This is a genomic window from Microbacterium sp. JB110, assembly GCF_003335195.1.
GTDB lineage: Bacteria > Actinomycetota > Actinomycetes > Actinomycetales > Microbacteriaceae > Microbacterium.
Map to the genome: position 1 here is coordinate 171,569 of NZ_QPGM01000005.1, position 57,671 is coordinate 229,239.

The 57,671-nt window shown below is 68.3% G+C and carries 46 protein-coding genes (2 of these 46 running past the window's edge); 29 read left to right on the forward strand and 17 right to left on the reverse strand.

The features are described 5' to 3' along the window. The 6 genes from CIK77_RS10675 to CIK77_RS17685 form a co-directional block, all read right to left on the reverse strand. Window positions 1-2,089, reverse strand: the 5' portion of a protein-coding gene (locus CIK77_RS10675; RefSeq protein ID WP_258861468.1) for a DUF3427 domain-containing protein. 644 nt of this gene lie to the left of the window's left edge; the window shows 2,089 of its 2,733 coding nt (coding positions 1-2,089); the start codon lies at window positions 2,087-2,089; its stop codon lies beyond the left edge, outside the window. Window positions 2,090-2,280: 191 nt separating this feature from the next. Beyond that, entirely contained in the window at window positions 2,281-2,676 is a 396-nt protein-coding gene (locus CIK77_RS10680; RefSeq protein ID WP_087055939.1) for a (deoxy)nucleoside triphosphate pyrophosphohydrolase, read from the reverse strand. Window positions 2,677-2,791: 115 nt separating this feature from the next. Then, entirely contained in the window at window positions 2,792-3,070 is a 279-nt protein-coding gene (locus CIK77_RS10685) for a hypothetical protein (RefSeq protein ID WP_087055938.1), read from the reverse strand. A gap of 53 nt (window positions 3,071-3,123) precedes the next feature. After that, window positions 3,124-5,037, reverse strand: a complete 1,914-nt coding sequence (locus CIK77_RS10690) for a helicase HerA-like domain-containing protein (protein ID WP_087055937.1) — start codon at window positions 5,035-5,037, stop codon at window positions 3,124-3,126. Window positions 5,038-5,072: 35 nt separating this feature from the next. Then, window positions 5,073-6,350 (reverse strand): type II toxin-antitoxin system HipA family toxin, encoded by a 1,278-nt coding sequence (locus CIK77_RS10695; protein ID WP_170934213.1) that lies wholly within the window; start codon window positions 6,348-6,350, stop codon window positions 5,073-5,075. Continuing rightward, on the reverse strand, window positions 6,347-6,571 hold the full coding sequence (locus CIK77_RS17685; RefSeq protein ID WP_170934212.1) for a helix-turn-helix domain-containing protein: 225 nt from the start codon (window positions 6,569-6,571) through the stop codon (window positions 6,347-6,349). The genes CIK77_RS10695 and CIK77_RS17685 overlap by 4 nt, the downstream gene beginning before the upstream one ends. A gap of 120 nt (window positions 6,572-6,691) precedes the next feature. Here CIK77_RS17685 and CIK77_RS10700 point away from each other — a divergent pair, with 120 nt between their 5' ends. From CIK77_RS10700 to CIK77_RS10710, 3 genes are all read left to right on the forward strand, one after another. After that, on the forward strand, window positions 6,692-7,912 hold the full coding sequence (locus CIK77_RS10700) for an exonuclease SbcCD subunit D (protein WP_332841612.1): 1,221 nt from the start codon (window positions 6,692-6,694) through the stop codon (window positions 7,910-7,912). 8 nt (window positions 7,913-7,920) lie between these two features. After that, entirely contained in the window at window positions 7,921-11,190 is a 3,270-nt protein-coding gene (locus tag CIK77_RS10705) for an AAA family ATPase (RefSeq protein WP_170934211.1), read from the forward strand. A gap of 63 nt (window positions 11,191-11,253) precedes the next feature. Continuing rightward, entirely contained in the window at window positions 11,254-11,442 is a 189-nt protein-coding gene (locus tag CIK77_RS10710; RefSeq protein WP_087055933.1) for a hypothetical protein, read from the forward strand. A 129-nt stretch (window positions 11,443-11,571) separates the two neighbouring features. Here CIK77_RS10710 and CIK77_RS10715 read toward each other — a convergent pair whose 3' ends face one another. Continuing rightward, entirely contained in the window at window positions 11,572-12,240 is a 669-nt protein-coding gene (locus tag CIK77_RS10715; protein ID WP_087055932.1) for a response regulator transcription factor, read from the reverse strand. Next, window positions 12,225-13,709 carry a sensor histidine kinase gene (locus CIK77_RS10720; RefSeq protein ID WP_170934210.1) on the reverse strand — a complete coding sequence of 495 codons (1,485 nt, stop codon included), beginning with the start codon at window positions 13,707-13,709 and terminating at the stop codon, window positions 12,225-12,227. Before CIK77_RS10720 ends, CIK77_RS10715 begins: the two co-directional genes overlap by 16 nt. A gap of 112 nt (window positions 13,710-13,821) precedes the next feature. On the opposite strand from CIK77_RS10720, the gene CIK77_RS10725 reads away from it, so the two are divergent. The 6 genes from CIK77_RS10725 (at window position 13,822) to CIK77_RS10750 (ending at window position 19,346) form a co-directional block, all read left to right on the forward strand. After that, complete coding sequence (locus CIK77_RS10725) at window positions 13,822-15,003, forward strand: phosphotransferase family protein (RefSeq protein ID WP_170934209.1); 1,182 nt, start codon at window positions 13,822-13,824, stop codon at window positions 15,001-15,003. Between the two features lie 114 nt (window positions 15,004-15,117). Continuing rightward, the gene (locus CIK77_RS10730) at window positions 15,118-15,549 is read left to right on the forward strand and encodes a hypothetical protein (RefSeq protein ID WP_087055930.1); all 432 of its coding nucleotides are present in this window, start codon (window positions 15,118-15,120) and stop codon (window positions 15,547-15,549) included. Between the two features lie 339 nt (window positions 15,550-15,888). After that, window positions 15,889-16,368, forward strand: coding sequence for a hypothetical protein (locus CIK77_RS10735; protein WP_087055929.1), 480 nt, complete (start codon window positions 15,889-15,891; stop codon window positions 16,366-16,368). A 242-nt stretch (window positions 16,369-16,610) separates the two neighbouring features. Continuing rightward, entirely contained in the window at window positions 16,611-17,408 is a 798-nt protein-coding gene (locus tag CIK77_RS10740) for a type IV toxin-antitoxin system AbiEi family antitoxin domain-containing protein (protein ID WP_249268677.1), read from the forward strand. After that, window positions 17,405-17,980, forward strand: a complete 576-nt coding sequence (locus tag CIK77_RS10745; protein WP_087055927.1) for a nucleotidyl transferase AbiEii/AbiGii toxin family protein — start codon at window positions 17,405-17,407, stop codon at window positions 17,978-17,980. The genes CIK77_RS10740 and CIK77_RS10745 overlap by 4 nt, the downstream gene beginning before the upstream one ends. A 58-nt stretch (window positions 17,981-18,038) precedes the next feature. Next, complete coding sequence (locus CIK77_RS10750) at window positions 18,039-19,346, forward strand: ISL3 family transposase (RefSeq protein ID WP_114347214.1); 1,308 nt, start codon at window positions 18,039-18,041, stop codon at window positions 19,344-19,346. A 338-nt stretch (window positions 19,347-19,684) separates the two neighbouring features. On the opposite strand, the gene CIK77_RS10755 is transcribed toward CIK77_RS10750, so the two are convergent. After that, window positions 19,685-21,736 carry an NAD(+) synthase gene (locus CIK77_RS10755; protein WP_249268531.1) on the reverse strand — a complete coding sequence of 684 codons (2,052 nt, stop codon included), beginning with the start codon at window positions 21,734-21,736 and terminating at the stop codon, window positions 19,685-19,687. Between the two features lie 223 nt (window positions 21,737-21,959). Here CIK77_RS10755 and CIK77_RS10760 point away from each other — a divergent pair, with 223 nt between their 5' ends. Then, complete coding sequence (locus CIK77_RS10760) at window positions 21,960-25,571, forward strand: TM0106 family RecB-like putative nuclease (protein WP_442923144.1); 3,612 nt, start codon at window positions 21,960-21,962, stop codon at window positions 25,569-25,571. 61 nt (window positions 25,572-25,632) lie between these two features. Here the strand turns inward: CIK77_RS10760 and upp are convergent, their stop codons facing one another. Further along, window positions 25,633-26,265, reverse strand: coding sequence for a uracil phosphoribosyltransferase (gene upp, locus CIK77_RS10765; RefSeq protein ID WP_087054486.1), 633 nt, complete (start codon window positions 26,263-26,265; stop codon window positions 25,633-25,635). A 175-nt stretch (window positions 26,266-26,440) separates the two neighbouring features. Here upp and CIK77_RS10770 point away from each other — a divergent pair, with 175 nt between their 5' ends. From CIK77_RS10770 to CIK77_RS10780, 3 genes are read left to right on the forward strand one after another with little or no spacing between them, the layout of a single operon-like run. Next, window positions 26,441-27,481 (forward strand): NAD(P)-dependent alcohol dehydrogenase, encoded by a 1,041-nt coding sequence (locus tag CIK77_RS10770; protein ID WP_087054485.1) that lies wholly within the window; start codon window positions 26,441-26,443, stop codon window positions 27,479-27,481. A 9-nt stretch (window positions 27,482-27,490) separates the two neighbouring features. Continuing rightward, a complete protein-coding gene (locus tag CIK77_RS10775; protein WP_249268530.1) occupies window positions 27,491-27,952 on the forward strand; it encodes a nucleoside deaminase in 462 nt (153 codons plus the stop codon). After that, window positions 27,949-28,956 carry an epimerase gene (locus CIK77_RS10780; protein ID WP_087054484.1) on the forward strand — a complete coding sequence of 336 codons (1,008 nt, stop codon included), beginning with the start codon at window positions 27,949-27,951 and terminating at the stop codon, window positions 28,954-28,956. Before CIK77_RS10775 ends, CIK77_RS10780 begins: the two co-directional genes overlap by 4 nt. A 47-nt stretch (window positions 28,957-29,003) precedes the next feature. Here the strand turns inward: CIK77_RS10780 and CIK77_RS10785 are convergent, their stop codons facing one another. Both CIK77_RS10785 and CIK77_RS10790 read right to left on the reverse strand, forming a co-directional pair. After that, entirely contained in the window at window positions 29,004-29,936 is a 933-nt protein-coding gene (locus CIK77_RS10785; RefSeq protein ID WP_087054483.1) for an LLM class F420-dependent oxidoreductase, read from the reverse strand. A gap of 91 nt (window positions 29,937-30,027) precedes the next feature. Then, window positions 30,028-31,215, reverse strand: coding sequence for a class I SAM-dependent methyltransferase (locus tag CIK77_RS10790; protein ID WP_087054482.1), 1,188 nt, complete (start codon window positions 31,213-31,215; stop codon window positions 30,028-30,030). A 196-nt stretch (window positions 31,216-31,411) separates the two neighbouring features. Here CIK77_RS10790 and groES point away from each other — a divergent pair, with 196 nt between their 5' ends. The 3 genes from groES to guaB all read left to right on the forward strand — a co-directional run bounded on the left by groES (window position 31,412) and on the right by guaB (window position 34,519). Beyond that, on the forward strand, window positions 31,412-31,708 hold the full coding sequence (gene groES / locus CIK77_RS10795; protein WP_087054481.1) for a co-chaperone GroES: 297 nt from the start codon (window positions 31,412-31,414) through the stop codon (window positions 31,706-31,708). Window positions 31,709-31,964: 256 nt separating this feature from the next. After that, window positions 31,965-32,891 (forward strand): EamA family transporter RarD, encoded by a 927-nt coding sequence (rarD, locus tag CIK77_RS10800; protein WP_087054480.1) that lies wholly within the window; start codon window positions 31,965-31,967, stop codon window positions 32,889-32,891. Window positions 32,892-33,016: 125 nt separating this feature from the next. Beyond that, on the forward strand, window positions 33,017-34,519 hold the full coding sequence (gene guaB, locus CIK77_RS10805) for an IMP dehydrogenase (RefSeq protein ID WP_087054479.1): 1,503 nt from the start codon (window positions 33,017-33,019) through the stop codon (window positions 34,517-34,519). 103 nt (window positions 34,520-34,622) lie between these two features. Here the strand turns inward: guaB and CIK77_RS10810 are convergent, their stop codons facing one another. Then, the gene (locus tag CIK77_RS10810; RefSeq protein WP_140403510.1) at window positions 34,623-37,697 is read right to left on the reverse strand and encodes a hypothetical protein; all 3,075 of its coding nucleotides are present in this window, start codon (window positions 37,695-37,697) and stop codon (window positions 34,623-34,625) included. 354 nt (window positions 37,698-38,051) lie between these two features. On the opposite strand from CIK77_RS10810, the gene CIK77_RS10815 reads away from it, so the two are divergent. The 7 genes from CIK77_RS10815 to CIK77_RS10845 all read left to right on the forward strand — a co-directional run bounded on the left by CIK77_RS10815 (window position 38,052) and on the right by CIK77_RS10845 (window position 45,644). Further along, window positions 38,052-39,167 carry a GuaB3 family IMP dehydrogenase-related protein gene (locus CIK77_RS10815; protein ID WP_087056743.1) on the forward strand — a complete coding sequence of 372 codons (1,116 nt, stop codon included), beginning with the start codon at window positions 38,052-38,054 and terminating at the stop codon, window positions 39,165-39,167. 9 nt (window positions 39,168-39,176) lie between these two features. Continuing rightward, complete coding sequence (locus CIK77_RS10820) at window positions 39,177-40,001, forward strand: SURF1 family protein (protein WP_332841613.1); 825 nt, start codon at window positions 39,177-39,179, stop codon at window positions 39,999-40,001. A gap of 167 nt (window positions 40,002-40,168) precedes the next feature. Next, window positions 40,169-40,705 (forward strand): DUF3817 domain-containing protein, encoded by a 537-nt coding sequence (locus tag CIK77_RS10825; RefSeq protein WP_087056742.1) that lies wholly within the window; start codon window positions 40,169-40,171, stop codon window positions 40,703-40,705. After that, window positions 40,702-42,279 (forward strand): glutamine-hydrolyzing GMP synthase, encoded by a 1,578-nt coding sequence (gene guaA / locus CIK77_RS10830; RefSeq protein WP_087056741.1) that lies wholly within the window; start codon window positions 40,702-40,704, stop codon window positions 42,277-42,279. The genes CIK77_RS10825 and guaA overlap by 4 nt, the downstream gene beginning before the upstream one ends. A 141-nt stretch (window positions 42,280-42,420) precedes the next feature. Next, the gene (locus CIK77_RS10835; protein WP_087056745.1) at window positions 42,421-43,806 is read left to right on the forward strand and encodes a glycosyltransferase; all 1,386 of its coding nucleotides are present in this window, start codon (window positions 42,421-42,423) and stop codon (window positions 43,804-43,806) included. Window positions 43,807-43,933: 127 nt separating this feature from the next. Then, complete coding sequence (locus tag CIK77_RS10840) at window positions 43,934-44,359, forward strand: YciI family protein (protein ID WP_087056740.1); 426 nt, start codon at window positions 43,934-43,936, stop codon at window positions 44,357-44,359. A 1-nt stretch (window position 44,360) separates the two neighbouring features. Continuing rightward, window positions 44,361-45,644 (forward strand): RNA polymerase sigma factor, encoded by a 1,284-nt coding sequence (locus CIK77_RS10845; RefSeq protein ID WP_087056739.1) that lies wholly within the window; start codon window positions 44,361-44,363, stop codon window positions 45,642-45,644. Between the two features lie 66 nt (window positions 45,645-45,710). On the opposite strand, the gene CIK77_RS10850 is transcribed toward CIK77_RS10845, so the two are convergent. Then, entirely contained in the window at window positions 45,711-46,655 is a 945-nt protein-coding gene (locus CIK77_RS10850) for a Bax inhibitor-1/YccA family protein (RefSeq protein WP_087056738.1), read from the reverse strand. Window positions 46,656-46,793: 138 nt separating this feature from the next. Here CIK77_RS10850 and CIK77_RS10855 point away from each other — a divergent pair, with 138 nt between their 5' ends. After that, window positions 46,794-47,798, forward strand: coding sequence for a glycerophosphodiester phosphodiesterase family protein (locus CIK77_RS10855; protein WP_087056737.1), 1,005 nt, complete (start codon window positions 46,794-46,796; stop codon window positions 47,796-47,798). Between the two features lie 92 nt (window positions 47,799-47,890). On the opposite strand, the gene CIK77_RS10860 is transcribed toward CIK77_RS10855, so the two are convergent. Next, complete coding sequence (locus CIK77_RS10860) at window positions 47,891-48,553, reverse strand: GntR family transcriptional regulator (protein ID WP_114347252.1); 663 nt, start codon at window positions 48,551-48,553, stop codon at window positions 47,891-47,893. Between the two features lie 265 nt (window positions 48,554-48,818). Between CIK77_RS10860 and CIK77_RS10865 the strand changes: the two genes are divergently transcribed. Beyond that, window positions 48,819-51,227 (forward strand): ATP-dependent helicase, encoded by a 2,409-nt coding sequence (locus CIK77_RS10865; RefSeq protein ID WP_087056736.1) that lies wholly within the window; start codon window positions 48,819-48,821, stop codon window positions 51,225-51,227. A 66-nt stretch (window positions 51,228-51,293) separates the two neighbouring features. After that, a complete protein-coding gene (locus CIK77_RS10870) occupies window positions 51,294-52,427 on the forward strand; it encodes an SseB family protein (protein WP_170934279.1) in 1,134 nt (377 codons plus the stop codon). A gap of 107 nt (window positions 52,428-52,534) precedes the next feature. Here CIK77_RS10870 and CIK77_RS10875 read toward each other — a convergent pair whose 3' ends face one another. Continuing rightward, complete coding sequence (locus tag CIK77_RS10875) at window positions 52,535-53,737, reverse strand: helix-turn-helix transcriptional regulator (RefSeq protein WP_249268756.1); 1,203 nt, start codon at window positions 53,735-53,737, stop codon at window positions 52,535-52,537. Between the two features lie 182 nt (window positions 53,738-53,919). Here CIK77_RS10875 and fdhA point away from each other — a divergent pair, with 182 nt between their 5' ends. From fdhA to ligD, 3 genes are all read left to right on the forward strand, one after another. Next, complete coding sequence (gene fdhA, locus CIK77_RS10880) at window positions 53,920-55,140, forward strand: formaldehyde dehydrogenase, glutathione-independent (protein ID WP_087056744.1); 1,221 nt, start codon at window positions 53,920-53,922, stop codon at window positions 55,138-55,140. Window positions 55,141-55,166: 26 nt separating this feature from the next. After that, complete coding sequence (locus CIK77_RS10885) at window positions 55,167-55,571, forward strand: GlcG/HbpS family heme-binding protein (RefSeq protein WP_087056733.1); 405 nt, start codon at window positions 55,167-55,169, stop codon at window positions 55,569-55,571. Between the two features lie 172 nt (window positions 55,572-55,743). Next, window positions 55,744-56,748: a non-homologous end-joining DNA ligase gene (gene ligD / locus CIK77_RS10890; protein ID WP_087054016.1), complete on the forward strand. Its 1,005-nt coding sequence runs from the start codon at window positions 55,744-55,746 to the stop codon at window positions 56,746-56,748. Between the two features lie 22 nt (window positions 56,749-56,770). Here ligD and CIK77_RS10895 read toward each other — a convergent pair whose 3' ends face one another. After that, on the reverse strand, window positions 56,771-57,671 hold the 3' portion of the coding sequence (locus CIK77_RS10895) for an ATP-dependent DNA ligase (RefSeq protein ID WP_087054015.1). It continues 158 nt past the right edge of the window; only the last 901 of its 1,059 coding nucleotides appear in the window; the start codon falls outside the window, past its right edge; its stop codon occupies window positions 56,771-56,773.

Sequence of the window (57,671 nt, forward strand, 5' to 3'; positions counted from 1 at the left end):
GCTCTGGCTCGGTGTGGAACTGCAACGTGAAGATGCGGATGAGACTCTCCAGCACGTGCGTGGGTACGTCGCATCCGTGTTGCGTGAACAACGAAACGAGATCCGCCTGAGCGAGCGCCCGTCCGCTGAGGAGCTCGCGAAGGATCAGTAGCTCGTGCGGACGCTTGGCGGTGAGGAGCTCGCGGGTCACAAACTTGAGGATTCGGTGCTCGCGGTCGCTCAACCCAGACTTCTCGCCGAGCGCCTTGTCACGTAGTTGGAGGAAGGTCTCGTCCTTGTTCGCGAGGACGACCGGGTCGGTCGATTCGAATCGCCAAAAGTCCCACAGCCTCGGCGGAGAGCCGAGGCGGGCATGCATCGAGCGGATCGAATTCTGCAGCTGCCGGGCATCGTCGAGCCGCGCATTGCTGATTGCGGCGAGTACCCGTTCCTGGGAGATCCTGTCGAATCGAACGCTCGAGAGGCCAGGAAGGACACCACGCTCTTCCGCGGTCACGAGGGACTTCCGCAGCGATTCTTTGTTGAGCGACTCATCTCCGAACAGAGCGATCGGGATCATGTAGTTGTTCGCGTAGTTGGCGATGAAGTCGAGCACCACCAGGTACTCCTTCTGCGGGGCCTTGCGGAGCCCGCGCCCGAGCTGCTGAACGAAAACGATCGACGACTGGGTTTGCCGAAGCATGATCACCTGGTTGATGGTGGGGATGTCGACACCCTCGTTGAATATGTCGACCGTCAGCAGGTAGTCAAGTCCGTCCGTTCCGTCGTCCTCGAGTCGCCGGATTGCCGCTTCGCGTTCGTCGTTGCTGTCATCGCCAGTCAGCGCGAGCGTCCGCAGCTGGCGCCCACGGAAGACGGTCGCGTTGAGTGCGTCTGACAGGCGCCGTGCCTCGTCGGTACGGGCGCAGAAGATCAGGCCGCGCGGCTCGATTCCTGCTTGCGTGTACGTCTCAAGGGAGCGTACGAGATGGTCGATGCGTTCCGGCGTGACGAGCAGCGTGGGATCAGTATCGGCGTCGAGCGTCGTTCCGTCGGGAAGCGTGACGTCGGCGATCCCGTAGTAGTGGAAGGGGGCAAGTAGATCGTTCTCGAGAGCATGCTGGAGCCGGATTTCGTATGCCACGTTGAAGTCGTAGAGTTCAAAGATGTTGGCGCCGTCGGTACGCTCGGGTGTCGCCGTCATTCCGAGAAGGAATTGTGGCGCGAAGTGGTCGATAATGCGCTTGTGGCTCTCAGCCGCCGATCGATGCGCCTCGTCGATGATGATGTAGTCGAACGCATCGGCCGAGAACTCGTCGAGATGACGTTCGAGCGTCTGTACTGAGGCGAAGACGAACGGCCGGTCTGCTTCCTTGCGTGACCCCGTGTACTTTCCGAAATCGTGGAGGTCGCGCTCAAATACGCGCGCATACGCCTCGATGCTCGCGTCGAGGATTGTTTCGCGATGAACGACGAAGAGCAGGCGGCGCGGGGCGCAGCTTCGCGCGTCAAGGGCTGACAATATCGTCTTGCCCGTTCCCGTCGCTGAGATAATGAGCGCGCGTCGCGCGCCGCTCTTGCGGATTCTTTCGAGAGAAGCCAGCGCGTCTTCCTGCATGGGATTCGGCGTGATCAGGCCGGCACGATGCGTTGACTGATTGGGAGGAAGCTGCGGTGAGTGCGGTCGCGGGGTCGGCGGGACATAGCGTGAGCGGTACTGCTCGATCCAATCCCGGCTGAGTGGCGTCGATTCGGATACTTGCTGCGTGATGAGCGACTCGAGCTGACGAGCGAGGTCGCTGTCGTCTGTCGCGGATACTTTGAGGTTCCACTCATGGTTGTCGACGAGCGCGGCCTCTGTGAAGTTCGAGCTCCCCATCATGGCGGTCACCGCAGCGTCGGTGCGGAAGACGTATCCCTTCGGGTGGAATGCCTTCGACTCGTGGAGCCGGACGTCGATCCCCAACTCCTCGCGAAGCAGCAGGAGCTCTTCGAACGCCCGCGGGTTGTTGAACCCGAGGAAGTCGGACGTTACGATCGTGCCGGTCCGGCCTGCGGCGCAATGATCGACCAGCTCCTGCTTGAGTAGCGCGATTGCGCGAGGGGACACAAATGCGACCGAGAAAAGAAAATCGTCGCAGTTAGCGAGCTCCTCTCGTACCACACGAAGCACCGACGTGTCGGGGGTGTTGAGAATGACACTTGGGTTGTGCCTGCGCGGGGCGGTGGGAGACTCGCGGAGGAAACCATGGCTGACGTCGACTTGGAACTCTGTGTCCCATCCAGTGAAGTCAGCCGCGGTCATGCGGCAAGTCGCTGCTGCAGTAGTTCCACCGCAGGCACGTCGGCAGGTGCCCATTCCAGATCATTGAGATGATCTGGTGAGAGCCACCGCACGGCGCTGTGTTCCGAGAGCTCAGGCTCACCCTCGACAAGTTCGCATAGGAACGTGGTGAGCGTAACGACGCCGAACTCGTACTCATGCGCGGTTGTCGTGACTTCGTCACCGACACGGACGGTGCATGTTAGCTCTTCCCTGATCTCGCGCTCCAGCGCATCACGGGGCGTTTCGCCGGCTTCGATCTTGCCGCCGGGAAACTCCCACATCCCTGCAAGCGGCCCCGAACCACGCTGGGCGCAGAGGATCTCCCCATCTCGGAGGACAACCGCGCCGACGACACGAATCTGCTTCTTCACTCTTGTGCTCCGCTCTGCTCGCCGTGCACGACGAGTCTCGCGCGTATCTCTGACATTCGAACGCTATCGCGTGCAGGCGGGTCGACGGCTGCAGACACCTGGTGCACGCCGCTTTTCACGCCGCGTATCGATCGAGGACTGGGGCGAGGAGGGCCTCGAGCGACTCGGAGTAGTCGACGATCTGGTCCACGGGAGCCTCGAATGGCGTTACGAGGAGCGTCGCGCCGCTGGCGGTGCGGAGGCGTGTGGCGGGGAGGTCGAGAATGAGACTCATCGCTTCACGCACGACGCCGGCATCGCGCCACTTCTCCCCGTCCTGGATGCGGACAATGGGGTCACCTGCGTCTTCCAACGCGCGTAACGCGGCGCGGATTGCGATGCCGTTTGCGGCCATGTGCTTAGCGTAGCCCGTGCCTCCGACACAGTGCGCAGCCGGCGCGAGTGGCGTTACCGACGCCCGTTCCCGAACAGCCCGCGCACGACCCCTGACACCACCCGCTTGGTCAGTGATGAGCTCAGCACCTGCTCGAGGGGTGAGCGCGCCGAGGAGCGGCGGCGCGACGTGGTGCGGCTGCGCAGTCGAGCCGCCTCGCGCTGCGCCTTCTCGTACTCGCGGTCGGCTTTCTCGCGATCCTTGCGTGCCTTCTCCTGTTCCTCGGCGCGGGCGGCGTCCGCCTCCGCCATCCGCTCCGCCTCTTCTGCGGCGCTCATCTTCGCGGCGAGGATATCGCGCGCCGACTCGGGGTCGAGCGCGTCCGCGTACTTCTCCCACAGCGGCGATGCCGTCACGGACGCCGCGATCGTGCCATCCGGTGCCGTCGTCATCAGGCCCTGCGGGGCGCGCATCCGGGTCCAGGCGACGGGCGTCGGGGCGCCCTTCTCGCTCATCACCGTGACGATCGCCTCGCCGGTGCCGAGCTCCTGCAGCACGCGTTCGAGGTCGTAGCCTGACGCCGGATACGTGCGGGCGGCCGACTTGAGCGCCTTGGCGTCATCCGGTGTGAAGGCGCGAAGCGCGTGCTGCACGCGCGAGCCGAGCTGCCCCAGCACGTCGGAGGGGAGATCCTTCGGCGACTGCGTGATGAAGAACACCCCGACCCCCTTCGAGCGGATGAGTCGCACGGTCTGCACGATCGATGCCAGGAAGTCCTTCGACGCGTCGGCGAACAGCAGGTGCGCCTCGTCGAAGAAGAACACCAGCTTCGGCTTGTCCTGGTCGCCCACCTCTGGCAGCACCTCGAACAGTTCGGCCAGCAGATACATCAGGAAGGTCGAGAACAGTGCGGGGCGGCTTGCGACGTTCGGCAACTCGAGCAGGTTCAGGATGCCGCGGCCATCGTCCGCATGCCGGATGAGGTCGGTCACGTCGAACTCGGTCTCGCCGAAGAAGACGTCGGCGCCGTCGGCGGCGAACGCCACCAGTTCGCGCAGGATCACGCCGACGGTTGCGCTCGATATGCCGCCGATCTCCTTCAGATCGGCCTTCCCATCATCGCTGGTGAGGAAGGTCAGCACGGCGCGCAGGTCTTCGAGATCGACCAGTGCGAGCCCGTTCTCATCGGCATAGTGGAAGACCAGGCGCAGGCTCGACTCCTGTGTATCGTTCAGCCCGAGAACCTTGCTCAGCAGCAGCGGCCCGAAGCCGCTCGCCGTCGCGCGGATCGGGATGCCGACCTCGGCAGCCGTCTCGCGGTCGCCGCCGAGTGCGAAGAACTCGACGGCTGACGCCTTCGGCTGCCAGTCCTGCCCGATCGCCTCGGTGCGGGAGGTGAGCTTCTCGCTGGTCTCGCCGGGCACGGCCACGCCGGACAGGTCGCCCTTCATGTCTGCGGCGAACACCGGAACGCCCTTGTCCGCGAGCTGCTCGGCGATGCCCTGCAGCGTGCGGGTCTTCCCCGTTCCCGTCGCGCCGGCGATCAGCCCGTGCCGGTTCATCATCGCCAGCGGGATGCGGATCTGCGCGTCAGGCAGCGTCTCGCTGTTCACCAGTGCGCCGAGATCCAGCGTCTCGCCGTCGAAGGCGTAGCCGTCTGTGATGTCCCGGATGGCATCGGCCTCGAGTGGGCCCGCCTCCGTCGCAGGGACGGCAGGGGCGGGAGTCGTCGCGGCGTCCGCGTCGGAGGAATCGGCGACGGCGGGGGAGTCTGGGGCGCTCGCCGCGGCATCCGGAGCATCGTCTGCGGCGTCGGCCGGGACATCCGGATCATCGGCTCCGCTGTCGTCTGCTCGGGTCTGAGCGGCACGCGCCTCCGCGGCCGCGAGCGCAGCCTTCTTCTCGGCGAGATCGAGCGCCGCCTGCGCCGCCTCGGCCTCCGCGCGCAACCGGGCGAGTTCGGCGTCGACACCGTCGTTCGTGGCCATCCGCTCAGCATAGCCAGCAGGTGGGGCGCAGTATTTTACGGTAGGACGAGTGGCAGTTTTCGCACGCCTCCGAGCACGTCGTCCGCGACTCTGTTCGCTTCGGCGCCGAGGTCAGGCAGAGAAGCTCGCGCAGATTCAAAGGCCTCGACCATGTCCTGACGATTACGCTGCACGATGTCTTCGGCGGCACTCAGCGCCAGTCCGAACCGTGTGCCGACCTTTGCCAGCGCGCCGGCAGAGATGCGGCCGAATGCGTACTCGCCGTCGACGCTCATCGCTGAGTCGATTCTGGCTGCACCGTCCCAGTAGCCGGCATAGGTGAGCAGGTCGTACAGAGGTGCCAGGTGCGCGGAGCGCCCCTCGAGCAACAACGAATAGTTCTTCGCGTGCGCGTCAGTGCAACCGGCGACGACGTTGAAGACGAAAGCGCGAAAGAAATCGACTCCGACCCGCTCCCGGTCAGCGGCAAGAGGGAGCGAACGAACGAGGTTCGCGACGGCCGCGATCCCTGGGCCGCCGTCGCGATGCTGGTATTTGCGGGCGGGGGAGACGCTGAGAGCTTGGCACAGATCTTCCTGATGCAGTCGATGCCATGTTCCGTCCGCTTCGCGTCGGTCGTATCGCTCGCTCGCGAGCACGTCCCAGTCCCCGATGCGAATGATCTCTGACCGCGCGACGCGGTTGCCCAGGTTTTCCGCAGCGCGCAGCGTGAGCTGCTCGACGACATCGAGACGCCGAAACGCGCCGACGACGGGCTTCAGGATATGTGTGGTCGGTGTCGCATCCTCGGGGACGGCCCACTCGTTGCTCGCCAGGCGGTGCAGCGCGATCTTCGGTTGTGCGCCCGCCAGGCTGAATCGCCCTGTCGGGCCGTAGTCCGGGGTGCCTTCCGAGTACTCCAGAACCACGCGATCGAGCATGCGCGCAACGTCGAGCTCCGTCACCGGCCGAATCGCTTTTCGGAGACCGGCATCAGACGGCGAATGCCCAGGTGGCAGGAGCTGGACAGCGCCGGCGGCATCAGTGCCGATGTGTTCCAACAGAGCGAACGGATTCCGCGCTGACGTCTGGAATCGCCGGCTGAGTGCCCGCAACGCCTCATCACTGTCGGGAAGGAGCCCCTCAAGCCAAGGCAGCGCTGCGCGCTTTTTGTGCACGGCCGTCGCGACGGGCATCGACAACGAGACAGGAGTGGCATCAGCCGCGGCGCGGTACTCAGGATCGTAGGTGAAGGTGATGTTTCCGGAGGAGGACTGTACAAACCGCCCCGCGAGCTGACCGTCGAGGTATGCGTAGAGCTCCCGATCTGTCACCAGCGCACCTCGTCCGTGGTCATCGAGCGCAGTGCGACTTCGTGCCCCATTGCTTGGAACAGATCGAAGAGCTTGCTGGCTTCGACAGTGGATTTTCCTGCCTCGACGTCGGCGACGAAGGAGCGTGACACGCGTGCGGCACGCGCCAGGTCTGCCTGCGTCCATTCGCGAGATTCACGCATCTCGCGAACGACCGCGGCGGCCTCTCGAACTGTGAGCATCGCGGCTCCTCTGGTCGCATGTCGCCGTACGACGACATTCTACGTTGTCGCCGTACGGCGACACAAGGGTTTGTCGCCGTACGGCGACATGGTGGTCGGTTCCAGGGCTACGGTGCCCGGATGAAGCGGGGCAGGAAGGATGATGTCGGAACCCCCGCATACGGTTGGAGTATGCGGATCCTTCACACCTCCGACTGGCACATCGGGCGCTCGTTCCACGGCAGCCAGACGCTTGAGGCGCTGGGTGAGGTGCTCGAGGCGATGGTCGAGCGAGTGCGCGAGTTGGAGGTCGACGTCGTCATCGTGGCTGGCGACGTGTTCGACTCGGCGATGCCCGCGGCCGGCTGCTATCGCGTGCTGACCGACGCGCTCACGGGCATCCGGAGCGCAGGCGCGCGCGTCGTCATCACGAGCGGCAATCACGATTCCGCTGCGCGGCTGGGGTTCCAGGCGCCGTTCCTCGGCGAGGCGGGCGTGCACGTCATCACCGATCCGGCCTCGATCGGCGAGCCCGTCACGATCGACGATGAGCACGGCCCCGTGCACTTCTACGGCATCCCGTACCTCGAGCCGGCGCTCGTGCGGCACCTGTGGCCCGATGACACGCTGCGCACCCAGGAGCAGGTGATGCGCCACGCGATGCGCCAGGTGAACGCCGACCGCGACGAGCGCGGCGGCCGCTCCGTCGCGATCGCGCACTGCTTCGCCGCCGGTGTCGAAGCGACGCCGCAGCTTGAGCGCGAGGTGCGCCAGAGCCTCACCCAGGGGTCGCTCGACGTGGTGCCGCTCACCGATTTCGCGGGGCCCGACTACGTCGCTCTCGGCCACATCCATGGGCGCGCTGCGCTGACCGACGGCATCCGGTACTCGGGTGCACCCCTGCACTACAGCTTCGGCGAGGCTGACAAGCCGCGCGGCGCATGGCTGGTCGAGCTCGACGCCGCAGGCATCGCCGCGACGGAGTGGGTCGACCTGCCGGTGCCGCGCCGGCTGGTCACTCTGCGCGGCGCGCTCGACGACCTGCTCGCCGACCCTGCGCACGAGGTCCACCGCGACGACTGGGTCTGCGCCGTGCTCACCGACCGTCTGCCGCAGACCGAGCCGATGCGCCGGCTCCGCGAACGGTTCCCGTTCTGTGCCACGATCGAGCACCAGCCGGAGCGCGACGAGACCGAGCGCCGCGCGCGCAGCTACCGCGATCGCGTCGGGCGGGGCACGCCGGATCCGCAGATCGTCGACGACTTCCTCGATCATGTGCGCCGCGGTGAGAGGGCGAGCGACGACGAGAGACGCATCGTGGCCGACGTCGTCTCGCAGCTGCGGGCGGAGGCGAACGCATGAGAATCCGGATGATCGAGATCGAGGGCTTCGGTCCGTTCCGCGACGCGCAGACGATCGACCTCGACCGCTTCGCCGGTGACGGGATCTTCCTGATCTCGGGTCGGACCGGGGCGGGGAAGTCGAGCATCCTCGACGCGATCTGCTTCGCGCTCTACGGTTCGACGCCGCGCTACAGCGACGGTGAGAAGCGTCTGCGCAGCGACTACTCCGAGGTCGGGGAGGCGTCGCACGTGGTGCTCGAGTTCGAGGTCGGCGATGGTGCGTGGCGCATCGAGCGCAGCCCCGAGTACGAGCGCCCGGCCAAGCGCGGCGGCGGTACGACGACCGAGCGCGCCAGCGTGCACCTGTTCGAGTATGCGGACGACGGCTGGCGCGGCATCGCGAGCAAGGAGCGCCAGGTCGCCGAGCAGATCCGCGAGATCGTCGGCATGAACTCCGACCAGTTCCAGCAGGTCATCCTGCTTGCGCAGGGGCGGTTCGCTCGGTTCCTGCTCGCCAAGAACGACGAGCGCCGCACACTGCTGCGGTCGCTGTTCGACACGCGCCGATTCGAGAAATACGAGCAGGCGCTCGACGAACGCCGCCGCGAAGCTGAGGCGGGAGTGGGCGCGCAGACCGCCGACCTGCGCGCTCTGCTCGACCAGGTCGCGGAGCAGGTGCAGCGCGCGCTCACGGCGGAGGAGCAGCCGGACGCCGGCGATGCGGCGGTGGATGATGCCGTCGCGCGGGGCGACGAATCCGGCGGTGCGGACGGTGACGGCGAGCCGCGCGCAGACGAATCCGGGGGCGCTGCTGCAGACATCGGGCCGTCGCCCGACAGGGACGCGGGCGGCGACAGCGATGCGGCTGCCGGTGCCGCGGCTGCCGGTGCGGCCTCAGACGAGCAGGGCGTGCCCGATCCCGATGACTGGAGCGGGCGGATCGACCTGCTCGGGCGCGCAGCAGAACAGGCGGCGGCGAACCTCACGGCGTGCCAGGCTCACGTCGACCGGGCCGGTGCGGTCAGCACGCGCGCTGAGCAGGCCGACGACGAACGCAGGGTGACGGCGGAGCGGCAGCAACAGCGCGAGGGAGCGCGGTCGCGCCTGGCGAAGCTCGATGCCGATCGTGACGGCATCGACGCGGCACGCGCGGAACTGGTGGGCGCGCGGCGCGCGGAGGGCGTGCGCACCGCAATCGACGCGGTGGCGCACGCAGACGCGGAGGAGAAGACTGCGGCAGACGCGGCACAGGCGGCGCGCGCGGAGTGGACGAGCGCCCGCGGCGAGGCGGAAGCAGGCGAGGGTGGTGACCCAGCCGCGGAGTCCGAGCCCGAGTCCGCGGAAGCTGACGAGGCGACTGCCGAAGCGGGCGAACCTGCGCTCCCCGCCGACGACGCGGAGCCCGACGCGCTGGATGCGTTCTCCGACGAGCTGCGCGGCCGCATCGGGGCATGGAATCCATTGCGCGAACGCGAGAGCGAACTGGCCCGCGACGCGGCCGACATCGAGGCGCGTCGAGAGGATCTGAAAGCGCAGGACGCGCAGACCGCCGAGCTCGAGAAGCGGCTCCTCAGTCTGCCGAAGCACATCGCGGCGGCTCGGGAGAGCCGAGACGCCGCGAGCAAGCGTGCGGATCAGGCCGCCGCAGTCGACGAACACATCAGCGCCCTGGAGATCCAGTTCGCCGCGGCGCACCAGGCTGACGAGCTGGCAAAGACCTACGCCGCAGCGGACGAGACGGTCCGCGGCGCGAAGCAACGGCTCGATGCCGCAGGCGAAGCGCTCGACGAGCTGCACCGACGTCGGCTCGCCGGTTACTCGAGCGAACTCGCCCAGCAGCTCACCGACGGTGAACCGTGCACGGTGTGCGGCTCGACCGAGCATCCGGCCCCGGCCGAGATGGCTGACGACCACGTCACACCGGAGCAGATCGAACAGTCAGAAGACGCACGCTCGGCGGCCTCCGCGGCGCACGAGACCGCCATCGACGAGCGGCAGCGGGCCAGTGCCGCGCTCGCCGACGCGCAGCAGCGCTCCGGGGGCCGCAGCGAGACCGAGGTCAACGGCGATCTGCTCGCCGCCCGCGAACGACGCGACGAGGCGCAGACTGCGCAGCGCGAGCGCGACGCGCTCGACGGGCAGATCGCGGAGCTGGAGCGCGAACGGGAGAACCTGGAGGACGAGCGCACCTCGTCGAAGGCTCTCCGTGCGGCGCTCTCCAGCGAGATCGACGCCGCGCAGAATCGACTCACCGACGACAGTCGCGCCGTCGCGGCCGCCCGAGGGAGCTTCTCCTCGGTTGCCGAGCGGATCGGGGCGGCACAGCGCCTCGCATCCCGCGCCCGCGCGTGCGCCGCAGCTGTCCGCGACGCCTCACGTGCATCCGGAACCGCCCGAGTCGCACGCGAGGCGCTCGATCGGGCGCTGGGCGACGCGGAGTTCGACACGACCGCGTCCGCCCGCCACGCGATGCGCGATGCCGCGGTCGTGGCTGATCTCGACAAGCGCGTGCGCGAGGCCGACACCGAACGGGCAGCGGCGGAGCGCACTCTTGCCGAGCTCGCCGCATTCGAGCTCCCCGAGGCGCCGGTCGACCGTGACGAGACGCAGCGCGCACTCACCGCCGCCCGCGACGCCTTCTCCAGGGCGCTCGATGCTCGCAGCGCCGCCGCGCAGCTCGCCGACGCACTGGCGAACGCACTCGAGCGCGCCCGCGCGGCGCACGAGGGGATCGCGGAGAAGGCGGAGACGGCCGCCGTCATCACCCGCCTCGCCGATACCGTCGCAGGGCGGCCGCCGAACGAGCGCCGGATGAACCTCGAGACCTTCGTGCTCGCCGCCGAGCTCGAAGAGATCGTGCAGGCCGCGAACCTGCGGCTGGCTGCGATGAGCAACAACCAGTACACGTTGCGCCACTCGGACGCCAGGGCGTACCGCAACGCCGCCGCAGGTCTGGGCATCGAAGTGTTCGACGCACACACGGGCAGAGCTCGACCGCCGCAGTCGCTCTCGGGAGGCGAGACGTTCCTCGCCTCCCTCGCCCTGGCTCTGGGCCTGGCCGAGGTCGTCACGAGCCGTGCCGGCGGCATCCGGCTCGACACCCTGTTCATCGACGAGGGCTTCGGTTCGCTCGACGGCGAGACGCTCGACGTCGCGATGCGCACCCTGGACGATCTGCGTCAGGGCGGCCGCACGGTCGGTCTGATCAGTCACGTCGAGCAGATGAAGGAGCAGATCCCCGCCCAGCTCCGTGTCGAGCAGACCCCGCAGGGATGGAGTGTGGTCCGACAGGAGTGACGTGCGTCGTCGGGCGCGTGCGGCACAGGGCCGTTGCAGAGACGGACCCCGTAGGCTGAAAGCATGAACTGGGGCACCGTCTGGACCGTGATCGGCGCGATCATCGCCGTCGTCATCGCGTGGTTCGTCGTCAACGCACTGCTGTCGGTGATGTGGTTCGCGTTCAAGCTCATCGCCGTGCTCATCGTCGGCGTGATCATCTTCTTCGTGCTTCGCACCCTGTTCTCGCGCCGCTCACGCCGCGAGAACTGAGCCGGAGCGACACCCGGCTCGTGAGGTGGCTCGCGAGATGCGCACTTCTTCGACGAGAACGCGTCAGAACCGGCGCATCTCGACGAGAAGTGCGCATCTCGGCAGCGGGGCGTAGCGCGCCGGTACGCGTCACACCATGCGGTAGCCGGCGCCGCGCACGGTGACGATGCGATCGGCGCCGAGCTTCTGGCGCAGGTACCCCACGTACACGTCGGCGACGTTCGATCCGGGATCGAAGTCGAACCCCCACACGCGGCTGAGCAGCTGCTCCCTGCTGAGCACCTGGCCCGCGTGCCGCACGAGCTCCTCGGCGAGGGCGAACTCCCGCGCCGACAGGTCGACGACGGTTCCGCTGTCGAGCCGGGCGCGCCGCGTGCGCACGTCGAGCACCAGATCGCGGTGGCGCAGCTCATGCGCCGTGGGTGCCTGGTCGGCGTCGGCCTGGCGCATGCGCAACCGGATGCGCGCCATCAGCTCGTCGAACCGGAACGGCTTGCCGAGATAGTCGTCGGCCCCGCCCTCCAGACCGGCCACGGTGTCATTCAGATCGGTGCGCGCGGTCAGCATGATCACGGGCATCGTCGAGCCCGATCCGCGCAGCTGCTCCAGCACCTCGAATCCGTCGAGCCCCGGCATGTTCACATCCAGCACGAGCAGATCGAACTCGCCTGTCAGCGCGAAACCGAGCGCCTCCGTGCCGTTGCCAGCCACACGCGTGGCGAACCCGGCCGCGCGCAGGCCCTTCTCGATGAACCCAGCGATGCGGGCCTCGTCGTCGGCGATCAGGATCGACGCCATGGGTCCTCCTTCTCCTCGTCATTCGGCGGAACGGGCGCGGTCGGCACATCCGGGGTCTGCAGCGGCAGCGACAGCACGAACACGGAGCCCGGCCCCGTGCGCGGATCGACGACGCGTGCCGATCCGCCATGCGCCCTGGCGATCATCTGCACGATGCTCAGCCCGAGCCCGCTGCCGCGGCCGGAACCCGCGCCGCGGCGGAACCGCTCGAAGATGTGCGCCTTCTCCTCATCCGGCACTCCTGCGCCGTGGTCGCGCACCCACACCTCGAGCATGTCGCCAGCGAGGCGGCTGCCGATCACGATCTGCCCGCCGCCGTGCGTCACCGCATTCTGCGCGAGCTGCAGCACCGCCTGGGTGATCCGCGACTCGTCGAGAGGCGCCACCACGGTCACACCCGGCCCGGCGCTCACCTGCGCCCCGTCGAGGGCGTCGGCCTTGCGCACGATCTGCACCAGCAGCTCGCGGACGTCTATCGGCTCGGCACGTATCGCCGCCCGCCCGTGCAGCGAAGCCGACTCAGACAGGTCCTGCACGAGCGCATTCATCCGGTCGAGTTCGTCGACGGCCAGCTCCTGCGTCTCACGCACCTCGGCGGCATCGTCGGGGTTCAGCAGCTCGAGATGGCCGCGCACGATCGTGATCGGCGTGCGCAGCTCGTGGCGCACGTCGCTGAGCAGCTGCCGCTGGGAATCGAGCGCCTGGTCGAGCCTGTCGAGCATGTCGTTCATCGTGCGGGCCAGCTCGGAGACGTCGTCGCGTCCCTCCACGGGCAACCGTTCGTCGAGCTCCTGACCCGAGACGCGCTCGGCCGTCTCCCTCATCTGACGCAGCGGCCGCAGGAGCCGCCCGGCGGCCAGCGCGCCGACCGCGATCACCAGCAGGATCGCGACAGCGGACGCTGCCAGATACGCTCTGCCGGGCTCGTTGATCTCGGCGAGCTCGGCTTCGAGGTCGTAGCCCATCACGAACAGCACGTCGTCGCTCTGATCGTCGCTGAGCCGGATGGGCGCCGCCAGGTACTGCCACACCACATCGTCGGCGGCGTAGCGGCCGAGAACCGCGTCCGAGCCGTTCGCCTCGGCGGTGACGTGATCGACGAAGCCCGGCTGCGACTCGAGCTGCACGTCGAGCTCGACGCCCGGCACCAGCACGCCCTCCCCGTTCACGATGCCGAGCACACCCATGTTGTCGTCCGGCCCGACGCGCTGCACGACGACGCGCAGCGCGTCGCTCGCTGTGGCTGTCGGGTCGTCCGCCACGTGCGCATCGACGAGCACCTGTGCCGCTTCCAGGTTGTTCTGCAGCAGCACGTCGGTTGAGGCGAGGATCCGCTGCCGCTCCACGACGTACACCGCGCCGCCCACGCCGGCGAGCCCGACGGCGACCGCGGCGGCGATCACTGCCATCAGCCGCGTGCGCACCGACACGACCGGCAGTCGCAGGCGTCGTCTCTGTGCGCTCCTCACCGTTCCAGTATCGTCGCGGCGCGCGCGAATCCGTGTGCGCCGACGGGAATATAAGAGCAGTCTCACCACGCGGAAGTGGCATGCAGCGATCGCCGCGTGGTGGAATCACGGCATGGAAGAACCCGATCGGCCCGACGACGAAGAGCTCCTGTCATCGGCTCTCGGCGTTCCGCGCGACGCGCTGCGTCTGATCAGCAGGGAGCCGCTCGGGTCCGGCACGGTTGCAGGATTCCAGGTGACTCATCCGGATGACGAGCGCTCAGACCCGGATGAGCGGGGCAGGAGCGAGGGACACCCGGCCACGTCGATCGCGTACGTCGACACCTCCGCAACGACGGTCGCCCACGAGACGGGGCTCGTACTCGACGGCGTCGCGCGGGTCTGGACGCACCCGGCGGATCCGCACCTGCCTGCGCTCGTTCCGGCCGCGTTCGGCGAAGCGCTCGGCGTTCTGCTCGCCAGGCTCGGCGTCGAGGCCGGGGGACCCCCCGAGTTCGTCGCGTACCGGCCGGGGCGCCGCGCCGTGCTGCGCGTCGACACGTCGGACGGACCCGCGTGGGTGAAGGTTGTCCGCCCACGCCGCATCGAGCGCATCGTCGAGGCGCATCGGGCGCTGGAGGCTGCAGGCCTGCCGCTGCCGCGTGTACGGGGCTGGTCGAAGGAAGGGCTGCTCGTCATCGCGCAGGCGGACGGCGTGCCCGCGCCGCAAGCCGATTGGGAGCCAGGGGCGCTGCTCGACGACGTGGAACGGCTGCGTGAGCGATTCGCTGCGGCGGAGACCGGATGGACGGCACGCACGGGTGTGCCGGAACGTCTCGCGTGGTACTCGGAACGCGCCGACGACGTGATGCCGCAGTGCATCGCACAGATCGCGAGGGTGCGCGCCGCATGCGCGCTCGGGCTGACCGCACAGCCGGAGCCGCGGCGCACGATCCACGGGGATCTGCACATCGGGCAGCTCTTCCTTCAGGCGGACAGTGCTCGGATCACGGGCATCATCGACGTCGACACGGCGGGCCAGGGCGATCCGGCGGAGGACGCGGGGGCGTTCCTGTCGCATGCGATCGCCAGCGCACTGCTCACGGTCGGCGAACGAGGAGCGCGGCGGATGTGGGCGCTCGCCGAGGCGGCGAGCCGGAGATGGCGCAGCGAGCGAGTGAACGCCCTGACCGGCATCCACCTGCTCGGTCACGCGCTCGCCGCCGCTACGGCCGGCGACACCGCTCGTGCTCGCGCACTTCTCGATCAGGCGGAGGCCGTCTCGGCAGGTGAGCCGGTGCGGCAGCCTGAGTGACGGGCTCGGCAACAGCGGATATCCGGCGTTCGAAGCGTCGGCCGTGCGGCAAACATAAGAGCTCTCTCATGCAGCGGGGTGTTCCGGCTTATGCTCGCGAGTCAGACTGGGCATATGAGCAGGAAATGGATCGCATACGGCGTCACAGGCGCACTCGGCGTTGCTGTGCTGGGCGGCGGTGCCGTCGCAGCGGCGAACGCGCTCGACCTGCGCACCGCATCCGGTGACGTCATCGCCGACGGGGCGATCACCGGCGCCGACGGCACCGCGCCGGCCGGCGACCTCGAATCGGGAGCGATCGCTCTGACCGCTCCGACGGCCGGCGAACAGGCCTCACCGGCGACGCCGAACTCGACGAGCGGGCAGAGCGCACATTCGACGAAGACGCCGGCGGAGCAGGTCTCGGCGGTGTCTTCGCCTGAGGCTACGCAGACACAGACCACGACGACGCAGCCGCCCGCAGGGTCGGCGCCGTCACCGGTCTCGCCCGCGTCGCCGGCCACACCCGATTCACCCGACTCCGTGCAGAGCGCCGACTCCGACTGACGCGCGAACCGAAAAAGGGCCTCGCCGCGGCGGGGCCCTTTCTCGTGCGGCTCCTGCGCATCCGTGAGCCGGATCGGGCGTCTCGTGCCGCGCATCCGGGTCGCGATCGGCGCAGCCACGGCGCCGCTGCCGGTTCGCCGAGTGGACGATGCAGGGGAGCCGCGACATCCGCACGATTCGAACGAGGGCACGCTCGCGAATATAAGGGGCGACTCACCGCAGTTTGCGAGGCACCTTAGCGGCGGTCGTCAGAGTGGAACCATCGCCGGAGAACACCGGCGCTCGCCCCGCAATCTCATATCGATCGCCGTGCACAGCGGCACAGAAGAAGGAGACATCATGAACAAGAAGTGGATCGCCTACGGCGTGACCAGCCTCGTCGGCGTCGGAATCATCGCGGGCGGGGCAGCAGCGACCGCCGCGAGCATGGACCTGCGCACCGACGGCACGAACGACGCCGCGCCCGTGGGCGATGCGATCACCGCCAAGGGTGTGCTCGACCGCGCCGACGGCGTGGAGCTCCGGGTCTCGGAGAACGGTACGTCCGCGTCGGTGGTCACCGCGGCATCGGCGACCAGTGCGCAGAGCGAGCCGTCGGCTCCGAGCCCGCAGTCCGCTCCGAGTGCGCAGTCTGCTCCGAGTGCGCAGACGCCGCCGAGCGCCGCCACTCCGCCGAGCCCCGCCTCCGCCCCGAGCCCGCAGTCGGAGCCCTCGCCGGTGACTCCGCCGTCACCGGCATCGCCGCCGAGCGCCGCCAGCCCGGACAGCCCCGACTCGCCGGCCAGCTCGGATTCGGTGGATTCCGCCGCGTCGGACTGACCGCCGACCAGCAGCGCCCCGAGTTCTCCTCGGGGCGCTGCTGCGTGCCGGCGGCACTGCCTCGTCGACTGTCGCGGGCGGAGCCGGAATCGGCCGGGGCGCGGCGTGCGAAGCCTGGGGCACACCGTCCACCTGAGAGTCTTCGGCTTTCAGACGTCGCAGGCATGTTCGGTGGGTCGGCGTGCGATCTCCGTCTTCTCTGTATATTGCGAAACGTATCGTTTTTTGTGACGATTGTCGATATGGAGAGAAGCGCAATGCGCGGGCCGGAAGCGGCTGACTGGGCGTTGTCGCGCGGACTGTCTGCGCTGACAAGCGCTGAACTTGCGGGCGTGATGGGCGTCGCAGAAGAGCAGGTGCGGCAGCGACTGCATGCTCCTGTGCGCCGCGGAGAGTGGGTGATGCCCGTACGCGGCCTCTGGGTTCCCGTCCCGCCCGAGTATCGATCGTGGGGCGCGCCTCCGGGGATCGAACTCATCGATGCGATGATGCGTCATCTCAGCACCAGCTACTACGTGGGGTGGCTGACCGCGGCGAGTCTGCATGGAGCGGCGCACCACGCTCCGCAAGTGTTCCAAGTCGCCGCAACTCGGCATCAGCGTGACCGCACCATCGGCCGCACGCGATTCACGTTCGCGCAGCGCGACGTGGCGAAGATGCCCGTCGTCGAGCACCGCACTCGATCCGGAACCGCGAGAGTCTCTTCGATCGCGGCGACGGCGCTCGACATAGCAACCGATATCCGCCTGGCGGGCGGTATCGACAACGCTGCCACCGTGCTCATCGAACTAGCCGAACTCGACGAGTTCCGCACGGAGGACGTGGCCGCTTTGGCGACGCGCTTCCCCGCCGCAGCGCTGCGCCGAATCGGTTGGGTGCTCGGCGAATTCACGGATCGTGACGACCTGCGCCCGTTGCAATCGATGGTCGGCGCTGATGCGCTCAGACCATCCCGGCTCGACCCCTCTCAGTCACCAGCTGGTCGCGTCGACCGAGCCTGGATGCTGTACGTGAACCGCGACGTGGATCCCGACGCATGATTCCCGCGAACGCAATTACCGGGTGGAGCGTCGATCACACCTGGTCTTCTCGCGAACAAGTGGAACAAGATCTGCTGTTGTCGCGTGCCATCATCGCCATCGCTTCGGATCCGTACTTGGGCAACGAGCTCGTGTTTCGCGGTGGAACCGCATTGCACAAGCTGCATTTGGATCGGCCTTATCGCTACAGTGAAGACCTCGACTACGTGCGTTCGTCTGCCGGTGGCATCGCCCCGCTGACGCAAGCACTCACGCGCCTCGGCACCGACCTGGGATTTCACGTCGGCACGCGCGTCAGCGAGCATCCGAAGATCTATTGGCGGGCCGCTGCCGATAGCGGCGTTCGCCTACGCATCAAGATCGAGGTGAACACTCATGAGCGCTCGCCAGCACTACCGCTGCTGCTTCATCGGCATCGGGTGGATTCGGCATGGTGGCGAGGCGAAGCTGACGTGCGGACGTTTCAGCCATCTGAGCTGATGGCCACCAAGATCCGGGCCCTGTATCAGCGTTCAAAAGGGGCTCTTCTCGAACGAGGGTGTAGTCCGTTGAGCGCGTCGCTGTCCGTGTAGGAGTCGAGGTCTCCCTGAAGATGGAAGTTCCTACACTGCCCACCCGGAAGACCTCGACATGTCCCACCCTACTTTTGATGCGCCCTGCCTGACCACGTTCTGCCGCCTCGACGAGCTCGGTCTCCAAGCCGTCGGACAACACCTGGAACCCGACCGAGCGATGCTCCAATGCCGAGTCGTTGAACCAGACCAGTGGTGCCAGCACTGCGGATGTGAGGGGACGCCACGGGACACGGTGGTGCGCAGGCTCGCGCACGAACCCTTCGGACACCGACCCACGACGCTGCTGATCCGCGTGCGTCGTTACAAGTGCTCAGGATGCGGCCGGGTGTGGCGCCAGGACACGACCGCAGCGGCGCCGCCGCGGGCGAAGATCTCCCGCGGCGGTCTGCGATGGGGACTGGAAGGACTCGTGGTGGACCATCTGTCCATCTCCCGCGTCGCGGCAGGACTGGCCGTGTCATGGTCGGCCGCGAACGACGCGATCCTCGCTGAAGGCACACGACAACTGATCGATGACCCCCACCGCTTCGACGGTGTCACCACGATCGGTGTCGACGAGCACGTGTGGCGCCACACGAAGCGTGGCGACAAGTACGTGACCGTGATCATCGATCTGACCCCGGTGCGTGAGAAGACCGGACCTGCCCGGCTGCTGGACATGGTCGAAGGCCGCTCCAAAGCAGTCTTCAAGCGGTGGCTGGCTGCACGCCCGCAGCAGTGGCAGAACGGGATCGAGGTCGTTGCGATGGACGGATTCACTGGGTTCAAGACCGCCGCCGCCGAAGAGCTTCCCGACGCTGCTCCGATCATGGATCCATTCCATGTGATCCGGCTTACCGGGGACGCGCTGGAGAACTGTCGGCGCCGTGTTCAGCGCGATGTGTTCGGTCGTCGGGGTAGGACTGGTGATCCGCTCTACCGGGTCCGCCGGACTCTGCTGACAGGAGCGGGTCTTCTCACCGAGAGGCAGCATGCGCGACTCGAGGAGGTGTTCGCCGACCAGCGCCATGTCGAGGTTGAAGCGACCTGGGGTGTGTATCAGGACATGATCACCGCGTATCGGGAGACGGACCGCGGGCTGGGGAGGTTCTTCCTGCAGCACACGATCGACCGGATCTCCACGGGGGTGCCCGTGCAGCTGGTCGAGGTCCGCAAGCTCGCTCGTACGCTCAAGCAACGAGCCGCTGACGTCCTCGGCTATTTCGATCGGCCCGGGACCAGCAACGGCCCGACGGAGGCGATCAATGGCCGACTCGAGCATCTGCGCGGGATCGCGCTTGGGTTCCGGAACCTGAGGCACTACATCGACAGGAGTCTGCTCGAAGCCGGCGGTTTCAGACCTCGACTACACCCTCGTTCGTGAAGAGCCTCAAAAGGGCGCGACGTCTTCGACCTCTGGCTTGCACTTGACCATCTGCAACTCGATCCGTCGGAGATCCTCGAGGCCTTCGGCCCCTATCGGCCGAAGGGAATCACAGCTTCCAAAGCCACAGAGAACCTGCTGCGCAAGCTCGACGATTCGAACTTTCGGCACGACCTGGACCCTTTGGTGACAGCTTGGCCGCCGGGGTACGAACTGAACAGTGCGGCCGAACTGATCAGCGAACGCTTGCTCCGTCGTCTCGACGAGTGAGCAGAAGGGCGGAGTTCGCCGCTTGTCGCATTCCGTATCTGACCGTACGCGGGGGAGCGGTGCCCGGCTCAGCCCGCGTCGACGGCCGCGTCGAGCTCTGCGAGCCAGGCGCGGGCATTGCCGTCCGAGGGGGCGCGCCAGTCGCCGCGGGGTGAGAGGGATCCGATCGCGGAGACCTTCGGGCCGTTCGGGATCGCGGTGCGTTTGAACTGCGCGAAGCCGAAGAAGCGCCGGATGAACACCCGCAGCCAGCGCAGGATCGTCTCCCGGTCGTAGCCGAAGCGCTCATCGTCCGGGAACCCTGCGGGCCATGCGCCCGACTGCGGGTCCGCCCATGCATGCTCGGCGAGGAATGCGATCTTCGACGGCCTCGTGCCGAAGCGCAGCACGTGCGCGAGGGCGAAGTCATGCAGCGCGTACGGGCCGATCGTGTCTTCTGTCGACTGCACCTCGCCGTCCTGACCTGCGGGGACGAGCTCCGGTGAGATCTCGGTGTCGAGCACCGACTGCAGCACCCGGGCCTCCTCATCGGTGACGCCCTGGCCGTCGGCGATCACCCAGCGGATCAGGTGCTGGATCAGCGTCTTCGGCACACCGGAGTTCACGGCGTAGTGGCTCATCTGGTCGCCGACGCCGTATGTCGACCAGCCGAGGGCGATCTCCGAGAGGTCGCCCGTGCCGACCACGATGCCGCCGCGGTGGTTCGCGAGCCGGAACAGGTAGTCGGTGCGCAGCCCCGCCTGCACGTTCTCGAACGTGACGTCGTAGACCTCCTCGCCGCGCGCGAAGGGGTGATCCATCTGCCTGAGCATCTCGCGGGCGGCTGGCCGGATGTCGATCGTCTCGGTGGTGGCGCCGATCGACTCGGCCAGCGCGAGGGCGTTCGACCTGGTGTGCTCGCTGGTGGCGAATCCGGGCATCGTGTAGGCGAGGATCTCGCTGCGGTCGCGGCCCATCCGGTCCATCGCCCTGGCGATGACCAGCAGAGCATGCGTCGAGTCGAGCCCGCCGGAGATGCCGATCACAGGGCGCGGATCGCCGATCTGGCGCATGCGCTGCATCAGGCCTGCGACCTGGATGTTGAACGCCTCGTAGCAGTCCTGCGCGAGCCGCTTCGGATCATCCGGAACGAACGGGAACCGGTCGACGGTGCGGCGCAGGCCGATGTCGCCGGCCGGAGGGTTCAGCTCGAACTCGACCGTGCGGAAGCCGCTGTCGTCCGGAAGCGTCGCCCGCGCGTTGTCGTCGAAGGTGCCCTGACGCACCCGGCTCTGCCGCAGCAGGTCGAGGTCGACATCGGCGACGGCGCTGCGCGGCCCGTCGGGGAAGCGCTCCGTCTCGGCCAGCAGTGCGCCGGCCTCGTAGATCATCGTCTGGCCGTCCCACGAGACGTCGTTCGTCGACTCGCCCATGCCGGCAGCGGCATATACATACGCCGACAGGTTCCGTGCGGACGAAGACTGCACGAGCATCCGGCGCTCGTCGGCGCGCGCGATCGTGATCGGACTGCCAGAGAGGTTCACCTGCACGGTCGCGCCGGCCAGCGCCGCCAGAGCCGATGGGGGGACGGGCACCCAGAGGTCCTCGCAGACCTCGGCGTGCACCGTGAGATCCGGAACGTCCGCCGCACGGAAGAGCAGGTCGGGGCCGAACGGCACGTCGCCGCCGTTCAGCCGGATGAAGCCGGTCGCGCCCGCGCCGTCTGCGTACCAGCGGCGCTCGTAGAACTCCCGGTACGTGGGCAGGTACGACTTCGGCACGGCTCCGAGGATCTCGCCGCGGTGGATCGCGACGGCGCAGTTGTAGATGCGGTTGCCGTGGCGCAGCGGGGCGCCGACGAACATGAGCGGCATGATGTCGGCGGACGCCGCGCGGATCTGCTCCACTGCGGTCTCGACGCCATCGAGCAGCGCGTCCTGCATGACGAGGTCGTCGATGGCATAGCCCGACAGCGCCAGTTCGGGGAACACCGCGACCGCGACGGAGGCGTCGTCGAGTTCGCGCGCGCTGGAGATGACGGCCTCGGCATTGGCGGCCGGGTCGGCGACGGCGACCGGGACGGTGCAGGCCGCGACGCGCGCGAAGCCGTGCCGATATGCGCTGGCGAAGTCGAAGTCGATCACGCCCCAAGTCTGGCACGCGGGCCGCGAGCGTGCGGGTGCGCGGGTGTTTCTGGTCTGGCCGGGCGTTCCGGTTCCCGGAAGTGCGGTTCCGGTGCGGCGTTGGTGCAGCTCGGGGGACCGGAAGCGGTGCGCCGACGGTGGTGGTGCAGTTTGGGGTATCGGAAGGGGAAGGGCGACACCCCGCGCCGGGGATGTCGGAGGGCCCGCGTAGCCTCGAAGCGTGAGATACATTCCTTCCGAGCAGCGGGTCGTGTTCAGCGCGAGCGACATGACCGTGAGCGCGAACTGCGAGTTCGAGTGGCTGTGGGCGCTCGACGCGAGGCTGGGCCGCGTCGAGGCGGTGGAGGAACCCGACGACGAGATGCTCGAGCGTGCGGCGCGCATGGGCGACGCGCACGAGGAACGGGTGCTCGAGCGCTATCGAGCCGAGCGCGGCGACGCGGTCATCGAGATCGCCTCGGTACGGTCGGGTGACGCGGAGGGCATGGCGCGTGCCACGGACGAGACGGCAGCGGCCCTGGCGAATCCTCACGCCGAGGTCGTCTTCCAAGCGGCGTTCCAGACCCAGGAGTTCGTCGGGTTCGCCGACTTCATCGTGCGCGACGAGAGCGGCGCGTGGCGCGTGCAGGACACCAAGCTCGCCCGTCGCGCGAAGTCGACGGCACTGATGCAGCTCGGCGCCTACGTCGACCAGCTCGATCGTCTCGGCGTCACCAGATCGAGTGAGGTCGATCTGCTCCTCGGCGACGGCACGACCTCGACGCACCGCGTCGACGATGTGCTGCCGCTGTTCTTCGTGCGGCGCGATCGCATCAGGGCGCTGATCGCCGACCGCAGGGTCGAGCAGGGCGGGGCGTACGCGCCGATCGCGTGGGGCGACCGGCGCGGGGCGCTCGACGTGCGAACCTGCGGTCGATGCGCAACATGCCAGCGGCAGGTCGAGCTCCACCGCGACGTGCTGCTCGTAGCCGGTATGCGCGTCACCCAGCGCGACCGGCTGCGCGAGGTCGGCATCGACACGATCGACGCACTCGCCGAGGCGACCGAGAAGCCGGCCAGGATGGGCGACGAGGCGTTCCAGGCACTGCGCACTCAGGCGCGCCTGCAGGTGGAGACCGAGCGCGACGGCACGGGCGCACCGCTGTACGAGGTCGTCAACCCCGCTGCACTGGGCGCGATGCCGCGACCCGACCGCGGCGACATCTTCTTCGACTTCGAGGGCGACCCGCTGCACAGCGAGTCGCTTCCGGACGGCCGGCTCGCCTGGGGCATCGACTACCTGTTCGGCTGGGTCGACCTCGACGAGCAGTACACACCGCTCTGGGCGCACGATCTGGATGCTGAGCGACAAGCGCTCGAACGGTTCTGCGACTTCGTCGCCACGCGCAGGCGCGCCTCGCCCGGTATGCACATCTACCACTACGCGCCGTACGAGCCGAGTCACCTCGCTGCGATGGCCGCACGGCACGGCGTGCGTGAGGCCGATGTCGACCGCATGCTGCGCGACGAGGTGTTCGTCGACCTGTACCCGATCGTGAAGAACGCCCTTCGCGTCGGTTCCAGGTCGTACTCGATCAAGAAGCTCGAGCCGTTGTACATGGGGGCAGAGGTGCGCACGCAGGACGTGCAGAAGGGCGACGACTCGATCGGCCGCTATGTCGAGGCCCGCGGAATGCTCGAGTCCGGCCGCGCCGACGACGCACAGCAGATCCTCGACGACCTCGCCGACTACAACCGCTACGACTGCGTCTCCACCCGGCGCCTGCGCGATTGGCTCGTCGAGCGCGCACGCGAATCGCAGGTGCTCCCTGCCGCACCCGAGGATCGCCCTTCAGATGCGTACGAGCCGTCGCCCCGCGCCACGGCGCTGAACGCGCGCGCCGAGGAGCTGCGCGAATCGCGCGACCCTGCTGAAGCCGCAGGGGCCGACGAGAATGCACTCCGCCTGGCCGCGGCTGCCATCGACTACTATCCGCGCGAGCAGAAGGCATTCTGGCAGGGGCACTTCGAACGCCTCCGCGAACCCATGTCGCTGTGGGGCGAGACGCGCGACGTCGTCATCGTCGACCTGCGCCGCTCCGACGTCGTGCAGGACTGGCATGTGCCCGACGGTCGGCGCGCCGAGCGCCGACTGATCGAACTGCGAGGCGATGTCGCCCCAGGCACCAGGCTGCGTGAAGGGGCGAGCCCGTACCTGCTCTATCCGGTGCCCGCGCCGTTCCCGGCCGATGGCGCGTCGAACCGCTGGATCCACGTGCCGCGGGAGGCGCGGGTCGTGGAGACGCTCGACGACGGTGCGATCGTCGAGGAGTTCGCCGTCGCCGGCAACACCTGGCACGAGCTGCCCGTCGCGATGACGCCGCCGAAGCCGCCGCCCGCGGGGGCGCAGCAGGGCGCAATCGACGAGTGGGCCGACCAGCTGCTCCTGGGCGAGAAGAACGTCGGCGCCAGCGACGGCGCCTACCCGGTCGACCCGGCCACCGACATCCTGCGTTCGCTGCGCGCCGATCATCACGCAGGGCGTGTGATGTCGTCCTCGATCGGCAACGACGTCGACGCGATCGTCTTCTCGCTGCTGAGCATTCCCACCTACCTCGCGGTGCAGGGTCCGCCAGGCACGGGGAAGACCTACGTCGGCTCGCACGTGATCGCGCGGCTCGTCAACGACCACGGCTGGAAGGTCGGCGTCGTGGCACAGTCGCACGCAGTCGTGGAGAACATGCTCGACCGCGTGGTGGCTGCCGGAGTCCCTGCCGATCAGGTCGGCAAGACGCTCAAGGGCGGGGCACGTGCGAACGGCGAGACGTTCACCGTCGTGCCGAAGAACGGCCTCGCCGCGTTCCAGCAGGGGCGCTCGACGTCGAAGGGCTACGTCATCGGCGGCACGGCCTGGGACTTCGCGAACACCACACGCGTCGACCGCCGTGCACTCGACCTGCTCGTCGTCGATGAGGCAGGTCAGTTCTCACTGGCGTCGACGATCGCAGTGTCGATGGCGTCGCGCCGACTGCTCCTGCTCGGCGACCCGCAGCAGCTTCCTCAGGTCAGCCAGGGAACCCACCCCGCTCCGATCGACACGTCGGCGCTCGGTTGGCTGATGCGAGGCGAAGCGGTGCTCCCGGCAGGGCACGGCTACTTCCTCGCGCAGACCTGGCGGCTGCACCCCGATGTGGCGCGGCCGGTCTCCGACCTCTCCTACAGTGGCCAGCTGCGTTCCCGCGCCGGCGCCGAGCGACGCTCCGTCACCGGAATCGCGCCCGGCGTGCATTCGGTCGCCGTCGCGCACCGCGGCAACGTCACCGATTCGCCTGAGGAAGCCGCAGAGGTGCTCAGGATCGTTCGCGAGACGATCGGCCGGGAGTTCGTCGACATCTCGATCGACGACGAACAACAGGCCGCCAGCGAGCCCGCTCGTGCGCTGACGCAGGCAGACGTGATCGTCGTCGCCCCGTACAACGCACAGCAGCAGCTCGTCGAGCGCGTGCTGTCGGACGCGGGGTTCGGCGACGTGCGCGTGGGCACCGTCGACAAGTTCCAGGGGCAGGAAGCCGCCGTGGCGATCCTGACGCTGGCCGCCTCATCCGGCCGCGATGCGCCCCGCGGCCCCGAATTCCTGCTGCTCGAGAACCGCCTCAACGTCGCGATCAGTCGAGCGAAGGTCGCCGCCTACGTCGTGCACAGTCCGGCGCTGCTCGACGACCTGCCGCACACGCCGGAGGGCGTGTCGCGGATGAGTGCCTTCGCGAGGCTCGTCGGCGCCGTCTCGGCCAGCGGTCGGACGCAGGAGACCTCGGGGCCGACCGTCGTCAGCGCCGCGCCCGAGCACGCCTGAGTCGAGCGCGCATGCGTCGCGGCGGACCGGATGCGGAAGCGCCGCGCGGGGGAGAGGTCGCTCAGACCGTGCCGTAGAGCCGGTCGCCGGCGTCGCCGAGACCGGGAACGATGTAGGCGTTGTCGTCGAGTCCCTCGTCGAGCGCGCCCAGCACGAGGTGCACGTTGCGATTCCCGACCATGTCCTCGATCATCTTCACGCCCTCCGGAGTGCCCAGCAGGCACACCGCGGTGACATCGTCCGCGCCGCGCGCGAACAGGAACTCGATGGCGGCGCCCAGCGAACCGCCCGTCGCGAGCATCGGGTCGACCACGAAGCACTGCCGGCCGCTCAGGTCATCCGGGAGCCGCTCGGCATACGTCATCGGCTGGAGCGTCTCGTCGTCGCGCACCATGCCGAGAAAACCGACCTCCGCCGTGGGGATCAGCGTCGTCATGCCCTCGAGCATGCCGAGCCCCGCGCGCAGGATGGGCACCACCAGCGGCCGCGGGCTGCTGATCTCGACGCCCACCGTCGTCGTCACCGGCGTCTCGATCTCACGCGGCGTCACGCGGACATCGCGCGTGGCCTCGTAGGCGAGAAGCGTGACGAGCTCGTGCGTCAGCTGCCGGAAGACGGGTGACGGAGTTCGCTTGTCGCGGAGGACGGTCAGTTTGTGCGTGATGAGCGGGTGATCCGCGACGTGCAGGCGCATGAGAACAGGCTACTCGGCGTGCTTCCGAATCGTGACGGACCGAAGTGTCGTCGTGGAGTTCGCCCGAGGCGAGATGCTCTCGATGAACGGGCCAGCCCGGGGCTTCGATGCCAGTTCCGCGAGAGGATGGAACGGCGGGGATGCTCCGCTTCGCGAACGAGAAAGGTTGACTTCAATGAAGGCACTTCAGTACGTCGAAATCGGCAAGCCTCCGCGCGTTCAAGAGGTGCCGACACCGGAACCGGGACCCGGCCAGGTGCGTCTCAGAGTCACGGCGGCCGGTGCGTGCCACTCCGATTCGTTCGTCATGGGCCTCGACGAGGAGCAGTACACGGCCGCCTATCCGCTGCCGATGACGCTCGGACACGAGGGCGCGGGCATCGTCGACAAGCTCGGAGAGGGCGTCACGGAGGTCGCTCTCGACGATGCTGTCGCCGTCTACGGCCCGTGGGGCTGCGGACGCTGCTACCAATGCGCCCAGGGCAAGGAGAACTACTGCGAGCGGGCCGCAGAGCTCGGCATCACGCCTCCCGGGCTCGGACACGACGGGTCGATGGCCGAGTACATGATCGTCGATTCGCCGCGATTCCTGGTTCCGCTCGGAGACCTCGACGCCGCCGAGAACGTCGCACTCACCGATGCCGGGCTGACGCCGTACCACGCGATCAAGGGGTCGCTGGCGAAGCTTGTTCCCGGATCGACCGCAGTGGTCATCGGCACGGGTGGGCTCGGTCACGTCGCGATTCAGATTCTGAGGTCGCTGACTCCCGCCACGGTGATCGCCCTCGACGTCGACGAAGCCAAGCTCGAGCTCGCGAAGGACGTGGGTGCCCACCACGCGTTCCTCTCGAACGATGACGCCGTCGACGCGATTCGTGGGGCCACGGGGCAGCCCGCTGTCACCGCGATCTTCGACTTCGTCGGTGCGCAGGTGACAGCCGACCTCGGCACCAAGCTCCGCGGCACCGAATCCGACCAGGTGCTCGTCGGCGTCGGCCGTGCCGAGATCGCAATGGGCACGCTGGGCAGTCCGTTCGACGCCACGGTGCGCGCGCCGTACTGGGGTTCGCGCTCGGAGCTCATGGATGTGCTCGCCCTCGCCGAAGCAGGAAACGTGAAGGTGGAGATCGAGCGCTTCTCCCTGGACGACGCCGCGGAGGCATACGCCCGTCTGCACGAGGGCACCTTGCGCGGACGAGCCGTGGTCACACCGTAATCTGAGGGCATGACTCCTGACCGCGCCGACGTCGACCTCATGCGCGGCGCGCTCGCGCTCGCCGAAGAGGCCGCTGCGGCAGGCGAGGTGCCGGTCGGTGCGGTCGTGACCGACCCGACCGGCACCGTCATCGGCCGAGGACGGAACCGTCGAGAGTCGACGGGGGATCCGAGCGCGCACGCCGAGATCGCGGCGCTGCGTGAGGCCGCCTCCCAGCGGGGCGGATGGAACCTCTCCGGATGCACGCTCGTCGTCACGCTCGAGCCGTGCCTGATGTGCGCCGGCGCGCTGCTGCAGGCGCACATCTCGCGCCTGGTCTTCGGCGCATGGGATGACAAGGCGGGCGCCGCCGGGTCGATGTACGACGTGGTGCGCGATCGGCGTCTGCCCTACCGCGCCGAGGTCATCGGTGGTGTGATGGAGCAGGAGACGCGGGCGCCGCTGGAAGCCTTCTTCGAGGAGCGACGATGACACATCCGGATCGGGTCGCCGTGATCGCCGGCGCAAGCGGCTTCATGGGCTCGGCCCTGCGCGAAGCGCTCGTCGACGAAGGATACGAGGTCCGTTCGATCGGGCGGAGCGAGGCGGTGCGCTGGGGCGAGGCCGCGGCGATCCTCGACGCCGTCACCGGAGCCGAACTGCTCATCAACCTGGCGGGAAAGTCGGTCAACTGCCGATACGACGACGCCAATCGCAACGAGATCCTGCGCTCGCGCGTGGACACAACGCGGGAGCTGCGCGAGGCGGTCTCCGCCAGCGACAACCCGCCGAAGGTGTGGTTCAACGCCAGCACCGCGACGATCTACCGCGACGCGATGGACCGGCCGCAGAGCGAGGAATCCGGGGACATCGGCTGGGGCTTCTCCTGCGACGTCGCCCGCACCTGGGAGAAGGAGTTCTTCGCAGGCGACCTGCCGCGGACGCGACGCGTCGCGCTGCGCACATCGATCTGCCTCGGCGACGGGCCTGCGACGGCGCTGTTCTTCCGGCTGGCACGCGTCGGGCTCGGCGGCTGGCAGTCCGGCGGCTGGTGGTTCCGCCACAACCGGTACCGAGGGATCGGCCCGGACCCGAGCCGCGACGGATTCCACTCCGAGCACACCGGCGGCCGTCAGAAGTTCAGCTGGATCCACATCGACGACGTGATCGGCGCCATCCGGTTCCTGCGTGACCGAGCCGACATCTCGGGCCCGATCAACCTCGCCGCCCCCGTCACGCCGGACAACCGCGCCCTGATGGGCGCCCTGCGTCGCACGGTCGGCATGCCGATCGGGCTGCCGGCATGGCGCTGGATGATCGAGCCGGCGATGTGGGCGCTTCGCACCGAGTCGGAGCTCGTGCTGAAGAGCCGCTGGGTCGAGCCGAGGCGCCTCGTCGACGCGGGCTACGAGTTCCAGCATCCGCAGCTCGAACCGGCCCTGCGCGACATCCGGAGCCGGATGAGGGCGAAGCGCCGTCATGATTCGCCGCGATAGCGCGATGGCGTGAGCCCGAGCACCGCGGCGAACTGGGCCTGCCCGCCTCAGCGGGGGAGCTTTGGCAGGATCTCCTCGCCGAGGTAGGCGAGGTGGTCGAGATCGGTCATATCGATCATCTGGAAGTAGATGCGCTCGGCGCCGTGCTCGATCAGTGTGCCGACGCGGTCGACGATCTCGTCCGCAGATCCGCAGAACGTGTAGCCGGCGCGGAAGTCGTCGAGATCGACGCCGGTGTTCGCGGCGCGGCGACGCACGTCCTGCTCGGTCGCGCCGGCGAGGGTGGTCAGGCCGACGGTGCGCTTGAGCGTGGCGGGGTCGCGGTCGATCGCCTCGCACGCGCGGACCACGTTCTGCAACCGGTCGGCTGTCACCTCTTCCGTCTGGAACACGATGTTGAACTCGCTGGCGTACTTCGCTGCGAGCGCGGGAGTGCGCTTGGGGCCAGGGCCGCCCACGATCAGCGGGATCGGCTGCTGAACCGGTTTCGGCAGTGCGGGGGAATCATCGAGCCGGTAGTGGCGCCCCTCGAACGAGTACGTCTCTCCGTGCGGCGTGCCCCACAGCCCGGTGACGATCTCGAGCTGCTCCTCCAGGTGTGAGAAGCGCTTGGCGGGGAACGGAATGCCGTACGCCGCGTGCTCGGCTTCGAACCATCCGGTGCCCAGGCCCAGCTCGACGCGGCCGCCCGACATCTGGTCGACCTGCGCGACCTGGAGCGCGAGCAGTCCGGGCAAACGATAGGTCACCGACGACACCAGCGTGCCGAGCCGGATGGTGCTGGTCTCGCGTGCCAGGCCGGCGAGCGTCGTCCAGGCGTCGGTCGGGCCGGGCAGGCCGTCGAAGAACTCGCCCATCTTCAGATAGTGATCGGAGCGGAAGAACCCCGTGAAGCCGTGCCGTTCCGCGGCCTGAGCGAAGTCGAGCTGGGTGTCGTACGAGGCGCCCTGCTGGGGCTCGGTGAAAACGCAGTACTCCATGGCCTTCATCGTACGTGCGCACCGTTCACCTGACGCCAGTCGTGGGCAGACCATCGCGACACCCACTAAACGTGTCAGGTGAACCCGGTCGTCAGACCCGATCGGCGAGCACGGCCACGCGCCTTCCGTCGATGCGGGTGAGGATGAGCGTTGCGGCCTCGTCGCCGCGCAGGGCGAGCCTGCGGCGCAGCACGGCGGGGTCGATGTCGACGCCGCGCTTCTTGATCTCGAGCGTGCCGATGCCGCGGGCCCGCAGGGCCTTGCCGAGATGTCTGACGTCGGCCGGCAGCGTCTCGCGCACGCGGAACGACGAGACGAACGGGCTCGTCGCGGCGGCATCGCCGGTGAGATACGCGATTCCGGATGCCACGGGGCCGGCCTCCAGCGCGCGTGCCACGTCGCCGATGAGTCTGGCGCGGATGACGGCGCCCTCCGGCTCGTGCACGTACGCTCCCAGCTCGCGGACCGGCTCGTCCTCGGCGTCGGTCGGGGCGGTGAGCTCGTGGGCGCTGTCGCCGCGCAGCACGAGCGCGGACCTGCCCACGCCCTCCCGTGCGAGCGCGCCGGTCCAGATGACGAGCTCGACCGTCGAACCGTCGACGCTGATCCACTGGGCCTCGCAGTCCTCCGGAAGCGCGTCCCGATCGTGCGCGGGGCCGAGCTTCACGCCGGCCGGCATGCGCGAGGCGAGGTCGAAGGTCCAGTCAAGCGGCGGCGAGTACGCGTCGGCGCCCACCCGCTGCGTCTCCGTGCGGCCACCGGTTCGGCGCGCGGGATCGAGCCACACGGCGTCGACCCCCGTGAGGTCGGCACGCTCGGCCGTGCCGTGCGCGACGGTGCACTCGGGACGGAAAGCCGCCAGGTTGAATGCGGCGATGGCCGCGGTCACCTCGTCGGCGTCGACCGAGTGCACGCGCATACCGACGCCGGCGAAGGCGAGGGAGTCGCCGCCGATGCCGCAGCCCAGGTCTGCAACGGACGAGATGCCCGCCCGCCGCATCCGTTCGGCGTGCCGCATCGCGACGGATGTGCGCGTGGCCTGCTCGAGCCCTGCGCGTGTGAACAGCATCCGATTCGCCATGTCGCCGAACTTCGCCGTCGCCCGCACGCGCAGCCGTGCCTGGCCGACCACGGCGGAGACCAGATCGGGAGAATGTCCTGCTGCCCGCAGCCGCGAGACCGAGTGCGCCACATCGGTCGCCGTCTCGACCGGGTCGAGGGAGTCGAGGAGAGCGAGCCCCTCGCGCGTGAGGAGGGCATCGATCTCCGCCTGTTCCATCCGCCCAGCCTACGTGTCGGTGCCGGTGGCGAACGGGTCATCATCCGGCCTCTCCTGCTCCCCGATCGGCGTCGGGCGAAACAAAATTGGCACTCGCGTTGCGAGAGTGCCAGAGAGCGTCCTAAACTGCCGTTAGCACTCTCGCATTGAGAGTGCGAACCTATAGTCTTCTGACACCACAGGGAAGAGGTACACCGTGTCGGTTTCCATCAAGCCGCTCGAGGACCGCATCGTCATTCAGCAGGTCGAGGCAGAGCAGACCACCGCCAGCGGTCTGGTCATCCCCGACACTGCCAAGGAGAAGCCCCAGGAGGGCGAGGTCGTGGCCGTTGGTCCCGGCCGCATCGACGACAACGGCAACCGCGTTCCGGTCGACGTCGCAGTCGGCGACCGCGTGCTCTACAGCAAGTACGGCGGCACCGAGGTGAAGTTCGGCGCTGACGAGTACCTGGTGCTCTCGGCGCGCGACGTGCTCGCCGTCGTCGTTCGCTGACACCGCGTTCCTCAGAACCCCGGGCCCTGGCGGTCCGGGGTTCTTTGCGTGTCCGGTGAGCCGGCCACGCCCGGGTGCGGCGGACTGCGCGCGTTCGCGAACAGAATGCGCGCATGATAACACCGATCCCCGCAGAACGTGTTCGTGAACGCGCGATCTGTTGTCCTGTGCGCGGACAGTCCTTCGCGGCGCCCGACATGCCCCGCGAGACTAGGCTTGTCCGGTGAGCAGCGACCCGGATGACGCACGTGTGCGGATGGCAGGAACAGGGTACGGGTTCAGTGCGTACCTGCTGTGGGGCTTCCTGCCGCTGTACTTCGTCCTGCTCGCGCCGACCGGCCCATGGGAGGTCGTCGCCTGGCGGGTGATCCTGTCGCTGGTGCTGTGCGCCGTGCTGCTCACCTTCACGCGCGGATGGCGCCGGCTGGCTGCCGTGCTGCGCAACCCCCGGCTGGTGTGGTGGACCGTGCTGGCCGGCCTTCTCATCTACGTGAACTGGCAGGCGTTCCTGATCGCCGCGCAGAGCGGTCAGGTGCTGCAGGCGAGCCTCGGGTACTTCATCAACCCGATTGTGACGGTGCTGCTCGCGGTCATCTTCCTGCGCGAGCGCCCGCGCCCGCTGCAGTGGGCTGCCATCGGCGTCGTCGCCGTGGCGGTCGGCGTGATCGTCGTGGGGTACGGCGCCGTGCCATGGCTGTCGCTGGCGATGGCGCTGTCCTTCGGGTTCTACGGCCTCGTGAAGAACCGCATCGGCCCCGCGGTCGACGCCGTCGGCGGTCTCGCGCTCGAAACGCTGTGGCTGACACCCATCGCGATCGCTCAGCTCGTGCTGGTCGCCGCGACGACGGGCCTCACCTTCGGCGTGAGCGGCTTCTGGCACGCCGTCGCCCTCGCCTGCGCGGGTGCTGTCACGACGGTGCCGCTGCTGCTGTTCGCCGCCGGATCGCGACGCGTGTCGCTCTCGACGATGGGCATGCTGCAGTTCATCGCCCCGATCCTGCAGTTCATCACCGGCGTCTTCTTCCTCGGCGAGGCGATGCCGCCAGAGCGGCTCACCGGCTTCGCGCTCGTGTGGGTCGCGTGCGCGCTGCTCATCGTCGACATCCTGCGCTCCTCCCGCCGCGGCCGCCGGGCGAGGCGCGCGGCCCGACACATCACGGACGAGACCGTCGCACCGGTGTGAGCCGAGGTGCTCATCCGCAGCTCGGCTCGGCACACGGAATATCTGCACGTTCGCGCGACTTAGAATGTGCAACAGGCGCAGGTCACAAGCCACGCGAGCCGAGTTCCACAGGAGAGGTGCTGCCCATGACTGACCACGATCCCTTCGGCTTCGTCGGGCTGACGTATGACGATGTGCTGCTCCTGCCGGGGCACACCGACGTGATTCCGTCTGAGGCGGACACATCGACCCGACTGACCAAGCGGATCTCGCTGAACATCCCGGTGGCCTCCGCAGCGATGGACACGGTCACAGAGGCGTCCATGGCGATCGCGATGGCACGCCAGGGCGGCATCGGCATCATCCACCGCAACATCTCCATCGAGGATCAGGCCAAGCAGGTCGATCAGGTCAAGCGCTCGGAGTCCGGCATGATCACCGACCCGGTGACGGTGACACCAGAGGCAACGCTCGCCGAGCTCGACGCACTGTGTGCGCACTTCCGCGTCTCCGGCCTTCCCGTCGTCGACGAGAACCGCAGGCTGCTCGGCATCATCACCAATCGCGACACCCGATTCGTGCCTCGCGCGGAGTGGGCCACGATGAAGGTGCGCGAGAAGATGACCCGGATGCCGCTCGTCACGGCGCCGGTGGGCACTCCCCGCGAGCAGGTTCTCGAGCTGCTGGCGAAGCACCGCATCGAGAAGCTCCCGCTCGTGGACGACGCCGACACTCTGCAGGGGCTCATCACCGTCAAAGACTTCGACAAGGCAGAGGACTACCCGTTCGCCGCGAAGGACGACGAGGGGCGGCTGCGCGCAGGAGCCGCTGTCGGCTTCTTCGGCGACGGGTACGAGCGGGCGATGGCGCTCGTCGATGCGGGCGTCGACGTGCTCGTCGTCGACACGGCCAACGGCCACAGCCAAGGCGTGCTCGACATGATCTCCCGGCTCAAGAACGACCCGGCGGCCGCGCACGTCGACGTGATCGGTGGGCAGGCGGCGACCCGCGAGGGCGCACAGGCGCTCATCGACGCAGGCGCTGACGCCATCAAAGTCGGAGTCGGCCCTGGCTCGATCTGCACCACGCGCATCGTCGCGGGCGTCGGCGTTCCGCAGATCACCGCGATCTACGAGTCGGCCAAGGCCGCCATTCCTGCAGGCGTTCCCGTGATCGCCGACGGCGGGCTGCAGCATTCGGGCGACATCGGCAAGGCGCTCGTCGCCGGTGCCGACTCGGTGATGCTCGGATCGCTCCTGGCAGGCACGAAGGAGTCGCCTGGCGACCTGATCTTCGCCAACGGCCGTCAGTTCAAGGCGTACCGCGGCATGGGATCGATGGGCGCCATGCAGACGCGCGGCAAGAACACCTCGTACTCGAAGGACCGCTACTTCCAGGCCGATGTGCCCAGCGACGAGAAACTGATCGCCGAGGGAATCGAAGGCCAGGTCGCCTATCGCGGCCCGCTGGCCTCGGTCGTGCACCAGCTCGTCGGCGGACTGCGTCAGACCATGTTCTACGTGGGCGGCGGCTCCGTGCCCGAGCTGAAGGCGCGAGGCAAGTTCGTGCGGATCACGCCGGCCGGCCTGAAGGAGTCGCACCCGCACGACCTCGCCATGATGGTCGAGGCGCCGAACTACCGGAGCTGATCCGGGCGGACGATCATCTCGTCGGGTGGTGAACGCTGATGCGCCGCCGGTGAAGCTCCTGCATCACCGGCGGCGCATCAACTCCTGGGCAGGAGCAGGGTCGTCACACCTGCTGACCAGTGATCCCCTTTGCCGAGGCGCGTCGTCTGCTGAGTGCGACAAGACCTCCCAGGATCAGAAGGGCCCCGGCTGCAGCCCAACCCGCGACGTCTGCGCCGGTCACCGCCAGGTCGTCCGGACCATCAGCGGCCGGTGCCCCGACTCCTGTATCGTCCGGGTCGCTTCCCGAGTCGCCATCTGAGGACGTGTCCGCGTCTCCGGAGTCGCCGGGATCGGTCGGTTCACCGGGATCAGTCGGATCCGTCGGCTCGCCGGGATCAGTCGGATCCGTCGGCTCGCCGGGGTCGGTCGGATCAGTCGGCGCGCTCGGGTCGGCGATGTTGAAGGCTGCCGTCTGGGCGTAGCCCGATCCGTAGCCGGTGGCGACGAACGTGTGATCGCCCACCTCCGCATCCGTCGGCAACGTCGCTTCGAATGAAACGTCTCCGTCGTCGGTCGTCACCGAGCCCATCGGCACCGGATCCGAACGGAGTTCGAGACTCACCGATTCGCCCGCGCGGAAGCCGTCTCCGGTGATGGTGACCTTCTCGCCCGGCGCAGCGGATGCCGGCGAGACCGACAGAGCGCCCGGTTCTGCGAGCGCCTCGACACACGCATCGCCCTGAGAGCCGACGGCAGGAATCGGGTCGACGGGCTGCCCGTCGTCGTCCTGCACGCCATCGTCCTCACGCAGCACGATCGCGCCGAACGAGTCGCCGATTGTGGCGCCGCGCTGAGTGTTCGACACGTTCGTGACGTACGAGGCCGTCGTCGAAGCGCTCGCGCTGCGGTCGCCCTGCATCGGCACCGTGACCGATGCGCAGACCTCCCCTTCAGCGAAGTCGACCTTCTGCATGACGGCGCCTACCTGACCCGCGGGAGAACCGAGCACGGTGAGATATACCGTGGCGGGCGTCGTTGCGGGCCGCGAGAGCACGATGGGAACGTCGACGCTTCCCACGCCGGCGCCCTCTTCGACCTTCACATCCGGGACCGAAACCGCAGGTCGCGAGGAGACCTCCACCGTCCCGAGCGTGGGCTCGCCGATGAACGACAGGTCAGAGAGCAGGACTCCGCCGTCCTCCCGTGGCGCCGTGAGACGCACCTGGCGGACGTCGGCGAGCTCCACGCCGTCATACTCCGCGAGCGGGATCGTGATCTGCTGGAGCAGCACCTTGCGCAACGGGTTCTCCGTTCCGGGGAGCACCGTCAATGCGTCCCCGAACTCCGACGCCGACACGGTTGCCTGGCCGCCCGATCCGTCGACGAGAGTGACGTCGAGGCTGGTGGCATCCGTGACGTTCTCGTCGGGCGAGACTCGGAATGACAGCTGCGCATATGCTGTCGCGTCGACCGTTCCCCCAGGCACAGGCACGCGCAGTTCGCCTGCTGCCTCTTCATCGGAGTCCGGAGCCTCATAGGTGAAGTGCATGGCGGGGGTGGACGGGACTGATCCCGCTTTGCCGTTCCAACCGAGGGTGCTCCAGTCGGGTGCCTGGGCGAAGCCGAGGTCGTTGACGCAGTACGGGAGCGTACCGGGCACCTGAAGCGGTTTGAGACTCTCGCAGATGGCGAAGTCACCTGCACCGGCCAGCTGCACCGGCGTTCCGGGGGAGGCGAAGTTGTCGATGTCGAAGCGCCGTGAGGAGGGCAGGGTCGCGCTGACTCTGACGTCCGAGTCGCCGGCGGAGGACGGTACGGCGTCCGAACCGTCGAACATCGGGAGGAACTGCTCGTCTTCTCCGAGTGTGAGGCGGAAGAAGCCGGCGATGTAGGCGGTGCCGAAGGCGTACTGGGCGTCTGCGTCGAGGCGAGTCGGTGCGCTTTCGCCGCAGACGGGGTCTGTTTGCGAACGGTCCATGATCGCCCAGTCGTCGCTTGTGGCGACGTCGTACTTCCCCGGGGTCCAATAGGTGTTGAAGAAATTGTGGTTCGTGCCCATCACCAGTACGGACGAGCGCAGGACATCGTCACCGAAGGCGTGGCGCGAGTCGTCGATGTACTTCTGGCCCATCTGGTCCTCAACGTCGCCGTCGCAGTACGGCAGGATCGTGGCCGTCGGGATGCCGGGGACGGTGATGCGCGTGTAATCCGTCGGTGCGAGCGGCAGCAGGCCCCGGATGCCGAATGGGTCATCGAGCTCGAAGTTGAGGACCGCTGCGCGCATGATGCCTTCGCCGCCGCGGGAATGGCCCATCAGGCCGACGTTGTCGAGATCCAGTCGCCCTTTCAGCGCTGGATCGACTCCATCCGGTGCTGCACCGGCGTTCGCATCGCGGAGCAGCTGGAGGTGGTCGAGGACGAGCTGGCCGCGCGCCGCGGCCCCGGTGTCATCGGCCAGGGAACCGTCGAGTGAATTGATTGCGTTGGCGGAGATCGAGACGACCGCGTACCCCTGGCTTGCGAGCACCTCCGCAGCGTCGTCGTATCCCTTGTGGCTCGGGATATCGACTTGATCCGGATTGCAGGGCCACGCTTCAGGGTTGCGCGTCCCTCCTGCACACGCCGTGTGGCGGCCGTGCAGGAAGAGGGCAACAGGTCGCTCGCCCTCGATTCCGATCGGTGTGAAGACCGACGCGCGGATCTCACCCCGGCGATCGAAGCCGCGCAGCTCGACGGCCTCATCACCGAGATCGTAGTCATGCCGTTCGATGGCGTACTCGCCGCGGTCGGACGGATCCGCTGCCAATGACGGCGAAGGCACAGAGGGCGCGGCAGATTCGACGATCTGCTGTTGGCGCTGCACCGGCTCCGCGGCCGGATCGCCGACGCCCGCCCAACCCTGCAGCACGTCGTCTGGATTCGCCGCGGCCGGATCGGCTGTCGTGACAGTGAGCGTGAGACCATCGAGCGACTCGGTCGCCGCACCGAGATCGACGCCGTCGGCCCAGAGAGTCGGGAGGTCGGACCGAACCTCCAGCGGCTCGTCGAGCTGCTTGACCACTTCGTAGCCGCCCGGCACGTCGGTGACGCTCCAGTCGGGGCCGTCGAGAGTGAGCGGATCGGCTGCTGCCGGAGTCGCTGAGAGCACGGGCACAGACAGGGCACATATGAGGGCGGCGACCACAACGGGTCTCATCGGGCGAACGGAACGGGGCACAGAGTCTCCTGCTGGTCGGGGGAAGCGGAGCACGCCGCGGCTTCCGGGGAGCCCATGAAGAAAGTCGCCCCGAATCGCCATCGCGTGCGGCTTCAACCTATGGGCGGCCGCGGAGCGAATCGGTCGCGGAAACAGAACCGCAACATACCTCTTACGTGGGCGTCGATTCGGGAATCAGATTGTCGGCGCAGGCTCGCGAGATGCGCTGTTCTCGTTCGAGAAGCGCACGAAAACGGCGCATCTCGACGAGAAGTGCGCATCTCGGCAGCGGGGTGGGGCGTCGGGGGCTCGGGGCGAGTGGTCGGGGCGAGAAGATAGGGTGAGAACGTGAGCATGGAGATTGAGCTGGGCAGCGCCAAGCGGGCGCGGCGGGCGTACGCACTCGACGACATCGCGGTGGTTCCCTCCCGGCGCACCCGCAACCCCGAGGACGTCTCGACCAGCTGGTCGATCGACGCCTTCCAGTTCGAGACCCCGGTGATCGGCGCGCCGATGGACTCCGTGATGAGCCCGCAGACGGCCATCCGGCTCGGCGAGCTCGGCGGTCTCGGCGTGCTCGATCTCGAGGGGCTGTGGACCCGCTACGCCGACCCGCAGCCGCTGCTCGACGAGATCGCGTCGCTCCCGGATGAGGTGGCCACCTCGCGCATGCAGCAGCTGTACGCGGAGCCGATCAAGGCGGAGCTCATCTCGACGCGCCTCGAGGAGATCCGCGCGGCCGGTGTCACCGTCGCCGGTTCGCTCACGCCGCAGCGCACCCAGGAGTTCTACGAGACCGTCGTCGCCGCCGGCGTCGACCTGTTCGTCATCCGGGGCACCACCGTCTCTGCCGAGCACGTCTCCAGCGACCTCGAGCCGCTGAACCTGAAGAAGTTCATCTACGATCTCGACGTGCCGGTGATCGTCGGCGGCGTCAGCACGTACACGGCCGCCCTGCACCTGATGCGCACCGGCGCGGCCGGCGTGCTCGTGGGCTTCGGCGGGGGAGCGGCGTCGACCACGCGCACCACGCTCGGCATCCACGCGCCGATGGCGACCGCGATCGCCGACGTCGCCGCCGCGCGCCGCGACTACCTCGACGAGTCGGGCGGGCGCTACGTGCACGTCATCGCCGACGGCGGCGTGGGAACATCCGGAGACATCGTCAAAGCCCTCGCCATGGGGGCGGACGCCGTGATGCTCGGCGTCGCACTCGCCCGCGCCACGGACGCGCCTGGTCAGGGATTCCACTGGGGCCCGGAGGTGCACCACAAGAAGCTGCCGCGGGGCCGCCGGATCAAGGTCGACGTGCGCGGCTCCCTCGAAGAGCTGCTGTACGGACCGGCCGCTGTGTCGGACGGCACGGCGAACCTCATCGGCGCCCTGCGCAAGTCGATGGCGACGACGGGCTACTCCGATCTCAAAGAGTTCCAGCGCGTCGAGGTCGTCGTCGCGCCGTACGGAGTCTGATCGACCGACGTGAGCACGCCTGAGGAATCGGAGCTCGTCTTCCCGCCGACGCTGCGGGAAGTCATGCTCCGCCCGCGTTGGCTCACGATGCTGTGCTTCTGCCTCATCGTCGCGGGCGTCTTCGCATGGCTCGGCCAGTGGCAGCTCGCGCGCGCAGTCGACTTGGATCCGCCGGCGGCAGGCGCGACCGAGGAGGTCGTGTCGCTCGACGATGTGGTGGCTCCCGCCCAGTACCTGGCGGAGGAATTCGTCGGCCAGCGGGTCGACGTGTCGGGCGCATGGGATCCGGATGACTTCCTCGTCGTCTCCTCCCGCAGCAACGACGACGTCGACGGCTTCTGGGTGACGGGGCGCCTGCAGCTCGCCGACGACTCGTCCCTCGCCGTCGCGATCGGGTTCGTCGAATCGCGCGCACAGGCGGATGACGCCGTCGCCGCGCTGGAGACCGAAGCCGATCCGTCCGCCGTCGTCGACCTGACCGGCCGCATCATCTCCGACGAGGGCCCGACCCCGCCGACCGGCGACGACCCGTTCGATATGCCCCGGATGTCGCCTGCCGCGCTCCTCGGGCAGTGGGACGAGGTGCCGGGACCGACCTACCGCGCGTTCCTGGCGACGCTCGATCCGGAGGCCGGCATCGCCGAGGTCGGGCTCGACCCGATCGTCTCGCCCGCCCCCGAGGTGGCGAGCCCCGTCAACTGGCTGAACATCTTCTACGCGGTCGAGTGGGCGGTCTTCGCCGGCTTCGCGTTCTACCTCTGGTACCGCCTCGCGAAGGACGCCCAGCAGCGCGAGATCGAGGAGATGGAAGGCTTCGATCCCGACGAGGCCTGAGCGGCACCCAGGCACGCACCCTCCGGCGTTCTCGTCGGTCGGCGCACGCAGTGCGCCTTCCCTCCTCGGCCTGGGAGTGCACGCACCTGGGCGCCGCTCATCTGGAGCGCCCAAGAAGCGCAGCGAGCACGGCGGGGGCACAGCAAACGGCCGATTAGACTGGAGACATGGCGCAACCCAAGCTCTCTTCCTTCCCGAAGATTCGAGGGGCGCTGCGCTTCTATCAGATCTGCTCGGTCATCACGGGCGTCGGTCTGCTCCTGCTCGTGGCCGAGATGGTGCTGAAGTACTCGCCGCTGCACGTCGAGCTGTTCGCCGGAGGATCAGGCGGATTCCTCTGGCTCGCCGACGTCGCGGTCGGCGCAGACTGCGAGTGGTACTCGAAGCTCGCAATGGGCGCGGGCAGCGCCTGTGTGATGGAATCCGCAGGCGACGGGGTGAACCTCTCCCTCGGCATCCTGGTGGTGCACGGCTGGTTCTACGTCGTGTATCTCTTCGCGTGCTTCCGACTCTGGAGCCTGATGCGCTGGGGCTTCATCCGGTTCGTCGCCCTTGCCGGCGGCGGCGTCGTGCCGTTCCTGTCCTTCGTGATGGAGACGCGCGTGGCGCGCGAGGTCAAGACCTATCTCGCCGAGCGCGAGAAGAACGTCGCGGAGAAGCTTGCGGCGAAGAACAACGGATCCAACCAGGAGGTCGCCGGATGAGCGTCGACACCGTCCAGCGACCTGTTCTGGTCGTCGACTTCGGAGCGCAGTACGCGCAGCTGATCGCACGCCGCGTGCGCGAGGCCGGCGTCTTCAGCGAACTCGTGCCGCACAGCGTCACGCGCGCTGATATCGAGGCGAAGAACCCCGTCGCGATGATCCTCTCCGGCGGTCCCAGCTCGGTGTACGCCGAGGGCGCCCCCGACTTCGACGCGTCGATCTTCGACCTCGGCATCCCGACGCTCGGCATCTGCTACGGCTTCCAGATGATGGCGAAGGCGCTCGGCGGCGAGGTCGCGCACACGGGTGGGCGCGAGTACGGCGCAACCGACGCGACCCTCTCCGGCGCAGGCGGAACGCTGCTGGAGGGCACACCGGCCGAGCAGAACGTGTGGATGAGCCACGGCGACGCCGTCTCGCGCGCACCAGAGGGCTTCGAGGTGCTCGCATCGACCTCCTCGACGCCCGTCGCGGCCTTCGGCAACGCCGACGCCTGCCTCTACGGCGTGCAGTGGCACCCCGAGGTGAAGCACTCAGACCACGGTCAGCGCGTCATCGAGAACTTCCTGCACCGCGCTGCCGGGCTGCCCGCCGACTGGAACACCGGCAACGTCATCGACGAGCAGGTCGCCCGCATCCGCGAGCAGGTCGGCTCGGCGCGCGTGATCTCGGCGCTGTCCGGCGGCGTCGACTCCGCCGTCTCCACGGCCCTCGTGCATCGCGCGATCGGCGACCAGCTCACCGCCGTCTTCGTCGACCACGGTCTGCTCCGCAAGGGCGAGCGAGAGCAGGTCGAGAACGACTACGTCGCGTCCACCGGCGTGCGCCTCATCACAGTCGACGCGGAGGACACGTTCCTCGGTCACCTCGAGGGCGTCACCGACCCTGAGACCAAGCGCAAGATCATCGGCCGGGAGTTCATCCGGGCCTTCGAGCGTGTGCAGCGCGAGCTCGTAGACGAGGCCAAGGCCGAAGGCGAGCCGATCAAGTTCCTCGTGCAGGGCACGCTGTATCCGGATGTCGTGGAGTCCGGCGGCGGGTCGGGAACGGCCAACATCAAGAGCCACCACAACGTCGGCGGACTGCCGGACGACCTCGACTTCGGTCTGATCGAGCCGTTGCGCACGCTGTTCAAGGACGAGGTGCGCCAGATCGGCCGCGACCTCGGCCTTCCCGAAGCGATCGTCGGCCGTCAGCCGTTCCCTGGGCCGGGCCTGGGCATCCGGATCATCGGCGAGGTCACGCACGACCGTCTCGAGACGCTCCGCGCGGCCGACGCGATCGCCCGCGAGGAGCTGACCGCTGCGGGCCTCGACCAGGAGATCTGGCAGTGCCCTGTCGTATTGCTGGCCGATGTGCGCAGCGTCGGAGTGCAGGGAGACGGCCGCACCTACGGCCACCCCATCGTGCTGCGTCCGGTCTCCAGCGAGGACGCCATGACGGCCGACTGGACGCGCCTGCCGTACGACGTGCTGGCGAAGATCTCCAACCGGATCACGAACGAGGTTCCGGATGTCAACCGGGTCGCCCTCGACGTGACGAGCAAGCCGCCGGCCACCATCGAGTGGGAGTGACGCGCCTCTCCTGCTTCGCATGGTGCGACCCACACGCCGCGATGAGTACCATGCGCTGAGGGGAGTATGTTCTGCCCCGATCCGGGCGGTGATGCTCCTCTCGGAGCGGGCGAGACGCGGAAGGAAGCGAGCAGCGGATCGATGACTACCTTCCCCGACGCGCACTATCTGATCCTGTCGAGCAGGCTCATCCCCGGTCTCGACGGCGGCTACACGATCGCGACGCTGGCGCGCGCGGCGCACATGGCCGCTGCGGGGGTGCGGACCGTGCGACTGCTGACCTTCGATCCAGGAACAGCCACCGACCACGCCGCACACCGGGCGGAGTTCGCCCGCCGCGGGCAGCTCGGGAATCCGGATGCCCTGACAGGGAACGGCGTCGAGGCGTCCGCCGCACTGATGAACCTGTTCGATGAGGCAGGGGAGGACAGATCCTGGCTGCTCGCGGCCGCGGCGCCTGGCGAGCGCGACGCGTCGCTGCAGTACCGCGAGATCCCGGATGCCGCCGGGCGCCCTCTCGCGGCGCTGCCGAATGTGCCCGATCCATCCGGGTGGCACCTGAGCACGGCTCCCGTCGTCGTCTATCAAGCCGATGGCCGCGAGGCAGGCATCGTCGCCGGTTTCGGCGGGCTGTACCGCGCGTGGCTCGAACACATCGTCGCCCGGCTGCGGGAGAGCGCCGATCTGCCTGTCGTGGTGATCTGCGAGTCGCGCCAGCTCGGTGAGCTCCTGACGGATTGGTCGGACCCCGGCATCCGGATCATCCACACCATCCACACCATGCACGTCGAGCCGCCGTTCACGCCGGACGCCCCGCTGAACTCGCTCTGGGAGCGCTGGTTCGCGCTGGCTCACCGATTCGACGCGGTCGCCTGGCCCACCGCCGCGCAGCGCGACGACGTGGCTCAGCGCTTCGGCGGTGACAACCACCTCGTGGTGCCGAACGGCGTGCAGATTCCGGATGAGCCGGCGCTCGAACGCGCAGGCGGCCTGGTCGTGATGATGAATCGCCTCGCACCAGGAAAGCGCGTCGACCACACGATCAGGGCCTTCCTCGCCGCCGACGTGACGGGCACGAGCCTCGACATCTACGGCGACGGGCCGGAGCGCGCGCGGCTGCAGCAGCTGATCGACGACCTCGGCGCGGGCGAGCGCGTCACCCTGCGAGGGCCGACCACCGACCCCGGTGCGGCGCTCGACGCGGCGGAGCTGTTCGTCACCTCGACCGAGTACGAGGGCCAGGGCCTCGCCGTCGTCGAGGCGCTCGCGCACGGCTGCCCTGTGGTGGCGTACGACATCCGGTACGGTCCTGCCGACGCGCTCGCCGCAGGCGGGGGAGTGCTGGTGCCGCCTGGCGACGAGCGGGCGCTGGCCGATGCCATCCGGAGCGTGATGGGCGATGAGCAGCTGCGCGTGAGCCTCGCGCGCGAGGCGCCGGATGCCGCGCGGCGCTGGTCGGCCGATGCCGCGATGGACGCCCTCGCCGAGGCCGTCCGGCACGTTGTCGCCGCGCCTCCCCGTCGCTGACCGCCCGGCCGGACAATCGGAGCACCGTTGCAGAAAAGTTCCGCCAGCATGTCGATCGGGTCTCTTCCCGTTCGACGTCTTCAGTGAGAGGGTCGAATCGCGGCCCCGCAATCGAAGGAGAACCATCATGAAGTTCATGCTGATCATGCGCGCGGACGACTCGGGTGTCGAGGCATACCAGGACATCCCGTTCGAGCAGATCATCGAAGCGATGGGCAAGTACAACGAGTCGATGATGAAGGCCGGTGTGCTGCTGGCTGGCGAAGGACTCACCGACGCCGAGGAGGGCTTCGTCGTCGACTTCTCAGCGGAGGCTCCCCTGGTCACGGACGGACCGTACGGTGAGACCAAGGAGTTGTTCAACGGGTTCTGGATCATCGAGGTCTCCGCGCGCGAAGAAGCCGTGGAATGGGCCAAGCGCGCGCCTCTCGGGGCAGGCGCCTTCCTCGAGGTGCGTCGGGTGACCGAGATGGAGGACTTCCCCGCCGACAACGAGTGGATCCAGAAGGAAGAGGGTTGGCGCGAGGAGCAGGCCAAGCGCGCCCAGCAGTGACATGACCACGAGGAAGACGGTGCGCTCCGCCCCGGTCGAGGTGACCGAGCGCACCGTCGCCGCCGTCTGGCGGATGGAATCGGCGCGGATCGTCGCGACCCTCACCCGGACGGTCGGCGACTTCGGCCTTGCGGAGGACCTCGCCCAGGACGCACTGGTGGACGCACTGAAGCAGTGGCCGATCGATGGCGTGCCGCGCAACCCCGCGGCATGGCTGACGACGACGGCCAAGCGCAGGGCGATCGACGGCTGGCGTCGGCGGGAGCGCTTCGACGAGCGACTCGCCGTGCTCGCCCACGACCTGGAACGCGAGCAGGCCGAGGCGCTGGACGCCGACCCGTGGGACCCCGACGTCATCGACGACGACGTGCTGCGCCTCATATTCGTCTCGTGCCATCCGGTGCTCTCGCGTGAGGCCAGGGTGGCGCTGACGCTTCGAGTGGTGGCCGGCCTGACGACGGAGCAGATCGCTCGGGCGTTCCTCGTGCCTGTGGCAACTGTTCAGCAGCGCATCGTGCGGGCGAAGAAGACGCTGTCCGCAGCGAAGGTGCCGTTCGAAGTGCCTCCGAGTCAGGAACAGCCAGAGCGGCTGGGAGCCGTGCTCGGAGTGCTGTATCTGATCTTCAACGAGGGGCACACGAGCAGCAACGGGCCCGACTGGATGCGTCCTGAGCTCGGCACCGAGGCGATCCGGCTCAGTCGCTCCCTCGCCTCGCTGGTGCCGAAGGAACCGGATGTGCACAGCCTGCTGGCGCTGATGGAGCTCACAGCCGCGCGCTTCCCGGCCAGGACGGACGCGAACGGCGATCCGGTGCTGCTGGCCGATCAGGATCGGAGGCGCTGGGACCGGGGCCGCATCGCGAGGGGCCGTGCAGCGCTCGCCATGGCCGACGCGCTCGGCAGCGGTCGCACCGCATACGGGCTGCAGGCCGCGATCGCGGAGTGCCACGCGGTCGCGGAGACCTTCGACGACACCGACTGGGATCGGATCGTGGTGCTCTATGAGGCACTGGGCAGGGTCGCACCGTCACCCGTGGTGGAACTGAACAGAGCGGCAGCCGTGGCGATGGCGACCGGTCCGGCGACCGCGCTGCGCATTCTCGACCAACCCTCGCTGGGCGAGGCGCTGCGCGGCTACCACCTGTTCCCCGCGACCCGGGGCGAGCTGCTGCTCCGGCTCGGCCGGGAGGAGGAGGCGCGTTCGGAGTTCGCGACCGCGGCGAATCTGGCGGGCAACGACCGCGAGCGGGCACTGCTGCAGGCGAAGGCGGCCGGCCGCGGCTGAGCGCTGCGGCAGAGATGACGAAGGCCGCTCCCGGAGCGGGAGCGGCCTTCGTTCGGTCAGCGAGAGTCAGTCGCTGGACGAGAAGATCGCGGCGATGCGCAGGATCTCGACGTAGAGCCAGACGACGGTGACCATGATGCCGAAGGCACCCTGCCAGCCGTACTTGCGCGGGGCGCCGTTGCGGACTCCCTGCTGGATCTGGTCGAAGTCGAGCACCAGCGAGTAGGCCGCCATGATCACCACGAACACGCCGATGATCACGCCGAGCGGGATGCCGAAGACCTCCATCGAGCGCAGCCCGAACGCGTTGTCATTCACGCCCGTCCACATCAGGACGACGTTCAGCAGCGAGAACGCGAGGTACCCGAACATCGCGATCATGAAGACCTTCGTGGCCTTCTTCGTGGCGCGCACCTTGCCGCTGGCGAACAGCGCGAGGGTCACAGCGAACACGGCGACCGTGGCGAGCGTCGCCTGCATGACGACGCCGGGGAAGATGAACTCGAAGTAGGCGGAGATGCCTCCGACGAACAGCCCCTCGAACAGTGCATACGCGAAGATGAGGGGTGCGGACGGGCTCTTCTTGAAGATGTTCACCATCGCGAGCACGAAGCCGCCGAGCGCACCGATGATCCACGGAACCATCGAGATGTCGTCGGGGGCGACTGCAGCGGTGCTGAGGGCGCCGCCGAGCGTCCACATCCAGCCGATCACGGCGGTGACGAGCATCGCGGCGAACAGCATCACGGTCTTGATGACGCTGTCCTCGACCGTCATGCGGCCCGTGTCGACGGCGTCGGCCGGGGGCGCGGCATAGGCGCCCTCGATGCCGGCCTGCTGTGCGGGCGTCATGCCGGGCTGGGCATATCCGGGATAGGCCTGCTGGCCCTGGGCCTGCTGCGGGAACTGGCCCGACTGCTGCCCGTAGCCGGCCTGCGCCGGCGGCTGCAGGGACGTGCCGTATGCGCCCTGCGGCTGGAAGACAGGATTGTTGAAACCGGGTCTGGCCATGGTTGTGGTCACACTCCAAGGGTCGATGACGGCGGCATCACGCCGACGTGTATCCAGGATAACCGGATTTCGCTATGCGTGGCCTGTCATTGCGGGGATCGTGCGCCCGTTCGCGAGCAGAGAACTACTCTGGTGTGCATGCCAGCAACGCGCCCGCTCCTCGTCGCCCATCGTGGTGCCTCTGGCTACCGTCCGGAGCATTCTCGCTCGGCCTACGAGCTCGCCATCGACATGGGGTGCGACGCTGTGGAACCGGATGTCGTCGCCACCAGAGACGGCGTGCTCGTCGTGCGGCATGAGAACGAGATCTCCGGCACGACCGACGTGGCAAGCCATCCGGAGTTCGCCGACCGCCGTACGACGAAGTCGTTCCTCGGTCACACGATGACGGGCTGGTTCACCGAGGACTTCACCTGGGCGGAGCTGCAGACCCTGCGACTGCGCGAACGGATTCCGACGCTGCGGCCGGAGAGCGCGCAGCACGACGGGTACGAGCCCATGCTCCGGCTGAGCGACGTGCTCGAGATCGCCGCAGACGGGGCACGCCGCACCGGCCGCGAGATCGGCGTCGTCGTCGAGATCAAGCACGACGCGTACTTCCGCTCGATCGGCTCCGACCTGGGCGCGCTGGTCGCGACCGAACTGAGCGCATCCGGATGGCCGGGGCCGGGGCGTCCGGTCACGATCGAGTCCTTCGAACCGTCGGTCCTCGAGCGGATGCGCGCACGGGAGACCGAGGCGCAGTACGTCTTCCTGCTCGAGGCGACGGGCTCACCGGTCGACATGATGATCGAACGCGGCGCGGACGCGCCCACCTACGCCGAGATCGTCGAGCCGGCCGGGCTCGATCGCTGGGTGGCCGGGTTCGACGGCATCAGCGTCGCCAAGTCGATGATCCTCGGTCCGGATGCCACGGCTCGCGCGGGAGCTGCGCTGGTCGAGGCCGCCCACGCGCGCGGCCTCGTCGTCTACACCTGGACATGCCGACCGGAGAACGCCTTCCTGGCCAAGCGCTTCCGCGCGGGAGGCGGCAAGGCGGCGTTCGGCGACTACGAGGCGGAGTGGTCGCTCATCCGCGACGCGGGAGTCGACGGCGTCTTCGTCGACCACACCGACCTCGGTGCAGAACTCTTCCTGAGGTGACGGCCGGGCACCCGCGAACGCCTACGTACTTCGCGAGTGCCTACGACATTGCGTAGGCACTCGCGGGAATCGTAGGCACTCGCGCGGCTGAGTCAGCCTTCGGTGATCTTGAACTGCACGCGGACGAGACGCTCGGCCTCGTCGACGTCCTCGGCCTCGATCGCCGCAGCGAGCTTCTCGAAGTCGCGCCGGATCGCATCGAGCGGCTGCGTCAGCCGACGGCGGCCGCGGTAAGCGCGTTCGAGCGCGAACCAGGCCTCGCTGTGCGTGCGCGAGAACATCATGTTTCCGCTGGAGACCGCCAGGTGCGACCAGAGGGCGTTGAGCGCCTGGAACAGCGGCTGCAGGGTCTCTGGATCATCCGGGTTCGGCCCGTCGCACGAGGCGACGACGGCTCGTGCGAGCATTGCGGCACGCTCCCGCTGAGCCTCGGTCATCCGCGGCGTCGCCATCCGCGTGGCAGCGGCGGCCTGGTAGCCGAGGAACTCGATCGCGTCCTCGATGTCCTGCTCGGAGACTTCGGTGATCCGGGTGAATCTGCTGGCGGACATCTCGACGAGGCCGATGCGCTCGAGTCGCTGCAGTGCCTCTCGGACCGGCATGCGCGAGACGCCGAGGTCGGCAGCGATCTCCTGATCCCGGATGCGGGAGCCAGGCTCCAGAGCGCCATCGATGATGGCCTCTCCGATGCGCTCGTACACGGCATCGGCGAGGCGCTGGTTGTCCTGCTCTAGTGGTCCGGTCTTGTTCGACATACTGGTTCCCCTGCGCGGGCCTTCGCCCGCGACGTTGTTCGTTCTTCCCTCGTGGTGTCGTTGCGTCACATCATGCGACGACCCCGCGAGGAGATGTACTCCACGGGCTGAACATATCTCGATTTGATTACGGAAAAGCTGTGAACACTGTTCAACGGCGATTCTCCCCGGGCACGCTCTGGGTAGTTGTGATAGTGGCACCCTTGCTGCACAGGCGCAATGGCTCGATCGTGATGTCGGTGGCCGCGTTTAGACTTGGGGAGCCATGTCAGACGCTTCCTCGCCGCTCATCCTGCCCGCCGACTCCGACCGTGCGCTGGCAGGGAGCGACCCTCTGCTCGACGGGCTCAATCCGCCGCAGCGCGACGCGGTGGAGTACCGCGGCCCCGCACTGCTGATCGTCGCGGGGGCCGGCTCGGGGAAGACCCGTGTGCTCACGCACCGCATCGCCTCGCTGCTTCGTGCGCGGGAGGCCTGGCCCAGCCAGATCCTCGCGATCACGTTCACGAACAAGGCCGCGCAGGAGATGCGCGAGCGTGTGGAACAGCTCGTCGGCGACAGTGCTCGCGGCATGTGGATCTCCACGTTCCACTCGGCGTGCGTGCGGATCCTGCGGCGCGAGGCCGAGCAGTTCGGGTTCACGAAGTCGTTCACCATCTACGACTCCGGCGACTCGCGCGCGCTGATCAAGCGCATCGTGAAGGATCACGAGGCCGACGCACTGGGCCTGACTCCGGCCGGCGTACAGTCGAAGATCTCGAAGCTGAAGAACGAACTGCACGATGCGGAGTCGTACGCCCGCACCGTGAGTCGCGAAGACCCGGCCGAGCGGGTGTTCGTCGAGATGTTCGGCGACTACCAGCGTCGGCTGCGGAAGGCGAACGCGTTCGACTTCGACGATCTGATCGGGCAGACGGTGTTCCTGTTCCGTGCGTTCCCGCATGTGGCCGATGTGTACCGCAGGCGGTTCAGGCACATTCTGGTCGACGAGTACCAGGACACCAACCACGCACAGTACTCGCTGATCCACGAGCTCACCCGTCCGGTGCAGAGCGAGGTCGACGCGGGCGGCGCGGTCGCGCTGATTCCGGAGCGCGACGGTGCGGCGCTGACCGTCGTCGGCGACTCCGACCAGTCGATCTACGCGTTCCGGGGCGCGGACATCCGGAACATCAGCGAGTTCGAGCGCGACTTCCCCGGCGCCAAGGTCGTACTGCTCGAACAGAACTACCGATCGAGCCAGAATATCCTCGACGCCGCCAACGCAGTGATCTCGAACAACTTCGACCGCAAGGACAAGAAGCTGTGGACAGCGGAGGGCTCAGGTGATGCCGTCGTCGGCTTCACCGGGTACTCGCAGCATGACGAAGCGCAGTTCGTGGCGGATGAGATCGAAGCACTGCACGTGAAGGGGCGCCGCTACAGCGAGATGGCGGTGTTCTACCGCACCAACTCGCAGTCGCGCGCGCTCGAGGAGATCTTCATCCGCTCCGCTGTGCCGTACAAGATCATGGGCGGCACCAAGTTCTACGACCGTGCCGAGATCAAGGACGCACTGGCCTACGTCGTCGCGGTGGCCAACCCCGCAGACGAGATGGCGGTCAGGCGCATCCTGAACAAGCCCAAGCGCGGCATCGGCGCGGTGACCGAGACGCAGATCGCTCAGTTCGCCGCCGACAACGACATCTCCTTCCGCGAGGCGCTCGCGCACGCCGAGCAGCTCGGCGTCGGTCCGAAGCTGCGCAGGGCGATCGCGCACCTCGACGATGTGCTGAACGCGGCGCGCGAGGTCATGCTGCCGTCGTCGGGGGAGACGCCGCCGCCGAGCTCCGTGACGGAGGGGGTGCAGCTGCTGCTGAACAACAGCGGCTACCTCGATGCCCTGCGCGCGTCGCGCGACCCGCAGGACGAAGCACGGGTCGAGAACCTCGACGAGTTCGTCGCCGTCACGCGCGAGTTCGCGCGCAACAATCCGGAGGGCACGCTCATCGACTTCCTCACGGAGGTCGCCCTCGTCGCAGACACCGACGACCTCGACGACGAGTCGGGAGCCGTGTCGCTGATGACGCTGCACACTGCGAAGGGCCTCGAGTTCGACACGGTGTTCCTCACCGGCGTCGAAGAGGATCTCATCCCGCACCGCATCTCCGCGGGCGAACCAGGGGGCCCGCAGGAGGAGAGACGCCTGTTCTACGTCGGCATCACCCGTGCGCGCAGGTCTCTGTACCTCTCCCTTGCGATGACGCGCGCACAGTTCGGCGAGGTGACGGTCGCGATGCCCAGCCGATTCCTGCAGGAGATCCCCGCCGGTCTGATCGACTGGCGCCAGTCGCCTGGCGATGTCAACTCCCGCGGCGGAACGCAGTCTCGGGCGCTGAACGCGCGGCGGCCGGCTGGCGGCGACCGCTTCGGCGTCACACCGCTCGGCCCCGGCGGCGGGCTGAAGCCGAAGTCGACCTCGCTCGACAAGTTCCCCAACCGCGTCACGGGCAAGGTGCGCGACAACGGCGACATGGAACTCGCCGCGGGCGACAGGGTGCGCCACGACGACTTCGGCGAGGGCACGGTCGACACCGTCACGGGTCTGGGCGCCAAGCGTGTCGCACACGTGCGCTTCGACGAGGCCGGCGCCAAGAAACTCCTGATCAAAGTGGCACCGTTCGAGAAGATCTGACGCGCACGCGCCGTCGGCGCCGGTCGCATGAAGACCGTCCCGTGTTCACGCCGTAGGCTGGGACGCATGGGCCTGTTCTCACGGAAGAAGAAGAACGACCGCGACTCGAAGAAAGATGAAGCCGCACCGGACGAACCGGTCGCAGGCGCGCAGAGCCCGGACGCGCCGGATGCCGCCGGCGACGGAACGTCGGAAGCCGCGCCCGAGCATCCGGATGCCGCGAACGCATCGGCGGACGAGGCTCCGTCGGTGAACATCTCGATGACGTCGTTCCAGGGCCTCGGCTCGACGGGCGGAGAGGCCGCTCCCGCGCAGGAGCGCGAGCCCGCCCCGACCGAGCAGCCGGCCGCCCGTCCGCCGCTGCCCGGCGCCCCCGCCGCTCCTCCCACCCAGGTCGAGACGGTTCCCGGGCTGCGCGACAACGCGCTGGTGCGAGACGCTCTCGCCGCGCTGCCGGAGAAGCCGACCGGTGCCCAGGTGATGGGCGTCATCCGGCAGATGCTGCAGGGCCACCTCTATCTGCGCGTGCAGGGCGACGCGCGCAAGACGCTCTCGGAGGGCGGACAGGTCACGTTCGGCGTCGCCAAGGCCGGCGACAAGGACTACATGATGGTGTTCAGCTCGGGGGCCGCACTGCGCGATGCCGTCAAGGCCGACGGCGACACGCAGACCTCGGCCGTCGCACAGCCGACGCCTGCGCTCGTCCGGCACCTGCTCAGCGGCACCTTCGCCGGCATCATCGTCGACAACTACTCGAATCAGCGTCGCGCCGTGCTGCCCCGTGAGATCGTGGAGAAGGCATTCGATCAGGCCGATTCCGAGCTGCGTCTCAAGTCGCTGCTGGCGCAGCCGCGTGATGCCGATACCCCGGGGAAGATCTCGGAGGTGCTCGCGCAGAAGCCGCCCGTGTGGGTCGCGGTCGGCGAAGTGAACAACGACGCCGAAGAGAGCGAGCAGAAGAAGTTCGGCATCGCCGAGGCGCGCCTGGCCGACGGAACGCGACTGCTGCAGGTGTTCTCGCACCCGCTCGAGGTCGTGGCGCTCGGACGGCCGGAGAAGGCCATGCCGCTCGCCGTGGACAAGATCGCCAAGATGCTGAAGGACCACCCGCAGCTGGGCGGCCTGCTGATCGACCCCGCAGGCCCCCTGATGACCCTCACCCGCGACGAGCTCGCCCCGGTCATCGCCATCGCGGAGTGACCGCAGCGCGGTGACCCGCGCCCGGCTGCCGAGATGCGCACATCTCCTCGAGTTGCGCCGTTCTCGACGCCCGGATGTCGAATGAGTGCGCAACTCGCGGGCCGACGTCAGGCGAAGCGCATCTGTGACAGATAGGTCGCGGTCGCCTCGGCACGGTTCGACACGCCCATCTTCCGGTACAGGTTGGCGATGTGGAACTTCACCGTGTTCTCGCTGATCCCGAGGTCGGCAGCGATCTCGCGGTTGTGGGCGCCGGATGCGATCTGCGCCAGCACGTCGCTCTCGCGGTCTCCGAGCGACCAGGTGGTGGGGCGCATCCCCCGCGCGTGCGGCGGGTCCAACGGAATCACGACGGAGATCTCGGTTCCCCATCCGGGCGTCATATCGACATCGATCCGGCCGCGCAGCGCGTGCACGCGATCCGTGATCAGATGCAGCCGACTCGAATCCGTCGACAGCCCGCCGTCGCCGTCGTCGCGCAGCCCGATGATCAGGTTGGTGCCGTCGCAGTCCCACTGCGCGCGCACGCGTGAGACATCCGGATCATCGATCATGACCAGGATCGCGCCCCGCACCACGGCCCGCGCGCCGTGGGCGACCTCGCTCGGCAGCGGACGTCCGTCGACGGGCGGATCGACGAACTGCACGTCGATCTCGCGGTAGCGCATCAGGGGCCTGAGATCGTCCCGCAGCCGGTCGAACGCCGTTGTCACGGGCTCCTCGGTCGCCGTGCGGGCGCGGTCGCTGGCGGTGCGCAGGTGCACCAGGCCCTCGGTGGCGATCGCCGTAGCCGCCTGGCGCGCGGCGCCGTTGTCGAGCCTGGAGGATCGGAGCGAGGCGAGAACCGTCTCGAGTGTCGTGGAGTACTCGGCGCCGAGCTCGGCGAGTGCCTCCATGCGCTCGCCTGAGGAGTATCTGGCGTGGCGGAGGTAGTCGGGAGGCGCGTGATCGGCGAGCTCCTGGATCCGGAGGCTCACGATGTTCCAGAGATCGAGCACGGTGGCCTCGCCGTGCGGATCCGGACGCGCTCCGGCGAGCACCAGCACCGCGCCGTTCCGGGAGACGGCCAGCAGGATCGGCACCGTGCGTCCGGCGACGTCGAGCTGGTCGCGACGCGCGCTGCCCGAACGGATCGCGCGCCGACGCTCATCGAGATCGAGGTAGGAGACGCCGCGGACGAAGGACTCATCGCCCGCCCCGCGCCGGTGCCCGCCATCGACGTCGGCCGTGAGGATCACGAGCGCGTCGTGCGGCGCGAACGGAGCCAACAGGTGAGACAACCGATCGGGCAGGACGGCAGGGGGCGCCATCACCGTCTCCGAGAGCTCCCGCAGGGTGTCTCTCGTGCAATCTGCTCCGCCATCGGGCATATTTCCGAGCGTACCCACACGAACGGGCGGGCGGAACGGCCCGGGCGGGTGATTCACCCGTCCGTTCGGACAGGGAAGACTCACACGCAGCGGCGACGATGCCGCGGAACGGGAGCGCGAACATGCCGGGGAACAAGGCTGTTGCCTACAAGGGGCCGGGAGAGGTCGAGGTCATCGACACCCCGTATCCCGAGTTCGAGTTGAAGGACGGGCCGGGCGTGAACCCGGCCAACGTCGGCAGGAAGGTGCCGCACGGAGCGATTCTGCGCACCGTGGCGACGAATATCTGCGGATCGGACCAGCACATGGTCCGCGGTCGCACGACGGCGCCTGCCGGTCTGGTGCTCGGCCACGAGATCACGGGCGAGGTCGTGGAGGTCGGCCCCGACGTGGAGTTCGTCTCGGTGGGCGACATCGTCTCTGTGCCGTTCAACATCGCGTGCGGACGGTGCCGCAACTGCAAGGAGGGCAAGACAGGAATCTGTCTGAATGTGAACCCGGATCGACCGGGCTCGGCATACGGGTACGTCGACATGGGCGGATGGGTCGGAGGGCAGGCCGAGTACGTTCTCGTGCCCTACGCGGACTGGAACCTGCTGCGGTTCCCCGACCGGGATCAGGCGCTGGAGAAGATCCTCGACCTGACGATGCTGAGCGACATCTTCCCTACCGGGTTCCACGGCGCGTACTCCGCGGGCGTCGGCCCCGGCTCGACCGTGTACATCGCGGGTGCCGGCCCCGTCGGCATCGCGGCGGCAGTCGGCGCGCAGCTGCTCGGCGCGGCGGCGGTGATCGTCGGTGACCTCAATGCCGATCGTCTGGCGCAGGCGCGGGGGATCGGGTGCGAGACCGTCGACGTGTCGAAGGGCGACCCGCGGGATCAGATCGAGCAGATCCTCGGCGTGCCGGAGGTGGACGCGGGCGTCGACGCCGTCGGCTTCGAAGCGCGCGGGCACGGCTCCGACGCCTCGCACGAGGCCCCGGCGACCGTGCTGAATTCGCTGATGGACATCACGGCGGCGGGCGGGGCCCTCGGCATTCCCGGGCTGTATGTGACGGGCGATCCGGGCGGCGTCGACGACGCGGCCAAGGAAGGATCGCTGTCGCTGCGGCTCGGGCTCGGCTGGGCGAAGTCGCTGTCGTTCGCGACGGGGCAGTGCCCGGTGATGAAGTACAACCGCCAACTGATGCAGGCGATTCTGCACGACAAGGTGCAGATCGCGAAGGCGGTGAACGCGACACCGATCTCGCTCGACGACGCTCCGCGCGGATACGCCGAGTTCGACGGCGGCGCGGCGAAGAAGTACGTGCTCGACCCCAATGGTTACATCAACGCCGCGTGACGCGCGGCACGGAGGAGAGGAACGACATGTCCGTGAATCTGGAGGACGCTCGACGCATCATCGCCGCGGGCGAGACCAAGGCCGACGAGATCGGTCAGCCGATGAACATCGCCGTCGTCGACGCCGGCGGCAACCTCGTCGCCCACGTTCGGCAGGACGGTGCGTGGATCGGCAGCATCGAGATCTCGATGAGCAAGGCGTGGACGTCGAAGGCATTCGACATCTCGACGAAGGATCTCGGCGACAACGCGCAGCCGACCCAGCAGTTCTTCGGCATCCACACCACCAACGCCCACGGCCGCGGCGTCGCCATCTTCGCCGGCGGCATCCCGCTCACCCGAGACGGTGCGGTGGTCGGCGCGGTCGGTGTCAGCGGCGGTACGGGAGCACAGGACCAGTCGGTTGCCGAGGCCGCGGTCGCGGCACTCTGACCCCGCACGCGGCTGCCGAGATGCGCATTTCTCGTCCGAAGATGCGTCCTGAGCGGCGCATCTCGACGAGGAGTGCGCATCTCGCGAGCCTGCGGCGCGGGCCGTGCGCAGGGGGAAGCGCGGGGGAGGGGCGGGGTACCGCTCGGCGGGCGGGCGGCATACGCTCGGGGGCATGGCTTCGGAACGAATCACGCTCGAGGCGGGCGGGCGCGAGATCTCGCTGTCGAGCCCCGGCCGGGAGGTCTGGCCGGAGGCCGGGATCACCAAGCGCGACCTCGCCGAGTACCTGATCGCGGTCGCCGAGCCCTTCCTCGCGCACAACGGTGACCGACCCGTGTCGCTGGAGCGCTTCCCCGCCTCCGTCGACGGCGACAGCTTCTTCTCGAAGAACCCGCCCAAGGGGGCACCCGACTACGTCGAGTCCGTTCCCGTGACGTACAACAGCGGCAGGCGGCACCGCCAGCTCGTGCTCACCGAGCCGGCCGCCATCGTGTGGGCCGCGCAGATGAACACCGTGGTGTTCCATCCATGGGCGTCGCTCGCCTCTGACACCGACAGACCGGTCGAACTGCGCATCGACCTGGACCCGCAGCCGGGAAACGACTTCGCCGACGTGGTATATGCCGCACACGGCATGCGCGAGGTGCTGGCCGAGGCAGGGCTGGAACTGTGGGTCAAGACCAGCGGGAACCGGGGCATCCACGCCTTCTGTCCGATAGATCCGGAATGGGAGTTCCTCGACGTCCGTCACGCCGTGATCGCCGCGGGGCGCGAACTGGAGCGCCGGATGCCCGAGCGCGTCACGACGAACTGGTGGAAGGAGGAGCGCGGCGATCGGATCTTCGTCGACTACAACCAGGCCAACCGCGACCGCACCATGGCCGGTGCCTACAGTCCGCGGCCGCTGCCGCAGGCCACGGTGTCGACGCCGGTGACCTGGGATGAGCTCGACGGCCTTGACCCGCATGCCTTCACCATCCGGACCGTGACCGAGCGGCTGCGCGACGTGGGCGACCCCTGGGCCGGCTTCGCCGAACGCCCCGGCCGCATCGAGACGCTGCTTCAGTGGTGGCAGCGCGATCTCGACGACGGGCTCGGCGAGCTGCCCTTCCCGCCAGATTTCCCGAAGATGCCGGGAGAGCCCCCGCGCGTGCAGCCCTCGCGCGCGAAGAAGTAGGTCGCGCCTCCGACGCTCGGCGTCAGGCCGGATCTCCCGCCTCGCCCGGTGCGGTCAGCACATCCGACAGCGCGTACGACACCGGCACGTCAAGCTGGTCGTAGGTGCACGAACTCGGCTCGCGATCGTCGCGCCAGCGCAGGAACTGCACGGTGTGCCGGAAGCGCTGCCCCTCCAGCTGGTCGTACTTCACCTCGAGCACGCGCTCGGGGCGGAGGCGCACGAATGAGACGTCCCTGCCGGAGGAGAACCGATTGTGATCGGTCTCGCCGCGGACCGCGTCGCCTGCGTCGTCGCGCTCCACGAGCGGTTCGAGCTCGTCGACCAGCTCGAGTCGGCGCGCGTCGCTGAACGCCGAGACCCCACCGACGTTGCGCAGCTCGCCATCGGCGTCGCAGAGGCCGACCAACAGCGAGCCGACCCCGCGGCCGCTCTTGTGCACGCGGTAGCCGAGGGCGACGACATCGGCCGTGCGTGAATGCTTGACCTTGAACAGGGCGCGCTTGCCCGGCGCATACGCATCGGCGAGCGGCTTGGCGACGACGCCGTCCAGCCCCGCACCCTCGAAGCGCGTGAACCACTCGCGAGCACGTTCCGGATCGGTGGTGGCGCGCGTGAGGTGCATCGGCGACGGCACGCCGGCAAACAGCGACTCCAGGCGTGCTCGGCGCTCGCGGAAGGGAAGGCCCATGAGATCCTCGTCGCCGTCGCGCAGCAGGTCGAAGGCGACGATCATCGCCGGCGTCTCGGCCGACAGCGTCGCCACGCGGGAGGCGGCAGGATGGATCCGTCGGCTCAGCGCCTCCCAGCTCAGTCGTCCGCCTTCGGCGACGACGATCTCCCCGTCGATGAGACAGGGGCGGGGGAGCAGCTGCGGCAGGACATCGGTGAGTTCAGGGAAGTACCGTGTCAGCGGCTTGGCG

What these genes read in the sequence shown, in the direction of transcription:
- CIK77_RS10685 (WP_087055938.1), bottom strand. Translation starts at nt 3,070, where the DNA reads ATGGCCGCAAACGGCATCGCAATCCGCGCCGCGTTACGCGCGTTGGAA.
- CIK77_RS10690 (WP_087055937.1), bottom strand. Translation starts at nt 5,037, where the DNA reads ATGGCCACGAACGACGGTGTCGACGCCGAACTCGCCCGGTTGCGCGCG.
- CIK77_RS17685 (WP_170934212.1), bottom strand. Translation starts at nt 6,571, where the DNA reads ATGCTCACAGTTCGAGAGGCCGCCGCGGTCGTTCGCGAGATGCGTGAA.
- CIK77_RS10700 (WP_332841612.1), top strand. Translation starts at nt 6,692, where the DNA reads ATGAAGCGGGGCAGGAAGGATGATGTCGGAACCCCCGCATACGGTTGG.
- CIK77_RS10705 (WP_170934211.1), top strand. Translation starts at nt 7,921, where the DNA reads ATGATCGAGATCGAGGGCTTCGGTCCGTTCCGCGACGCGCAGACGATC.
- CIK77_RS10710 (WP_087055933.1), top strand. Translation starts at nt 11,254, where the DNA reads ATGAACTGGGGCACCGTCTGGACCGTGATCGGCGCGATCATCGCCGTC.
- CIK77_RS10715 (WP_087055932.1), bottom strand. Translation starts at nt 12,240, where the DNA reads ATGGCGTCGATCCTGATCGCCGACGACGAGGCCCGCATCGCTGGGTTC.
- CIK77_RS10725 (WP_170934209.1), top strand. Translation starts at nt 13,822, where the DNA reads ATGGAAGAACCCGATCGGCCCGACGACGAAGAGCTCCTGTCATCGGCT.
- CIK77_RS10730 (WP_087055930.1), top strand. Translation starts at nt 15,118, where the DNA reads ATGAGCAGGAAATGGATCGCATACGGCGTCACAGGCGCACTCGGCGTT.
- CIK77_RS10735 (WP_087055929.1), top strand. Translation starts at nt 15,889, where the DNA reads ATGAACAAGAAGTGGATCGCCTACGGCGTGACCAGCCTCGTCGGCGTC.
- CIK77_RS10740 (WP_249268677.1), top strand. Translation starts at nt 16,611, where the DNA reads ATGGAGAGAAGCGCAATGCGCGGGCCGGAAGCGGCTGACTGGGCGTTG.
- CIK77_RS10745 (WP_087055927.1), top strand. Translation starts at nt 17,405, where the DNA reads ATGATTCCCGCGAACGCAATTACCGGGTGGAGCGTCGATCACACCTGG.
- CIK77_RS10750 (WP_114347214.1), top strand. Translation starts at nt 18,039, where the DNA reads ATGTCCCACCCTACTTTTGATGCGCCCTGCCTGACCACGTTCTGCCGC.
- upp (WP_087054486.1), bottom strand. Translation starts at nt 26,265, where the DNA reads ATGCGCCTGCACGTCGCGGATCACCCGCTCATCACGCACAAACTGACC.
- CIK77_RS10770 (WP_087054485.1), top strand. Translation starts at nt 26,441, where the DNA reads ATGAAGGCACTTCAGTACGTCGAAATCGGCAAGCCTCCGCGCGTTCAA.
- CIK77_RS10775 (WP_249268530.1), top strand. Translation starts at nt 27,491, where the DNA reads ATGACTCCTGACCGCGCCGACGTCGACCTCATGCGCGGCGCGCTCGCG.
- CIK77_RS10780 (WP_087054484.1), top strand. Translation starts at nt 27,949, where the DNA reads ATGACACATCCGGATCGGGTCGCCGTGATCGCCGGCGCAAGCGGCTTC.
- CIK77_RS10785 (WP_087054483.1), bottom strand. Translation starts at nt 29,936, where the DNA reads ATGGAGTACTGCGTTTTCACCGAGCCCCAGCAGGGCGCCTCGTACGAC.
- CIK77_RS10790 (WP_087054482.1), bottom strand. Translation starts at nt 31,215, where the DNA reads ATGGAACAGGCGGAGATCGATGCCCTCCTCACGCGCGAGGGGCTCGCT.
- rarD (WP_087054480.1), top strand. Translation starts at nt 31,965, where the DNA reads ATGGCAGGAACAGGGTACGGGTTCAGTGCGTACCTGCTGTGGGGCTTC.
- guaB (WP_087054479.1), top strand. Translation starts at nt 33,017, where the DNA reads ATGACTGACCACGATCCCTTCGGCTTCGTCGGGCTGACGTATGACGAT.
- CIK77_RS10810 (WP_140403510.1), bottom strand. Translation starts at nt 37,697, where the DNA reads ATGAGACCCGTTGTGGTCGCCGCCCTCATATGTGCCCTGTCTGTGCCC.
- CIK77_RS10815 (WP_087056743.1), top strand. Translation starts at nt 38,052, where the DNA reads ATGGAGATTGAGCTGGGCAGCGCCAAGCGGGCGCGGCGGGCGTACGCA.
- CIK77_RS10825 (WP_087056742.1), top strand. Translation starts at nt 40,169, where the DNA reads ATGGCGCAACCCAAGCTCTCTTCCTTCCCGAAGATTCGAGGGGCGCTG.
- guaA (WP_087056741.1), top strand. Translation starts at nt 40,702, where the DNA reads ATGAGCGTCGACACCGTCCAGCGACCTGTTCTGGTCGTCGACTTCGGA.
- CIK77_RS10835 (WP_087056745.1), top strand. Translation starts at nt 42,421, where the DNA reads ATGACTACCTTCCCCGACGCGCACTATCTGATCCTGTCGAGCAGGCTC.
- CIK77_RS10840 (WP_087056740.1), top strand. Translation starts at nt 43,934, where the DNA reads ATGAAGTTCATGCTGATCATGCGCGCGGACGACTCGGGTGTCGAGGCA.
- CIK77_RS10845 (WP_087056739.1), top strand. Translation starts at nt 44,361, where the DNA reads ATGACCACGAGGAAGACGGTGCGCTCCGCCCCGGTCGAGGTGACCGAG.
- CIK77_RS10850 (WP_087056738.1), bottom strand. Translation starts at nt 46,655, where the DNA reads ATGGCCAGACCCGGTTTCAACAATCCTGTCTTCCAGCCGCAGGGCGCA.
- CIK77_RS10855 (WP_087056737.1), top strand. Translation starts at nt 46,794, where the DNA reads ATGCCAGCAACGCGCCCGCTCCTCGTCGCCCATCGTGGTGCCTCTGGC.
- CIK77_RS10860 (WP_114347252.1), bottom strand. Translation starts at nt 48,553, where the DNA reads ATGTCGAACAAGACCGGACCACTAGAGCAGGACAACCAGCGCCTCGCC.
- CIK77_RS10865 (WP_087056736.1), top strand. Translation starts at nt 48,819, where the DNA reads ATGTCAGACGCTTCCTCGCCGCTCATCCTGCCCGCCGACTCCGACCGT.
- CIK77_RS10870 (WP_170934279.1), top strand. Translation starts at nt 51,294, where the DNA reads ATGGGCCTGTTCTCACGGAAGAAGAAGAACGACCGCGACTCGAAGAAA.
- CIK77_RS10875 (WP_249268756.1), bottom strand. Translation starts at nt 53,737, where the DNA reads ATGGCGCCCCCTGCCGTCCTGCCCGATCGGTTGTCTCACCTGTTGGCT.
- fdhA (WP_087056744.1), top strand. Translation starts at nt 53,920, where the DNA reads ATGCCGGGGAACAAGGCTGTTGCCTACAAGGGGCCGGGAGAGGTCGAG.
- CIK77_RS10885 (WP_087056733.1), top strand. Translation starts at nt 55,167, where the DNA reads ATGTCCGTGAATCTGGAGGACGCTCGACGCATCATCGCCGCGGGCGAG.
- ligD (WP_087054016.1), top strand. Translation starts at nt 55,744, where the DNA reads ATGGCTTCGGAACGAATCACGCTCGAGGCGGGCGGGCGCGAGATCTCG.